This window comes from Phenylobacterium sp., assembly GCF_044358365.1.
In the GTDB taxonomy this organism is placed as follows: domain Bacteria; phylum Pseudomonadota; class Alphaproteobacteria; order Caulobacterales; family Caulobacteraceae; genus Phenylobacterium.
Genome location: NZ_JBIKNZ010000023.1, coordinates 1 through 48,143 on the forward strand (window position 1 = coordinate 1; position 48,143 = coordinate 48,143).

At 65.3% G+C, this 48,143-nt stretch carries 44 protein-coding genes and 1 riboswitch; of the genes, 11 read left to right on the plus strand and 33 right to left on the minus strand.

Going from position 1 to position 48,143, the window contains the following annotated elements; all coding sequences use genetic code 11:
* Positions 1–84: 84 nt before the first annotated feature.
* The 7 genes from nrdR to ACIQ3B_RS08470 all read right to left on the minus strand — a co-directional run bounded on the left by nrdR (position 85) and on the right by ACIQ3B_RS08470 (position 7,317).
* A complete protein-coding gene (gene nrdR / locus ACIQ3B_RS08440; protein WP_397401523.1) occupies positions 85–558 on the minus strand; it encodes a transcriptional regulator NrdR in 474 nt (157 codons plus the stop codon).
* Between the two features lie 32 nt (positions 559–590).
* On the minus strand, positions 591–1,880 hold the full coding sequence (gene glyA / locus ACIQ3B_RS08445; protein ID WP_397401525.1) for a serine hydroxymethyltransferase: 1,290 nt from the start codon (positions 1,878–1,880) through the stop codon (positions 591–593).
* Positions 1,881–1,908: 28 nt separating this feature from the next.
* Positions 1,909–1,991, minus strand: a riboswitch (ZMP/ZTP riboswitch).
* A 42-nt stretch (positions 1,992–2,033) separates the two neighbouring features.
* The gene (hemA, locus tag ACIQ3B_RS08450) at positions 2,034–3,263 is read right to left on the minus strand and encodes a 5-aminolevulinate synthase (RefSeq protein ID WP_397401527.1); all 1,230 of its coding nucleotides are present in this window, start codon (positions 3,261–3,263) and stop codon (positions 2,034–2,036) included.
* 162 nt (positions 3,264–3,425) lie between these two features.
* A complete protein-coding gene (gene mmsB / locus ACIQ3B_RS08455; protein WP_397401529.1) occupies positions 3,426–4,325 on the minus strand; it encodes a 3-hydroxyisobutyrate dehydrogenase in 900 nt (299 codons plus the stop codon).
* A gap of 17 nt (positions 4,326–4,342) precedes the next feature.
* On the minus strand, positions 4,343–5,089 hold the full coding sequence (locus tag ACIQ3B_RS08460; RefSeq protein ID WP_397401531.1) for a class I SAM-dependent methyltransferase: 747 nt from the start codon (positions 5,087–5,089) through the stop codon (positions 4,343–4,345).
* 42 nt (positions 5,090–5,131) lie between these two features.
* Positions 5,132–6,184, minus strand: coding sequence for an enoyl-CoA hydratase/isomerase family protein (locus ACIQ3B_RS08465; protein WP_397401533.1), 1,053 nt, complete (start codon positions 6,182–6,184; stop codon positions 5,132–5,134).
* Positions 6,181–7,317, minus strand: coding sequence for an isobutyryl-CoA dehydrogenase (locus ACIQ3B_RS08470; RefSeq protein WP_397401535.1), 1,137 nt, complete (start codon positions 7,315–7,317; stop codon positions 6,181–6,183). The genes ACIQ3B_RS08465 and ACIQ3B_RS08470 overlap by 4 nt, the downstream gene beginning before the upstream one ends.
* 80 nt (positions 7,318–7,397) lie before the next feature.
* Between ACIQ3B_RS08470 and hemB the strand changes: the two genes are divergently transcribed.
* On the plus strand, positions 7,398–8,414 hold the full coding sequence (gene hemB, locus ACIQ3B_RS08475; RefSeq protein WP_397401537.1) for a porphobilinogen synthase: 1,017 nt from the start codon (positions 7,398–7,400) through the stop codon (positions 8,412–8,414).
* Positions 8,415–8,503: 89 nt separating this feature from the next.
* Here the strand turns inward: hemB and eno are convergent, their stop codons facing one another.
* The gene (gene eno / locus ACIQ3B_RS08480) at positions 8,504–9,784 is read right to left on the minus strand and encodes a phosphopyruvate hydratase (protein WP_397401539.1); all 1,281 of its coding nucleotides are present in this window, start codon (positions 9,782–9,784) and stop codon (positions 8,504–8,506) included.
* A 114-nt stretch (positions 9,785–9,898) separates the two neighbouring features.
* On the opposite strand from eno, the gene ACIQ3B_RS08485 reads away from it, so the two are divergent.
* Positions 9,899–10,672 (plus strand): enoyl-CoA hydratase, encoded by a 774-nt coding sequence (locus ACIQ3B_RS08485; protein WP_397401541.1) that lies wholly within the window; start codon positions 9,899–9,901, stop codon positions 10,670–10,672.
* A gap of 3 nt (positions 10,673–10,675) precedes the next feature.
* Here the strand turns inward: ACIQ3B_RS08485 and ACIQ3B_RS08490 are convergent, their stop codons facing one another.
* The 5 genes from ACIQ3B_RS08490 to tpiA all read right to left on the minus strand — a co-directional run bounded on the left by ACIQ3B_RS08490 (position 10,676) and on the right by tpiA (position 15,554).
* Positions 10,676–12,127, minus strand: coding sequence for an alkaline phosphatase PhoX (locus tag ACIQ3B_RS08490; RefSeq protein ID WP_397401542.1), 1,452 nt, complete (start codon positions 12,125–12,127; stop codon positions 10,676–10,678).
* 98 nt (positions 12,128–12,225) lie between these two features.
* Complete coding sequence (gene rpmF, locus ACIQ3B_RS08495; RefSeq protein WP_397401544.1) at positions 12,226–12,408, minus strand: 50S ribosomal protein L32; 183 nt, start codon at positions 12,406–12,408, stop codon at positions 12,226–12,228.
* 124 nt (positions 12,409–12,532) lie between these two features.
* Positions 12,533–14,173, minus strand: a complete 1,641-nt coding sequence (locus tag ACIQ3B_RS08500) for a CTP synthase (protein ID WP_397401546.1) — start codon at positions 14,171–14,173, stop codon at positions 12,533–12,535.
* Positions 14,174–14,235: 62 nt separating this feature from the next.
* On the minus strand, positions 14,236–14,673 hold the full coding sequence (gene secG / locus ACIQ3B_RS08505; protein WP_397401548.1) for a preprotein translocase subunit SecG: 438 nt from the start codon (positions 14,671–14,673) through the stop codon (positions 14,236–14,238).
* Positions 14,674–14,804: 131 nt separating this feature from the next.
* Complete coding sequence (gene tpiA / locus ACIQ3B_RS08510; RefSeq protein WP_397401550.1) at positions 14,805–15,554, minus strand: triose-phosphate isomerase; 750 nt, start codon at positions 15,552–15,554, stop codon at positions 14,805–14,807.
* Between the two features lie 118 nt (positions 15,555–15,672).
* Here tpiA and ACIQ3B_RS08515 point away from each other — a divergent pair, with 118 nt between their 5' ends.
* Entirely contained in the window at positions 15,673–17,607 is a 1,935-nt protein-coding gene (locus ACIQ3B_RS08515) for a peptidylprolyl isomerase (protein ID WP_397401552.1), read from the plus strand.
* Complete coding sequence (trpE, locus tag ACIQ3B_RS08520) at positions 17,604–19,136, plus strand: anthranilate synthase component I (RefSeq protein WP_397401554.1); 1,533 nt, start codon at positions 17,604–17,606, stop codon at positions 19,134–19,136. The genes ACIQ3B_RS08515 and trpE overlap by 4 nt, the downstream gene beginning before the upstream one ends.
* 9 nt (positions 19,137–19,145) lie before the next feature.
* On the opposite strand, the gene ACIQ3B_RS08525 is transcribed toward trpE, so the two are convergent.
* Complete coding sequence (locus tag ACIQ3B_RS08525; RefSeq protein WP_397401556.1) at positions 19,146–19,349, minus strand: hypothetical protein; 204 nt, start codon at positions 19,347–19,349, stop codon at positions 19,146–19,148.
* 51 nt (positions 19,350–19,400) lie between these two features.
* Between ACIQ3B_RS08525 and ACIQ3B_RS08530 the strand changes: the two genes are divergently transcribed.
* The 4 genes from ACIQ3B_RS08530 (at position 19,401) to lexA (ending at position 22,599) form a co-directional block, all read left to right on the plus strand.
* Positions 19,401–19,991, plus strand: coding sequence for an anthranilate synthase component II (locus ACIQ3B_RS08530; protein ID WP_397401558.1), 591 nt, complete (start codon positions 19,401–19,403; stop codon positions 19,989–19,991).
* 13 nt (positions 19,992–20,004) lie between these two features.
* Positions 20,005–21,018, plus strand: a complete 1,014-nt coding sequence (gene trpD, locus ACIQ3B_RS08535) for an anthranilate phosphoribosyltransferase (protein WP_397401560.1) — start codon at positions 20,005–20,007, stop codon at positions 21,016–21,018.
* Complete coding sequence (gene trpC, locus ACIQ3B_RS08540; protein WP_397401562.1) at positions 21,015–21,791, plus strand: indole-3-glycerol phosphate synthase TrpC; 777 nt, start codon at positions 21,015–21,017, stop codon at positions 21,789–21,791. Before trpD ends, trpC begins: the two co-directional genes overlap by 4 nt.
* Before the next feature lie 118 nt (positions 21,792–21,909).
* Positions 21,910–22,599 carry a transcriptional repressor LexA gene (gene lexA, locus ACIQ3B_RS08545; protein ID WP_397401564.1) on the plus strand — a complete coding sequence of 230 codons (690 nt, stop codon included), beginning with the start codon at positions 21,910–21,912 and terminating at the stop codon, positions 22,597–22,599.
* 54 nt (positions 22,600–22,653) lie between these two features.
* Here lexA and ACIQ3B_RS08550 read toward each other — a convergent pair whose 3' ends face one another.
* Positions 22,654–24,786, minus strand: a complete 2,133-nt coding sequence (locus ACIQ3B_RS08550) for a ComEC/Rec2 family competence protein (RefSeq protein ID WP_397401566.1) — start codon at positions 24,784–24,786, stop codon at positions 22,654–22,656.
* A 44-nt stretch (positions 24,787–24,830) separates the two neighbouring features.
* On the opposite strand from ACIQ3B_RS08550, the gene gltX reads away from it, so the two are divergent.
* Together gltX and gltA are read left to right on the plus strand one after the other, a co-directional pair.
* Entirely contained in the window at positions 24,831–26,237 is a 1,407-nt protein-coding gene (gltX, locus tag ACIQ3B_RS08555; RefSeq protein WP_397401568.1) for a glutamate--tRNA ligase, read from the plus strand.
* A gap of 55 nt (positions 26,238–26,292) precedes the next feature.
* Positions 26,293–27,573, plus strand: a complete 1,281-nt coding sequence (gltA, locus tag ACIQ3B_RS08560) for a citrate synthase (RefSeq protein WP_397401570.1) — start codon at positions 26,293–26,295, stop codon at positions 27,571–27,573.
* Here the strand turns inward: gltA and lpxB are convergent.
* The 18 genes from lpxB to sidA all read right to left on the minus strand — a co-directional run bounded on the left by lpxB (position 27,570) and on the right by sidA (position 46,569).
* Positions 27,570–28,730 carry a lipid-A-disaccharide synthase gene (gene lpxB / locus ACIQ3B_RS08565; protein ID WP_397401572.1) on the minus strand — a complete coding sequence of 387 codons (1,161 nt, stop codon included), beginning with the start codon at positions 28,728–28,730 and terminating at the stop codon, positions 27,570–27,572. The two genes, gltA and lpxB, sit on opposite strands and share 4 nt — an antisense overlap.
* The gene (locus tag ACIQ3B_RS08570) at positions 28,727–29,566 is read right to left on the minus strand and encodes an LpxI family protein (RefSeq protein WP_397401574.1); all 840 of its coding nucleotides are present in this window, start codon (positions 29,564–29,566) and stop codon (positions 28,727–28,729) included. The genes lpxB and ACIQ3B_RS08570 overlap by 4 nt, the downstream gene beginning before the upstream one ends.
* Positions 29,566–30,363 (minus strand): acyl-ACP--UDP-N-acetylglucosamine O-acyltransferase, encoded by a 798-nt coding sequence (gene lpxA, locus ACIQ3B_RS08575; protein ID WP_397401576.1) that lies wholly within the window; start codon positions 30,361–30,363, stop codon positions 29,566–29,568. Before lpxA ends, ACIQ3B_RS08570 begins: the two co-directional genes overlap by 1 nt.
* Before the next feature lie 4 nt (positions 30,364–30,367).
* Entirely contained in the window at positions 30,368–30,838 is a 471-nt protein-coding gene (gene fabZ, locus ACIQ3B_RS08580) for a 3-hydroxyacyl-ACP dehydratase FabZ (protein WP_397401578.1), read from the minus strand.
* On the minus strand, positions 30,835–31,851 hold the full coding sequence (lpxD, locus tag ACIQ3B_RS08585; protein WP_397401580.1) for a UDP-3-O-(3-hydroxymyristoyl)glucosamine N-acyltransferase: 1,017 nt from the start codon (positions 31,849–31,851) through the stop codon (positions 30,835–30,837). The genes fabZ and lpxD overlap by 4 nt, the downstream gene beginning before the upstream one ends.
* A gap of 41 nt (positions 31,852–31,892) precedes the next feature.
* A complete protein-coding gene (locus tag ACIQ3B_RS08590; protein ID WP_397401582.1) occupies positions 31,893–32,573 on the minus strand; it encodes an OmpH family outer membrane protein in 681 nt (226 codons plus the stop codon).
* Between the two features lie 5 nt (positions 32,574–32,578).
* Entirely contained in the window at positions 32,579–35,017 is a 2,439-nt protein-coding gene (gene bamA, locus ACIQ3B_RS08595) for an outer membrane protein assembly factor BamA (protein WP_397401584.1), read from the minus strand.
* Between the two features lie 29 nt (positions 35,018–35,046).
* Positions 35,047–36,261, minus strand: coding sequence for an RIP metalloprotease RseP (rseP, locus tag ACIQ3B_RS08600; RefSeq protein ID WP_397401586.1), 1,215 nt, complete (start codon positions 36,259–36,261; stop codon positions 35,047–35,049).
* Positions 36,262–36,277: 16 nt separating this feature from the next.
* Positions 36,278–37,474, minus strand: coding sequence for a 1-deoxy-D-xylulose-5-phosphate reductoisomerase (gene dxr, locus ACIQ3B_RS08605; protein WP_397401603.1), 1,197 nt, complete (start codon positions 37,472–37,474; stop codon positions 36,278–36,280).
* Complete coding sequence (locus tag ACIQ3B_RS08610) at positions 37,462–38,280, minus strand: phosphatidate cytidylyltransferase (protein WP_397401588.1); 819 nt, start codon at positions 38,278–38,280, stop codon at positions 37,462–37,464. The genes dxr and ACIQ3B_RS08610 overlap by 13 nt, the downstream gene beginning before the upstream one ends.
* On the minus strand, positions 38,267–39,043 hold the full coding sequence (uppS, locus tag ACIQ3B_RS08615; protein ID WP_397401589.1) for a polyprenyl diphosphate synthase: 777 nt from the start codon (positions 39,041–39,043) through the stop codon (positions 38,267–38,269). Before uppS ends, ACIQ3B_RS08610 begins: the two co-directional genes overlap by 14 nt.
* A 27-nt stretch (positions 39,044–39,070) precedes the next feature.
* A complete protein-coding gene (frr, locus tag ACIQ3B_RS08620) occupies positions 39,071–39,637 on the minus strand; it encodes a ribosome recycling factor (RefSeq protein WP_397401591.1) in 567 nt (188 codons plus the stop codon).
* 46 nt (positions 39,638–39,683) lie between these two features.
* Positions 39,684–40,403, minus strand: coding sequence for a UMP kinase (gene pyrH / locus ACIQ3B_RS08625; protein WP_397401593.1), 720 nt, complete (start codon positions 40,401–40,403; stop codon positions 39,684–39,686).
* 92 nt (positions 40,404–40,495) lie between these two features.
* Entirely contained in the window at positions 40,496–41,434 is a 939-nt protein-coding gene (gene tsf, locus ACIQ3B_RS08630) for a translation elongation factor Ts (RefSeq protein WP_397401595.1), read from the minus strand.
* A gap of 103 nt (positions 41,435–41,537) precedes the next feature.
* On the minus strand, positions 41,538–42,443 hold the full coding sequence (gene rpsB / locus ACIQ3B_RS08635) for a 30S ribosomal protein S2 (RefSeq protein WP_397401597.1): 906 nt from the start codon (positions 42,441–42,443) through the stop codon (positions 41,538–41,540).
* Positions 42,444–42,639: 196 nt separating this feature from the next.
* The gene (locus tag ACIQ3B_RS08640) at positions 42,640–42,954 is read right to left on the minus strand and encodes a hypothetical protein (RefSeq protein WP_397401599.1); all 315 of its coding nucleotides are present in this window, start codon (positions 42,952–42,954) and stop codon (positions 42,640–42,642) included.
* A 62-nt stretch (positions 42,955–43,016) separates the two neighbouring features.
* Entirely contained in the window at positions 43,017–46,469 is a 3,453-nt protein-coding gene (gene dnaE, locus ACIQ3B_RS08645) for a DNA polymerase III subunit alpha (protein WP_397401605.1), read from the minus strand.
* Between the two features lie 10 nt (positions 46,470–46,479).
* The gene (sidA, locus tag ACIQ3B_RS08650) at positions 46,480–46,569 is read right to left on the minus strand and encodes a cell division inhibitor SidA (RefSeq protein WP_397401607.1); all 90 of its coding nucleotides are present in this window, start codon (positions 46,567–46,569) and stop codon (positions 46,480–46,482) included.
* Positions 46,570–46,861: 292 nt separating this feature from the next.
* Between sidA and ACIQ3B_RS08655 the strand changes: the two genes are divergently transcribed.
* Positions 46,862–47,866 (plus strand): hypothetical protein, encoded by a 1,005-nt coding sequence (locus ACIQ3B_RS08655; RefSeq protein WP_397401601.1) that lies wholly within the window; start codon positions 46,862–46,864, stop codon positions 47,864–47,866.
* Positions 47,867–48,143 lie beyond the last annotated feature (277 nt).

The following is a 48,143-nucleotide window of genomic DNA, read 5'->3' on the forward strand; positions in this document are numbered from 1 at the left end:
CTAGGCAATCGCCGCGAAGTCTATCGGCGGTAGCGCCCCGACCAGCGGGGACCCAAACTCATCTGCGCCCCAGCTCCGGCGCCTTTACCGTTCGTCCCCGGTTCCCTCGCCCAGCCCCTCCGCGCCCAGGAACCGCGCGAAGTCCTCCGTCTCCCTGAAATCCCGATAGACCGACGCGTACCGCACATAGGCGACGTCATCGAGTTGCTTCAGGTGCTTCATGATCAGCTCGCCGATGGTCGAGGAGGCGAGCTCGGTTTCGCCCATGCTTTCCAGCTGGCGCACGATGGCGCTGATCATTCGTTCCACCCGCTCGGGCTCTACCGGGCGCTTGCGCAGCGCCACCGAGAGTGAGCGGGCCAGCTTGTCACGGTCGAAGGGCGCACGGCGGCCGGAGCGCTTGAGGATGGTCAGTTCGCGCAGCTGCACGCGTTCGAAAGTGGTGAACCGGCCCTCGCAGGAAGGGCACATGCGCCTACGACGGATGGCCGCGCCGTCTTCCGACGGGCGGCTGTCCTTCACCTGGGTTTCTTCGTGTCCGCAGAACGGGCAACGCATGATCTGGCTCTCTTCCCGCTCAGTAAACGCTATTAGCGGTAGATGGGAAAGCGCCCTGTCATTTCGACCACCTCGCGGCGGACCTTCTGCTCGATGCCGGTGGTGTCCTCGCCGGTGGAGACAGCGTCGAGGACCTCGCCGATCCATTTGCCGACCTGACGGAATTCAGCCGGGCCAAATCCGCGGGTGGTGCCGGCGGGTGTGCCGACGCGCAGGCCGGACGTTTGCATGGGCGGCAGCGGGTCGCCGGGGATGGAATTCTTGTTGGTGGTGATGCCGGCGCGCTCCAGGGCGATCTCGGCGGCGGCGCCGCTGACGTTCTTGGGCGTGAGGTCGACCAGCATCAGGTGGCTATCAGTGCCGCCCGAGACGATCCGGAAGCCCACGCTCTGAAGGCTCTCGGCGAGCGCGCGGGCGTTTTCGATGACCTGTTTCGCATAGGTCTTGAACTCGGGGCGCAGGGCCTCGCCGAACGCCACGGCCTTGGCGGCGATCACGTGCATCAGGGGGCCGCCCTGCAGGCCGGGGAAGACGGCGCTGTCGATCTTCTTGGCCAGCTTCTTGTCGTTGGTCAGGATCAGACCGCCGCGGGGTCCGCGCAGGGTCTTGTGGGTGGTGGTGGTGACGATGTGGGCGTGGGGAAACGGGTTGGGGTACTCGCCCGCCACGATCAGGCCAGCGTAGTGGGCCACGTCGCACATCAGGATGGCTCCCACCTCATCAGCGATTTCGCGGAACTTCGCAAAGTCGATCTGGCGGGAATAGGCCGAGCCGCCGGCGATTATCACCTTGGGAGTGTTGGCGCGGGCCACCTCGGCGGCCTCGTCGTAGTCGATCAGGTGGTCCTGGGCGCGGACGCCATACGCCACAGGGGCGAACCACTTGCCGGACTGATTGACGCTCTTGCCGTGGGTCAGGTGGCCGCCGTGGTCCAGGTTCATGCCCATGAAGGTATCACCGGGCTTCATGGTGACCATGAATACGGCCTGGTTGGCCTGGCTACCCGAGTGAGCCTGGACGTTGGCGTACTCGCACCCGAATAGCTGTTTGGCGCGGTCGATGGCCAGGATCTCCGCCTCGTCCACCACCTCGCAGCCACCGTAGTACCGCTTGCCCGGATAGCCTTCGGCGTACTTGTTGGTGAGCACCGAGCCCTGCACGTCCAGCACCGCCTGCGAGACGATGTTTTCCGAGGCGATGAGCTCGATCTGCTCCTGCTGACGCGTGAGTTCTCCCTTGAGGACCGCCGCGATCGCGGGGTCAGCCTGGTCTACGCTGGCTGTGAAAAATCCGCTGGGGGAAGTCTGGACGTGAACAGTCATGCGGCGGTTCCTTGATGCAGATCGACTTGAGATCGGCCCAGGCGAGCGGCGCTTAACGTCCTCGCGCTCCCCGGTGGTCGCCCACCTTCATCGCCAGTCACACAAGGACGACCGAGCTATAGGCCATCACGGCCGGTTGGGGAAGACCCGAGCTCAGGCCGCGTAGCCGCCCATGCGCTGGACGTTGCAGCGATCCCAAAGCTTTTCCAGGGTCTCGACCAGTTCGTCCATCATACCGTCGGTATGGGCGGGCGACGGGGTGAACCGCAGCCGCTCTGTGCCGCGGGGCACGGTGGGATAGTTGATCGGCTGCACATAGACCCCATGCTCTTCCAGCAGGATGTCCGAGATCATCTTGCAGTGGACGGGGTCTCCCACCAGCACCGGCACGATATGGCTCACCGAGGGCATGACCGGCAGGCCGGCCTTGAGCATCCGCGCCTTCAGGGCTGCGGCGCGCGCCTGGTGGGCGATGCGGACCTCGTTGTGTTCCTTGAGGTAGCGGATAGAGGCTACGGCGCCTGCGGCGATGGCCGGCGGCAGCGAGGTGGTGAAAATAAAGCCGTCGGCATAGCTGCGGATCGCATCGACGATGACGGTGTCCGCGGCGATATAGCCGCCCATGACGCCGAACGCCTTGCCCAGGGTGCCTTCGACGATGTCGATGTCGCCCATCACACCGTCACGCTCGGCCACGCCGGCGCCGCGTGGACCGTACATGCCCACCGCATGGACCTCGTCCAGATAGGTCATGGCGCCATACTTCTTGGCCAGCGCCACAGTGCCGGCCATGTCGGCGATGTCGCCGTCCATGGAGTAGACGCTTTCGAAGGCGATCAGCTTGGGCAACGCCGGATCGGCGGCGGCCAGCAGCTCTTCCAGGTGAGCCAGATCGTTGTGCCGGAACACGAGCCGCTGCTCGCGCTTGCCGGCGCGAATGCCCGAGATCATTGAGTTGTGATTCAGCTCATCCGAGAAGATCAGCAGCCCGGGCAGGATCTTGTAGAGTGTCGAAAGCGAAGCCTCGTTCGAGACATAGCCCGACGTGAACAGCAGGGCCGATTCCTTCTGGTGAAGGTCGGCCAGCTCGCGCTCAAGTTCCACGTGATAGTGGGTGGTGCCGGAGATGTTGCGAGTGCCGCCCGAGCCGGCGCCAGCTTCCTCGATGGCCGCGTGCATGGCGTCCAGCACGACCGGGTTCTGCCCCTGGCCCAGATAGTCGTTGGAACACCAGACGGTAACCTCCGCCTGGACACCATCGTCCCGCGTCCAGGTGGCCTTCGGGAACTGACCCCGATGACGTTTCAGGTCGGCAAATACGCGGTATCTGCCCTCGGACCGAACCCGGTCCAACGCCGTGTGGAACGCTTGCCTGTAATCCATCGACCAAAAATTCCGACCGCGCTCACCGCGCCGACCGGCTCCCGACTACGCGCGCCTTTTGGCGCCGCGATTTCAGCTTGTCCATAAATTCGACACGAGCGGTTCATGACCCTTCATGAGCGGAGACTTTATTTCGTGAACAGCCATACGCCTTGACCGCAATCAAACCCCTCGGGCAGTCAACCGGCCGCTCAGCATTTCGAGGATAGCGGAAAAGTCCCTGTCCGACCCGCCCAGACGATCAAAAAGCGCATACAGCCCTTCCGCCGCCGCCCCCAGCGGCGCGGCCGCGCCTGACCTGGCGGCGGCCTCCTGCGCCAGCTTGAGATCCTTCAGCATCATTGCGGTGGCAAAACCGCCTTCGTAGTTCCGGTTCGACGGCGCCGTCGGCACTGGCCCCGGCCAGGGGCAATAGCTGGTGAGGCTCCAGCATTGTCCGGACGACTTCGAGGCGATCTCGAAGAAGCGTTCGCCCTCAAGGCCCAGCTTCTCCGCCAGCGCAAAGGCCTCGCACACCCCGATCATCGAGATCCCGAGCACCATATTGTTGCAGATCTTGGCCGCCTGCCCGGCGCCGTGATCGCCCGCCCGCATCGTTACACGGGACATGGGCGCGATGGCGTCCTCGATCACGCCGAAGTCGGCCTCATCACAGCCCACCATGAACGCCAGCGTCCCGGCTTCAGCGGCAGCGGTCCCGCCCGAAACCGGCGCATCGGCGAATCGGAACCCAGCCACCCTCGCCTGCACGGCGACAACCCGTGCGCTTTCCACGTCGATGGTGGAGGAATCGATCAGCAGCGCTGTGGTCGGCGCATCGGGCAGGATCTGTTCTGCATAGACCTGTCTGACATGCGGGCCCGCAGGCAGCATGGTGATCACCGCATCGACGTCCTGGACGGCCTCGGCGACCGAGCCGGCGATCCGGCAACCGGCAGCCCGCGCCTTTTCAAGCGCCGCCGCCGACAGGTCAAACGCCACGACCTCGCGCCCCGCCTTGACCTGGTTGGCGGCCATCCCGCCGCCCATATTGCCTAGACCTATGAACGCAACGCGGGTCATTGCCATATCTGTTACGCCTACCTGGGCTTGCGGAACTTGTAGATGAACTGGTCCGTCTTGCCGCGGATCGCGGGATCAAAGACGCCCTTGGTATGGTCGTCATTGGGGTTCCGCAGCACGGTGCTCTCGCCCTCGAACTTGAACCCCGAGCTGATCAGCTGGGCCTTCACGTGGGCCGGATCGATGCGATGCAACTTGTCGTCGGGGTCGATGGGCGTGCCGGGCGCGGCGGCATGATCCAGCACGATAAAGACGCCACCGGGCTTGACGGCGTCGAAGATCAGCTTGTCGACCTTGGAAACGTCGACGTTCCGGGCCCGGGCGAACAGGTCGTGATAGTTCTGGGCGGTCCAGAACACATCCACCTGTTCAGGGACGGCAAAGTTGGCGATGCCGGTCTGGACGACCGTGATGTTGCCATACTGCGGGTCGGCGGCGATGCCGAAGATCGCCGGCAGCGTGGTCGCGGTGGCAGGGGGCGGATTGGTCACGGCGTAGACCTTTCCCTTGGGACCCACGGCCTTGGCGAAGATTCGGGTGAAGTAGCCGCCGCCCGGAATGAAGTCTGCGACCTTTGATCCGGGCTTCACCCCGGCGAACGCCAGCATTTCAGCAGGCTTGCGGTCTGCGTCGCGCTTGGTGTCGGCCTCGGGGCGTCCCTTGTCGGCGACGGCGGCGTCGATTGCGGCGGACGGTGCGGCCTGGGCCAGCCCCGACGACAGCGCCATGGCCGCGGCGGCCACCAGCAACAGATTCGATCTCATCTGGATGTTCCTCCTGGCGACCACCGTTCGATCACCGCACGCTCACGTTAGAGGCGACCAGGCCTCTTCGGAAGGGAGCGACGCAAAAATGCCGTCGAGCAGCTCCTCACTGACGGCTTCAAGCGTGGGCGGGTCCCACTTCGGCGCGTTGTCCTTGTCGACGATCACGGCCCGCACGCCCTCGAGAAAGTCGTGGCGCTGAACCACCCGGGCGCCGATCCGGTACTCCATGGCCATGTTGTCGGCGAAGGTGGTCGCGGCCCGGCCCAGCTGGAGCTGACGGAAGGCCACCTTCAGCGTCTGGGGGGATTTGGTGGCCAGGGTCTTGAGCTGCTCCAGCGCCCAGTCAGATCCAGCCGCCTCAAGCCCCCCGACAATGGCCTCCACGCTACTGGCGCCGAAGATGCGCGCGATTTCGTCCTGATGCGCGGCGATCGGAGGGCGACCCGCGTCAGCCTCGAATTCCGTCAGCAGGGTCTCGACTCCATCGGGATCGAGCAGGATGGCGGCCTTGAGCTCGGCGACCCGGGCGCTTTCCACGAAATCCGTGGCGATCCCCAGCAGTTCACAATCCGCCGCCTTGATCCGCGCGCCCGTCAGCGCCAACCACAGGCCCAGATGATCCGGCATCCGGCTCAGATACCAGCCGCCTCCGACATCCGGGAAGAGGCCGATCCCCGTCTCGGGCATCGCGAAGGTCGTCCGTTCCGTCGCCAGGCGATAGCGACAGGGCTGGGCCAGCCCAACGCCCCCGCCCATGGTGATGCCATCCATGATGGCCAGCGTCGGCTTGGGATAGCGGAACAGCAGGTCGTTCAGCCGGTACTCGATGAAGAAGAATTCGCGCGCCTCGCGGCCATCTCCGGACCCACTGTCGGCCAGCATCCGGATATCGCCACCGGCGCAGAACCCCCGCTCGCCGGAATGATCGAACATCACCAGCGCGACGGCCGGATCGTCCCGCCAGGCCAGCAGGGCGTCAGTCATCAGTCGACACATGTTGGTGGTGAGCGCGTGCAGCGCGCCCGGGCGGTTGAGCGTGATCCGCCCGACGCGGCCCTCGAGGCGGGCAAGAACTTCGGGTTCCCCGCTCAACGGAACAACTCCCGAGCTGTGATCACCCGCATGATCTCATTGGTGCCTTCGAGGATCTGGTGGACTCTGAGGTCGCGGACGATGCGCTCCAGCGGATAGTCGCGCAGGTAGCCATAGCCGCCGTGCAGTTGCAGGGCCTGGTTGGCGACCTCGAAGCCTGCGTCGGTGGCGAAGCGCTTGGCCATGGCGCAGTACTGGGTGGACTTGGGGTGTTTCTCATCCAGGGCGTGGGCGGCGCGGCGCACCATCAGGCGGGCCGCGTCCAGCTCTGTGGCCATGTCGGCAAAGCGCCACTGCAGGCCCTGGAATTCCTTCAGGGCCTGACCAAACTGACTGCGGGTCTCCAGGTAGGTCTTGGCCGTATCCAATGCGTAGCCCGCCCCGCCCAGGGAGCAGGAGGCAATGTTGATCCGCCCGCCGTCCAGGCCGGCCATGGCGAATCTGAACCCCTCACCCTCTTCGCCGATCCGATTGGCCTCCGGCACCCGGCAGTCGTCGAAATTGACCTGGGCGGTGGGTTGCGAGTTCCAGCCCATCTTCCGCTCCGGCGCGCCGAACGAGAGACCCGGCGTACCGTTCTCCACCACAAAGGCCGAGACCCCCTTGGCGCCCGGATCGCCGCTTCTGGCCATGACGAGATAGATGTCGGAGGTCCCGGCGCCGGAGATAAATGCCTTGCCGCCGTTCAGTACATAGTGGTCGCCGTCCTTGCGGGCCGTGGTCTTCATGGCGGCGGCGTCCGATCCGGAGCCTGGCTCGGTGAGGGCATAGGACGCGATCAGCTCCATGGTCGTCAGACGCGGCAGGTAGCGTCGGCGCAGATCCTCCGAGCCAAACCGGTCGATCATCCACGACGCCATGTTGTGGATCGAAAGGAACGCCGCAGTGGAGACGTCGCCGTAGCTGAGCTGTTCGAAAACGATGGCAGCATCCAGCCGACTGAGCGCCGAGCCGCCCACGTCCTCGCGGACATAGAGCCCGGCAAAGCCCAGCTCCGCGGCCTTGCGCATCACATCGACGGGAAAGTAGCTCTCCTCGTCCCAGCGGGCCGAGTGCGGCGCCAGTTCGGCGAGGGCGAACGCGCGGGCGGCGTCCTCGATCGCGCGCTGGTCTTCGGTGAGGTTGAAATCCATGGCTGGGGAGTCGCGCCTTGCAGCCAAACTGTCAATGCAGAGGACTTGCACCACCAGCGATCCGGGTTCAAACCGCCGCCATGACCCACGCCCCCCTCGCCGCCTACCCTGCCCTGCGTCTGCGTCGCCTCAGGCAAGCCGACTGGGTCCGACGTCTGGTCCGCGAGACCGTGCTGACGCCGGCCGATCTGATCTGGTCGATGGTGGTGCATGAGGGCGAAGGGACTATCCCCGTGGGCTCGATGCCCGGCGTCAGCCGCCTGTCGGTGAAGGACTGCGCCGCCGCCGCCAAAGAGGCCCGCGCGCTGGGCATCCCGGCCATCGCCGTCTTCCCCCACATAGACGGGGCCAAGAAGGACGCCGCCGGCACCCTGGCCCACGACCCCAACGGCATCGTCGCCACCGCTGTAAAGGCCATGAAGGACGCCGCCCCCGAGGTCGGCATCATGTGCGACGTGGCGCTGGACCCCTTCACCGACCACGGCCACGACGGCCTGATCGAGAACGGCCGCATTCTCAATGACCAGACCATCGAGACCCTGGTCGCCCAGGGGATCATGCAGGCCAAGGCCGGCTGCGACATTCTGGCGCCGTCCGACATGATGGACGGCCGCTGCGGTGCGCTCCGCAAGGCGCTCGAGGCAGAGGGCCTGCAGGACGTGATGATCATGTCCTACGCCGCCAAATATGCCTCCGCCTTCTACGGCCCCTACCGTGAGGCCATCGGCTCGGGGAAGCTCGGTACAGGCTCCGTCGACAATCCCGGCGACAAGAAGACCTACCAGATGGACGCCGCAAACTCCGACGAGGCGCTGCGCGAGGTGGCCCTCGACATCGCCGAGGGCGCCGACATGGTGATGGTGAAGCCCGGCATGCCCTATCTGGATATCGTCCAGCGAGTGGTCGAGGCGTTCCATGTGCCGACCTTCGCGTTCCAGGTGTCCGGCGAGTACGCCATGCTTATGGCGGCGGCCCAGAACGGCTGGCTGGACGAGGAACGCGCGATCCTGGAGAGCCTGGGGGCGTTCAAACGTGCAGGCGCGGCGGGCGTGATCAGCTACTTCGCCCCGCGCGCCGCGCGGCTGCTGGGGGCTTAGGAGCCTTACGTCCCCCATTGCTCACGATGCAGGGAGTAGAGGGGCCGAGCAGCTCCTGATGCCTCAGCTGAAGGGCGTGGCCGCGACCTCTATAGGCGCCGCAGCGCGCCCCTGCCGGCATAGACCGCCTGGTCGCCCAGTTCTTCCTCGATGCGCAGCAGCTGGTTGTACTTCGCCGTCCGGTCCGAACGGGCCAGTGAGCCGGTCTTGATCTGTCCGCAGTTGGTGGCCACGGCCAGGTCGGCGATGGTGGAATCCTCGGTCTCGCCCGAACGGTGGCTCATCACGGCGGTGTAGCTGTTGCGGTGGGCCAGATCGACGGCGTCCAGGGTCTCGGACAAGGTGCCGATCTGGTTGACCTTCACCAGGATCGAATTGGCCAGGCCCTTGCCGATACCCATGCCCAGACGCTCAGGGTTTGTCACAAAGAGATCGTCGCCCACCAGCTGGATCTGGCCGCCCAGACGGTCGGTGAGCAGCTTCCAGCCCTCGAAGTCATCCTCGGAGCAGCCATCCTCGATGGTCACGATCGGGAACTTGGCGGCCAGGTCGGCCAGATAGTCGACCATCCCTGCCGGGGATACGCTCTTGCCCTCGCCTTCCATGACGTACTGGCCGCCCTTGAAGAACTCGGTGGCCGCCACGTCGAGCCCCAGATTGAAGTCCGCACCCACCTTGAAGCCCGCGCTCTCGCCGGCCTTGACGATGAAGGCCAGGGCCGCCTCGGCGCTACCGATGTTCGGGGCGAACCCGCCCTCATCGCCGACATTGGTGTTGTGGCCGGCGGCCTTCAGCTGCGCCTTCAGGGCGTGGAAAATCTCCGCGCCCATCCGGAGCGCCTCGGCGAAGGTGTCCGCGCCGGTCGGCAGGATCATGAATTCCTGGATGTCGATCGGATTGTCGGCATGCGCCCCGCCGTTGATGATGTTCATCATTGGGACCGGCAACACACGGGCCGAGACACCGCCCACATACTTGTAAAGCGGCAGCGCCGCCGAGCTGGCCGCCGCCTTGGCGGTTGCCAGGCTGACGCCCAGGATCGCGTTGGCGCCCAGCCGGGCCTTGTTGTGCGTACCGTCCAGGTCGATCAGGATCCGGTCGATCCGGCGCTGGTCTTCGGCGTCGCTGCCGGAAAGGGCGTCGAAGATCTCGCCGTTGACGGCCTCCAGGGCCTTCAGGACGCCCCTGCCGCCATAGCGGGCCTTGTCCCCGTCGCGCTTCTCAACGGCCTCATAGGCGCCGGTCGAGGCGCCCGAGGGCACGGCGGCGCGCCCCATCGAGCCGTCCTCGAGGACCACGTCCACCTCCACCGTCGGGTTGCCCCGGCTATCCAGGATTTCTCGGGCGGTGATGTCGACGATCTCGGTCATGGCGCACTCCGGGAGGAACGGTCGGACGCTTACCCAGCTTCGCCCAATCGGGCAACGCTGGCTTGACTTGAGAGGCCCAAAACGGCTGATGCGAGGCGTCTGGAGAACACCCGAATGCTGTTGATCGAAAAGCCCCTGGGCGGCGTCGCTGTCGTCACCCTGAACCGACCCGAAGCCATGAACGCGCTGTCCAAGGCGCTGCGGGCGGCTTTGAGCCGGGCCATTACCGGGCTCGATCAGGACCCGGAGGTCCGGGTGATCATCCTGACCGGCGCCGGCGAGCGCGCCTTCACCGCCGGGCTTGATCTGAAGGAACTCTCCACCGATCCGCTCGGCATGGGTGCGGCGAACGCCACCAGCGCCGATGAAAACCCCGCGCAGGCGGTTCTGTCGTGCTCGAAGCCCATCATCGGCGCCATCAACGGCGTGGCCATCACGGGCGGCTTCGAGGTGGCGCTGGCCTGCGATGTGCTGATCTGCTCCACCAACACCCGTTTCGCCGATACCCACGCCAGGGTCGGCATCACCCCCGGGTGGGGCCTGTCGCAGAAGCTTAGCCGCGCCATCGGCCCCTATCGCGCCAAGGAACTGTCTCTCACAGGCAACTTCCTGGACGCCGCAAAGGCCTACGAGTGGGGCCTGATCAATCGCATTGTCGAACCTGCCGACCTGATGCCGGCGGCCTTGCAACTCGCCGCCCAGATGGCCGACATCGATGGCGACATGCTCGTCACCTACAAGGCCATGATCGATGACGGCTACGATCTCGCCATGGGCGAGGGCCTGCAGCTCGAACACGACCGCTCTGTCGTGCACAATCGCCAGGTCACGCCGGAGATGGTGGCTGAACGACGCGCCGCCGTGCAGGCGCGGGGCCGCAACCAATAGGCCTCAGGCCTGCCGCCGGCCCCAGGGTCCGACGATCGCGACCGTCATGCCGGGCCAGTAGACGTTGACGAACAGCGTGGTCCCGTCCGGCGAGAAGCACGCCCCGGCCAGTTCGGTATTGGCGCCGACATCGCCGGGCTCCGCCTGGGCCTGACGGCCGAGGGTGTAGGTCTTGCCCGCCGGCGTCACGGCCCGCAGATAGTTCACGCCGCCGGCGCTGGCCTTGTCCTCGCAGACAATCAGATCGCCCCAAGGGGCCACGGCGATGTTGTCGGCCATGTTCATGACCCGCTTGTCGAGGGACTCTACAAAAAGCTGCAGCTTTCCGGGCTCGTCCCGCTCGCGCGCATCACCCTCAAAGCGGCTGGGCCGGTAGCGCATGATCTGCCCAAGCCGCTTCGGGCCGCCATTTGTGCAGGTGAAGTAGAGTTCGTTCTGGCCGAAGAACACGCCCTCGCCCCTGGCGAACAGCACCGCCCCCTTGGCATGGCCGCGGGCCTTCAGGGCATTGTCGGGATTATCGACCCCGTCCATGTCGACCCAGACCACCTCGCGCCAGGCGCCCGGCGCCATCTCCGGGCTTGTCCAGTTGCGGCTGTCACCACCTTCCGGGCGATCGCGGAAGGCCAGGGCCTGGAGTCGCCCGCCCTTTTGCAGTACCCGGCGATCCTCCGGCAGATAACGGTAGAACAGGCCCGCGCCCTCATCCTCCGTGAGATAGGCGATCCCGGCGCGCGGATCGATGCAGACCGCTTCGTGACGGAAACGGCCCATGCCCAGGATCGGCGTTGGATCAGCAAGCCCGCGAGCGCTGCTCGGAACCTCAAAGACCCAGCCATGAGATTTCAGCCCGCCGGGGCCGCCCGCCGTCAGGGTGACCGGATCCACCGTCTCCTCGCAGGACAGCCAACTGTTCCAGGGCGTGGCGCCGCCGCTGCAGTTGACGAGCGTGCCGGCTAGGCTGAGATGAGAACTCTCCAGGCGCCGTTTGCGCAGGTCGTAGATCAGCGAGGTCGTGCCGCCGCTGAGCGCCTGATCGTCCTTGTCAAAGCCATAGACCCGTGACCGGTCCAACTTCGTCGCCAGTGCGTGCCGGCTTCCGAAGGGACCATGCTCCACATCAGTTGCCTTGAGCTCGTGGTTCCGGACCAGCACCACCCTGTCCGCATCCAGCGGAAAGCAACCCATCCCGTCCATCTTTCGAGGCGTGACCAGGCCATCGCTCATGGCTTCGCCGGCCCGCGACACGATCGTGTAGGAAAAGCCTTCCGGCAAATCGAACAGACCCTGCGGATCCATCGCCAGAGGCCCGTAGCCGGCGACCTCATTGAGATAGGGGTCAGCGTCCGGACTAACGCGCCTCGACGCGGGTTGCGCACCGGCCAGCCTCGAAAAGCCCGCAAACGCGGCTCCGGTGGCGGCGGCTGAAATGAGATGGCGGCGGGAAAAGATCATGACACCTCCTAGCTCACCAGAATGTCAGCGCAATGACGACCGGAATCAAAAACGCCGGCCCTGCGGCCGGCGCCTGAATCACGAGCGTGTGATGTCGCCTAGTTTTCCTTGGGCGTCAGAACCTGGCGGCCCTTGTACATGCCGGTCTTCAGATCGACGTGGTGCGGACGCTTCAGCTCGCCGGTTTCCTTGTCCTCATGAAAGGAGTTCGGGCCCAGCGCGTGGTGCGAGCGACGCATGTTGCGCCGCGAGGGGGAAGTTTTGCGTTTCGGAACAGCCATCGGAAATTCTCTTCGGCGTATAAATGGATACGGCGGCCGCCAAGGAATAGAACCCTCGGGCCGCCAGTGAGCGCGGGCTTATGCATGAAAGCCCGCCTGCGATCAAGCCGCGAGGCTCACGCGGTCAAACAAGTCTGCTGCGCACCTTGGTCGCGCCAATGAAGCTCGCGAACAATGGATGCGGATCAAAGGGCCGGCTCTTCAGTTCCGGGTGAAACTGGACCCCGACGAACCAGGGATGATCCGGGCGTTCGCAGAGTTCCGGCAGGACACCATCCGGCGACAAACCCGAGAACTTCAGCCCCGTACCCTCGATCGCATCGCGGTAGCCGATATTGACCTCGTAGCGGTGCCGATGTCGTTCGGAGATCACCGGCTTGCCATAGATCCCGGCCACCCGGCTGCCGGGCGCCAGAACCGCATCATAGGCGCCACACCGCATGGTGCCGCCGAAGTCGCCGCCTTCCTGGCGGACTTCCTTCTCATTGCCGCGGACCCACTCCGTCATCAGGCCCACGATGGGCTCCGAGGTCGGGCCAAATTCAGTCGAGGACGCCTGCTTGATTCCGGCCAGATTCCGCGCCGCCTCGATCATGGCCATCTGCATGCCGAAACAGATGCCAAAATACGGGATGGCGTGTTCGCGGGCGAATTGAACGGCCCGGATCATCCCCTCCGAGCCACGCTCCCCAAATGCGCCAGGCACCAGAACACCGTGGACGTTGGTCAGCCGCTCGCTGATCATCGCCTCTTCCTTCTCGAAGACCTCGCCTTCGATCCAGTCGAATTTCACGCGGACATTGTTGGCCACACCCCCGTGGATGAGGGCCTCGATCAGCGATTTGTAGGCGTCGGTGAGCGCCGTATACTTGCCGACGATGGCGATGTTCACCTCGCCGTCAGGATGGCTCAGCGTGTGCGAGATCTGCTCCCAGCGGGTCAGGTCCGGCTTGGGTGCGCTGTCCAGCATGCCGAAGACGTCGAGCACCTCGGTGTCCAGACCCTCCCGGTGATAGTCCAGCGGCACGGCATAGATGTTGGGGGAGTCCATAGCCTGGATCACGGCGCTGGGCCGCACGTTGCAGAACTGACCGAGCTTGCGGCGCTCGCTGTCCGGGATTTCCATCTCACACCTGCACAGCAGGATGTCAGGCTGAATACCGATGGACCTCAGTTCCTTGACCGAATGCTGCGTCGGCTTGGTCTTCATCTCGCCGGCGGTCTTGATGTAGGGCAGCAAGGTCAAATGTATGAAACAGGCGTGTCCCCGAGGCAGTTCCTGGCCAAGCTGGCGAATGGCCTCGAAGAACGGCAGTCCCTCGATGTCGCCGACGGTGCCGCCCACCTCGACCAGGACGAAGTCGACGCCATCGCCCGGGTCGCTGAGGACGAAATCCTTGATTTCGCCGGTCACGTGCGGGATCACCTGCACGGTCGCGCCGAGATAGTCCCCCCGCCGTTCCTTCTCGATGATGGTCTTGTAGATCTGCCCGGTGGTGATGTTGTCAGCACGCGTGGCGTTCACCCCGGTGAACCGCTCGTAGTGCCCCAGATCAAGGTCGGTCTCGGCGCCGTCGTCGGTGACGAACACCTCGCCGTGCTGAGTCGGGCTCATCGTCCCCGGATCCACGTTGAGATACGGATCGAGCTTGCGCAGGCGGACCTTGTAGCCTCGCGCCTGCAGAAGCGCGCCAAGAGCGGCGGACGCCAGACCTTTACCCAGGGAGGAGACCACGCCGCCGGTGATGAAAATGTACCGGGCCATGGGGGTCCAGAGTAGCCGCGATTCGGCCACGAATCTTCGACGGATTTGTCGATATCCCCGACTTACTTCTTTTCCGGAACAACCGGCGCGGGCTCTGTGGCCGGAATGGCGCCGAACGGGCTGTTGAGCGTGGGCGTCGGCGCCTGCAGCGGCACGGGCGCACTGCCTGCGGGTCCAGGTTGCGCCGTGCCGGCCGGCGGCTCGGGCGGCTTGGCCAGTTCCGCCGGGTTGATGGCGTTGACCTTCATCCGATCCACGACGGAGGCCGAGCCGCGTTCCCGACCCGCGACAATCGTCAACGTCAGGCTGAGGACGAAGAAGATCGCACCCAGAATCCAGGTCGTCCGCGTCAGCAGGTCACCGGCGCCACGGGCCGTCATAAAGCCCGACGGACCACCGCCAACGCCCAGCGCGCCACCCTCGGAGCGTTGCAGCAACACCACGACAATCAGGAAAAAGGCGACGATGACCTCGATCACCAACAGCAGGTTCAGCAGCATCCCGGGATCTCTCGATGCGTCATGACGGACAAACGCCCGCCAAAATCAAGCGGGCGCTCTATCACCATGCCCAAGCCAAGGCCATAGCTAGTGCGTGGCGACGCCCGTAACAATGGTCGGCAGGGATCGCGTCACGCGGCCTGGATGATACCGAGAAAGTCCGCGGCCTTCAGCGAAGCCCCACCCACAAGCGCGCCACCCACCTCATCGGCTTTAAGGATCTCGGCCGCGTTGGACGCCTTCACCGAGCCGCCGTAAAGAATCGCAACGCCCCTGCCCGCTTCGCCAAACATCGCGACCAGGGTTTCGCGGATCGCGCGGTGAACCTCCTCGATCTCCGGCGTCGTCGGCGTCAATCCCGTACCGATGGCCCAGACCGGCTCATAGGCCACGCAAAAGGCTTTGCCCTTCAACGCGTCAGGCAGCGAGCCTCGGACCTGACCGGTCACGACCGCAAGCGCCTGCCCGCCCCTGCGCTGGTCCAGTGTCTCACCCACGCAGACAATCGGCTCCAGGCCAGCCCGAAGCGCCGCTTCGACCTTTTGCGCCACAAGTTCGTCTGCCTCTCCGTATCCAGCGCGGCGTTCGGAGTGCCCGAGGACCACCAACCTCGCGCCCGCGTCGGCCAGTTGCTCGGCTGACACATCGCCTGTGAACGCGCCGGACGCTTCAGGGCGGCAGTCCTGCCCTCCGACAATCACAGAGCTGTCGGCCAGCACCTCCGCCAGCCGTTGAACCAGTGTCGCCGGCGGACAGATCGCCACTCGCGCGGTGGTGTCCCCCAGGCCTCCGGCGATCATATAGGCCTCTCCCAGAGAGGCTCCCACGCCGTTCATCTTCCAGTTTCCCGCGATCAAAGGCTGTGGCCTGGTCACGTGCATCTCCCTGAAATCGCCTCATGTGGCGGTTAAGCCAAGACGTCTTGTCTGTCACGTGCTTGCCGGACGGAAGCCGCCTCCACTATACCGTCGCCCACGCCCGTCCCGGGAAAGGACCACAATGCCCGCCGAGAAGAAGACTTCTGCCACGTCCTGGTTCACCCGGATCATCCTGGGCCTGGTCATTGTCGCCATGGCGGGTTTTGGCATGAGCCAGTACAGCGTTGACGCCATTCGCGGCGACGAGGTCATCAAGGCGGGTTCACGGAGCGTCGATTCCGCCGAGTTCCGGCGCGAGTATGATCGCAACAAGAAACGCGCGGAGCAGCAGGCCGGCCAACCGATCACCACGGAAATGGCGGAGCAGAACAATCTCGACTCCACGGTCCTGAACGGCCTGGCGACCCGCGAGGCATTCTCCGAACTGCTGCACAAGATCGGCATCCGGCCTTCCGACAAGCTCATCCTCGCCCAGATCAGCAAGATCCCGGACTTCTTCAATCCGATCACCGGCGCCTTTGACGACAAGACATTCACCGCGCGTCTGACCGAGAACGGTTACACCAAGCAGGGCTTCGACCGGGTGCTGGGCGACGAGATGGCTTCCCAACACTGGGCGGTCGCCATTCAGAACGGCTTCAACGTGCCCCGCGCCTATGGCGCTCTGGGCTCGGTTTTCGCCCTGGAATCCCGTGACCTCGCCTACTTTGTGGTGACGCCGCAGAGCGTTCCGCAACCCGCAGCGCCCAGCGACGCCCAGCTGCTGGCCTTCATCAAGGAAAGCAAAAGCGATCTGATGGTGCCGGAGATGCGGATCTTCACTGTTGTGCCGTTCGTGCCGGGCGCGGCCGCCGCCGCGGTTGCGAATGCGCCCATCGATCCTGCGGAACTCCAGAAGCGTTACGCCTTCCGGAAGGACACGCTCTCAAAGCCGGAGACCCGTACACTGGTGCAGATCCCGGTAAAGGATCAGGCATCGGCCCAGAAAGTCACCGCCCGACTGTCCGCCGGCGAGTCGCCGGTCGCTGTCGCCAGATCGCTGGGCGTTGACGCAGTGACCTATGAGGATAAGCCGCTGACTGCGGTCGCTGATCGCAAGATTGGCCAGGCCGCTTTCCGCCTTCCCGCTGGCCAGATCGCCACGCTTCAGGGCGACCTGGGCCTGGCGGTGGTGCGGGTCGCCAATGTTTCGCCCGGTCGCGAAGTGACCCTTGAGGAAGCCCGGCCGATGCTTGAGGCCGAGATCCGCAAGGATATGGTCTCCGAAAAGGTCTATGCCCAGACCCAGGCCTATGACGACGCTCATCAGGGCGGGGCCAGTCTGCCCGACGCTGCAAAGAAGGCGGGCGTACCCTTCGAGACGGTCGGTCCTATCAGCGCCCAGGGTATCGACGACAAGCGCCGCCAGATGCAGGGCCTGCCGGCCAAGATCCTTGAGACCGCGTTCTCCCTGCCGGCCGGCGGCGAGAGCGAGATCACGGAACTGGGCGAAGGGGCCTATTTCGCTGTCCGCGTGGAAAAAGTTATTGACCCCCACGTTCAGCCGCTGGACGAAATCAGGCCCATAGTCACCAACGCCTGGATGCGCCGCGAGATCACCCGCGCCATGGAAGCTCGGGCGGAGACGTTGCTTGCGCGTGTTCGGAAAGGCGAGGCCCTTGACGCGGTCGCCGCGTCGGCAGGCTATGCGGTGCAACGCGCGCCCGGCCTGTCGCGACAGACGGCTGAGCCCCGGGTCGCCGACATTGGACGCGAAATCCTTGCCCGCGCCTTCGCGGCAAAACCGCGTGAGGCGTGGTCAACGCCGACACCGACCGGTTTCGCCATTGGCCGCATCGACAATGTGCGGATGAACACAGGCCCGACAGCCGCCCGGATGGCCGAGATGAACCGCGGCGAACTGGCCCAGGCCGTATTCCGCGAGATGGCGGAAGGCGCCCAGGTCTATGCCCGCACCAAGCTGAAGGTGAGAACCGACCCTGCGCGCGCGCGGGCCGCCGCCGGCTTTGAACCGAAGGAAGAACCTGCCGCCAAGACCCCGGAGAAGAAGGGGTGAATTCAGAGCCGCCGTTCGAGGCCTTCTCATCGACCTACGACGGCGGAGCTCCCCAGGTCGTCTGGACCCGGCTGATCGATGATCTCGAGACGCCGGTCTCGGCCTTCCTGAAGATCGGGCACGGCAAGCCCTATGCCTTCCTGTTCGAATCCGTGGAGGGCGGGGCCTTCCGGGCGCGCTACTCGATCATCACCCTGAACCCGGACCTCGTCTGGCGCTGCCGGGGTGAGACGGCCGAGATCGCCCGGGGTCCGGACATCGCGGCGGAGCAGTTCACTGAGGAGCCGGGCGCGGCGCTGGATTCCCTGCGCGACCTGCTGGCCGCCTCAAGGATCGAGCTTCCGGCCGGACTCCCGCCCATGGCGGCGGGCGTCTTCGGGGCCATTGGCTACGACATGATCCGGCTGGTCGAGCGCCTGCCCAACGTCAATCCAGACCCGCTAAACCTGCCCGACAGCGTTCTGGCGCGCCCCTCGATCGTGGCCATCTTCGACGCCATCGCCCAAGAAATCATCCTGGTGACGTCGGTACGTCCCGACGAAGCGTCAGCGGCCGATGCCTACGCCGCCGCGCAGCGCCGGCTGCGGGCGGTCATCGAAGACCTGAAAAAACCGGCCCCGCCCCTGCTGGGCACGGCCAGGCCGGAGCCCGACAGCTTCACCACCCCGGTCGACCGCGAGACGTTTCGGGGTATCGTCGAGACGGCGAAGGGTTACATCCAGGCCGGGGATATCTTCCAGGTGGTACCCAGCCACCGGTTGCGGGCGCCCTTCCCGCAAGACCCGTTCGCGCTCTATCGGTCCCTGCGTCGGACCAACCCCTCGCCCTTCCTGTTTTTCCTGGATTTCGGAACGTTCCATCTTGCCGGCTCCTCACCCGAGATTCTGGTACGGCTGCGGGACGGCAAGATCACAATTCGGCCCCTCGCCGGCACCCGCCCGCGCGGCGCCACGCCCGAGGAAGACCGGGCGCTCGAGCAGGAACTCATCGCCGATCCCAAGGAGCGCGCCGAGCATCTGATGCTGCTGGACCTGGGTCGCAATGATGTGGGCCGCGTGGCCATGCTGAAGCAGTCCGGCGCCAACGAACCGCCGCCACCCAGCCGCACGCCCCGCGTGCGCGTCACCGCCAGCTTCTTCGTCGAGCGCTACAGCCACGTCATGCACCTGGTTTCCAACGTCGAGGGCGATGCGCCGGAGGGCCTGGATCCCGTGGACGTGGTCATGGCCGCCCTGCCCGCCGGCACCCTGTCCGGGGCGCCCAAGGTCCGGGCCATGGAGATCATCGATGAACTCGAGATCGAGAAGCGGGGCATCGCCTACGCCGGCGCCGTCGGCTACTTCGGCTCGGACGGCTCGGTCGACACCTGCATCGTCCTGCGCACCGCCATTTTCAAGGACGGCATGATGTACGTTCAGGCCGGCGCGGGCGTCGTTGCCGATAGCGACCCCGACGCGGAGTACGACGAGACACTGCACAAAGCCCGGGCCCTGCGACGGGCGGCAGAGGAAAGCTGGCGCTTCATCTAGGCGTTTGGCCTACTCCGGCGCCCCCGTCGCCACGTGCTCCGTCCGCACCGGCGGAGCCAGGATCATGACCACGGCGAAGGCCAGAGAGCTCACGGCCAGAGCGGTAGCGGCTGCGAGCGCGGGCCAGATCGGATCGCGCCGGGCCGGCGGTCCCAGCAACACACGGCATCGGGCAAGCTCGGTGGGGTCAAGGCTCGAATCGGCTGGCGACATGCGCGCAGCATCCGGCTTGGCGCGCGCCGCGGCAAAGCCTATGACACGCCCATGATCCTGGTCGTCGATAACTACGACAGCTTTACCTACAATCTCGTCCACTATCTGAACGAGCTTGGGGCTGAGACGCTTGTTGTGCGCAATGACGCGCTCTCCGTCGCCGAGGCGATCGCCCTGCGTCCGGAAGCCGTCCTCCTGTCGCCAGGGCCGAAAACGCCGAACGAGGCCGGCATCTGCCTGGACATGATCAAACAGGCGCCTGACGACCTGCCGATTTTCGGGGTCTGTCTGGGTCACCAGTCCATCGGCCAGGCGTTTGGCGGCGAGGTGGTACGCGCCGGCGCCCTGATGCACGGCAAAACCAGCCAGATCCACCACGACAATCGCGGCGTCTTCGCCGGTCTCAAAAACCCCTTCACCGCCACGCGCTACCACAGCCTGGCGGTGCAGCAGGGCGGCCTTCCCCCCGAACTCGAGGTGACCGCGCGCACCGAGGACGGCGAGATCATGGGGCTGCAGCATCGCACCCGGCCGATCTTCGGCGTGCAGTTCCACCCGGAATCCATCGCCACCGAGTGCGGCCACGAACTGCTGGGCAATTTCCTCGACCTGGCCGGCGTCAAGCGCCTGTCCCAGGTCTGACCGCGCCCGACAGATGTCTGACGCCTTCAAGCCGCTGCTGTCGCGCCTCGCGGACGGCGCCATCCTGACCGAGGCCGAAGCACAGGACTTTTTCGCCGCCTGTCTGCGAGGTGAGCCCACTCCGGCCCAGATCGGCGCAGCGCTTACCGCCATCCGGATGCGTGGCGAAACGGTTGGCGAGATCACGGCCGGCGCGCGGGCGATGCGCGCAGCGTCGCTTTTGCTCGAGACGCCCTACCCCACCATCGACGTCTGTGGCACCGGCGGCGACGGCCTGCACACACTGAACATATCCACCGCCGTCAGCTTCGTGGCGGCCGGCGGCGGGCTGAAGGTGGCCAAGCACGGCAATCGTGCGCTGTCCTCGAAGTCAGGCGCCGCCGACGTTCTCTCCGAACTCGGCGTCGCCATCGATCCTGGTCTGGACCGACAGCGACAGGCGCTCGACGAGGCCGGAATCTGCTTTCTGTTCGCCCCGGCCCATCACAGCGCCATGCGCCACGTTTCGCCGATCCGCGCTGAACTGGGCTTCCGGACGATCTTCAACCTGCTGGGACCGCTGACCAATCCCGCCGGCGCGGCGCGGCAGGTCGTGGGCGTGTTCGCTCCCCATTGGGTGACCCCACTCGCGACCGCGCTGGGCGCGTTGGGTTCAGAGCGCGCCTGGGTCGTGCATGGCGACGGCATGGACGAGCTCACGACCACGAGCGTCACCCAGGTCGCCGAGTATCACAACGGGCAGGTCCGTGAGTTCACTGTGTCGCCGGAGGAGGTTGGCCTGCCGCGCGCCCGATTGTCAGATCTGACCGGCGGACTTCCCGCCGAGAACGCCCAGGCCCTTCGCCGCCTGCTGGACGGCGAGCCTGGCCCCTATCGCGACATTGTTCTGCTGAATGCCGCGGCCGCCTTTGTCGTAAGCGGGACCTGCGAAACCCTGGCCGACGGTGTCGGTCTGGCGCGGCAGATCATCGACGACGGACGCGCACGGGCGGCGCTGCAAAAGCTGGTGGAGATCGCACCGCGATGAGCGACATTCTGACCCGCATCGCAGCGTACAAGCGCGAGGAGGTCGCCGTCCGCAAGGCGGCGCACCCGACCATGAAGACAGGTGGGGTCACACCCCCGCGGGGCTTTCGCTCCGCGCTCATCAAGGCGCATGGCCCGGGCCGGCTCGCGCTGATCGCCGAGATCAAGAAGGCCTCGCCGTCCAAGGGCGTGATCCGGCCGGACTTCGATCCGCCAGCCCTGGCGCGAGCCTACGAGGCCGGTGGGGCGGCCTGTCTGTCCGTCCTGACCGATACGCCGAGCTTCCAGGGCGCTGACGCCTTCCTGACCGCTGCCCGGAAGGCCTGCACCCTGCCCTGTCTCCGCAAGGAATTTCTGGTGGATCCCTGGCAGGTGGCCGAGTCGCGGGCGCTCGGGGCTGACGCCATACTGGTCATATTGGCGATGATCGACGATGACCTGGCCGGCGAGTTGATCGTCGAGGCCCGCCGCTACGGCATGGATGTCCTGGTCGAGGTTCACGACGAGGCCGAGATGGCGCGGGCCGGCCGGCTGGCCGCCGATCTGGTCGGAATCAACAACCGCGACCTGCGGACGTTCGTCACCGATCTGGGGGCCACAGAACGACTGGCGGCCGCCGCGCCGCCCGGGGCCATCCTCGTCACCGAAAGTGGAATTTTCACCTCGGCCGACGCCGCACGACTGGAACGATCCGGCGCTGCGGCGATGCTCGTCGGCGAGAGCCTGATGCGCCAGGAAGACGTTGAAGCTGCGACTCGCTCCCTGCTGAACTGACACCTCTCTGTCGGAAAAACTTCATGGATTCAACAGGCTGGTTGGTAACTTGACATTAACCCGGAACACCTAGAGAACATCGTCAAGCGTTTGCGCTTTGTTCTTTGAGGTTCTCACCATGCTCACCCGCAAGCAGCACGAGTTACTCATGTTCATCCATGAGCGGATCAAGGAAAGCGGCGTATCGCCGTCATTTGACGAGATGAAGGAGGCGCTGGATCTGGCCTCCAAATCCGGCATTCACCGATTGATCACAGCCCTCGAGGAACGCGGCTTCCTGCGTCGCCTGCCGCACCGGGCCCGGGCCCTGGAGGTGGTGAAGCTGCCGCAGCAGGCCACGGCCGCCGCGCCGCCAAAGGGTCGCGCGCCGTTCAAGCCGCAACTGGTGGACGGTTCGGGTCTGGTTCAGGTCGCCGCCAACGACAGTCGGGAACTTCCCATCCTGGGCAAGATCGCCGCCGGAACGCCTATCGCGGCGATCCAGCAGGAACGCGACCGGATGCCGGTTCCCGAGAGCATTCTGGGCGCCGGCGAACACTTCGTGCTCGAGATCGCCGGGGACTCCATGATCAACGCCGGCATTCTCGACGGCGACTTTGTGGTCATCAAGAAAACCGACAGTGCGGTGTCCGGCGATATCGTCGTAGCCCTGATCGATGGTGAGGAAGCCACCCTGAAACGGCTTCGTAAGAAGGGCGCCTCGATCGCGCTGGAAGCCGCCAACCCGGCCTACGAAACCCGCATCTTCGGACCGGATCAGGTCGCCGTGCAGGGCAAGCTGGTGGGACTGATCCGCCGCTATCACTAGACTGTGGGACCACCGCTCGCCGCGCCCGTGGCGAGCGAGCGGGCCTGGCAAACATCATCGGGGATCATAGCCCCAGGTCCAGGGTCTGCGTCCACGCAGGGACTGCGCCCAAACGACCCGCCAACCCGAGCCGGCGCGATAGATTTCGGCCGAGCCGCCCTGCGCAAAATCGAGGCCGGTCAGGAGGAGCTCCGCCCGACACGTCTCCGGCCGGAAGTCGTTGCGCAACACCACGATCTCAGCCGACGCGCACAGGGCCTCAAGCCGCCCGTCCTTCAGAGGCCTGCGGACATTCCAGGCTGCCGCCAGTTGCACGGGCGAGGCGGCGAGCGGCGCACAACTCCACGCGTCACAGGCGAACCGGGAATCACGATCAGCTTCAGACGCAAGCGGCGTCAGGCCGCGCCTGCGCGCCCAAAGCTCGGCGCCGAAGAGCTTCACGTCCGGCCGAAGGAGCACCGCGTCCTTGCCGTCTCGAACCGCCACCGCCGCGCCATCGGCGCTGATCCAGATGTCGGGCGGCGACGGTCTGGGCGCCCAGAGCACCGCGCACGCGACGGGAATACCGATCCAGCGCAGATGACCGCGCCAGAGACAGGCGAACAGCAACCCCAGAAAGCTGACCGGCAACACCCAATCCGGCGCGCTTGGTACGACAACCTGAGCTGCCGGCGCTCCCGCCGTGATCGCGGCAACCTGGTTCATCAGACTGATGGACCAGCCCGCCACCTCCAGGGGCGCCTGGCCCAGCCCGAACGGGGTCAATGCGGCGCCCAGGGCCAGGCCTGGCATCATCAGAAAAGAGGAGATTGGCGCCACGGCAAGATTTGCGAAGAGGCCGAAGGTCGAAACGCGATTGAAATGCTGGATCGCGAACGGCCCCGTCGCCAGGCCTGCGATGAAGCTGACAGCGATGCTGGCGAGGATCCAGGTCGCAGCCGCCTGAGTCAGCCGGATGGGCCATGGCACATCGATCTCACGCACCGGGCGTGGCCAGATTTCAGCCAGGGCCACCAATGCGGCCGTGGCTGCGAAGGACATCTGAAACCCGGGCTCCGTCACCGCCTCTGGATGGATCAACAGAACGGCCATGGCCGCCAGTGCCAGGGCATGCAGGCTGATGGCCTGACGATCTGCGAGGATGGCGGCGAACGCCACCGCCGCCGTGATCGCCGCACGTTCGGCTGGCGGCGGCGCGCCTGACAGCACCAGATACCCTCCAACGGCAGCCAGACCGAACAGGGCAGCCACCTTCTTGCCGGACACGCGCAAGGCCAACCAGGGCCAGGCCGCCACGGCCAGCCGCGCGGCGGCAAAGGCGAAGCCGCCCACGATCGCCATGTGGAGGCCACTGATCGAGACGATGTGCGCCAGGCCCGCAGCCCGCAGATTTTCCACCTGCTCGCGCGGGATAAAGGCTTCATGCCCCGTGGTCATCGCCGCCGCGAGCCCACCGGTCTCCGGACCCAGGGTGTCGACAATGCGTTGCGTCAGCGCCCAGCGAACAGCGTTGATCCGCATGGTCAGGCGCAATCTCCAGGGCGGGACCGTATCTGCGGCGAGCCGCTGCGGAGCCCGAAGCGCCAGCCCGACTGCGCCCACGCTCTCGAAATAGGCGTCGCGTGCAAAATCGTAGGAGCCAGGACTGGCCGGCGGCGGCGGCGGGTTCAGGATCGCCAGCAGCCGAACCGGATCGCCGGGCGATAGCAATTCTGCATCGGGCCGAAGGGTCACCCGAATCCGGATTGGCGTAACCGCCGGCGACCAGTCGCCGATCGAGACTGGTGCCAGCAACAGCCGCTGCCCGCCCTGCCCCGGCGAGGCCACATCCACCACCCAGGCCTCAACCCATTGGGGCCGCGCACCGGCGGGCGCCACGGGCGCCTTCACACTCTCTGCGCGCCACTTCGCCACGGCGAACCCGCCAAGAGCGCAGGCGCTTAGCACCAGCACGATGGTCAAGGCGCGCCAGGCGCTCCACCGGGTGGCGATCAACAGCCCGGCCACGACCGGCAGCAATCCCCAGCCCACCAGGCTCTGCGGCTCCCGCGGCAGGCCGAAATAGAGCGCGCATCCCAGACCCAGCGCCACGGGTGTCCAGAGCGTCCAGCGGTCGGTCTGCCGCCCGACCTGATCGGCCAGAGCCCCGGCAACCCGCGCAAGGCTAGGATGCGCCACAGCCGCCATGCTAAGACGCGCGCCCCGCGACCACGTAACCCCCTGCGAGCTTCATGTCAGATCGCCCCGTCCGCACCCGGATTGCTCCGTCCCCCACTGGCATGATGCACATTGGCACTGCTCGCACTGCGCTTTTCAATTGGCTCTTTGCACGTCATACGGGTGGCACATTCCTGGTGCGCGTGGAAGACACCGATCGCGAGCGCTCAACCGAGGCTGCGGTCCAGGTGATTTTCGGTGGCCTGAACTGGCTGGGCATGACGCCTGACGAGCCCCCGGTGTTCCAGTACGCCCGCGCTGACCGCCACCGCGAGGTGGTCGCCGAACTGGTGGCGCGGGGTCAGGCCTACCGGGACTACATGACCGCTGAAGAGCTCGAGATCGAACGTGAACGCGCCCGCTCGGAGGGCCGCGTCGTGCGCTCCGCCTGGCGGGAGGCTGACCCTTCGACCTGGCCTGACCGTCCCTACGCCGTGCGACTGAAGAGCCCGCTGGAAGGCGACACCGTGGTGGCAGACGCCATCAAGGGCGATGTACGCTTCCAGAACAGCACCCTGGACGATCTGATCCTCCTGCGCTCAGACGGTAATCCGACCTACAATCTGGCCGTCGTCGTGGATGACCACGACATGGCCATCACCCACGTGATCCGCGGTGACGACCACCTCAACAACGCAGCCCGGCAAACCGTCATCTATCAGGCGATGGATTGGGAGATCCCGATCTGGGCGCACCTGCCGATGATCCACGGGCCAGACGGCGCGAAACTGTCAAAGCGACACGGATCCCAGGCGGTCGGCGAGTTCGACGAGATGGGCTATCTGCCGGAGACGCTGCGCAACTATCTGGCCAAACTCGGCTGGGGCCATGGCGACGACGAGATCTTTTCCGACGCCCAGGCCATAGCGTGGTTCGACATCAAGGACGTTGTCAGTGCGCCGGCCCGGCTGGATTGGGCCAAGCTCAACCACATCAACAATCACTACATCCGCGAGGCCGACCCTGCGCGACTGGCGGGGCTTGTCATCGAAATTCTCAAGCGCCGTGGAGAGGTGGTGCGTCAGGGAGACGAAACCCTGATCACCCGTACAATTCCCTTCGTCCGCGACGGCGCCAAAACTACCCTGGAACTGGCGGATACCGTGGCGTTCGTCCTCAAATCGCGCCCCCTTGCGCTCCCCGAGAAGGCTCTGAGCCAGCTTACCGACGAGACCCGAGCCCGACTGGGGCGGCTGCGTGGCGCCCTGACGCAAGTCGCTGACTGGAACGTGCCGTCTCTGGAACTGGCCATCCGGGCTTTCGCGGAGTCCGACGGCGTCGGCATCGGCAAATTCGGAGCGCCTTTGCGTTCGGTATTGTCCGGCGGTGCGCCGGCGCCCGACCTCGCGGGCGCCCTGACAGCCCTGGGCCGGGACGAGAGCCTGGGCCGCATCGACGATGCACTTTCTCTCCGGGCGTAAAGGGTTATAAGCGCTAAAATAGTCGGTCTATCTCGCAGTCGCGAAGGGGGTTCATATGGGCAATACGGCGAAATTCGAAATTGACGGAAAGACCGTAGAATTGCCGGTGCTTCGAGGCACCGACGGCCCGGCCGTTGTTGATATCCGCAAGCTGTACGCCGAAGCCGACGTGTTCACCTACGACCCGGGCTTCATGTCGACCGCGTCCTGCGAGAGCAAGATCACCTTCATCGACGGGGATGCCGGTATCCTGCTGCACCGTGGCTACCCGATCATGGAGCTGGCCGAGAAGTCGAACTTCCTGGAGGTCTGCTACCTCCTCCTGCACGGTGAACTGCCGAGCGCGCCGGAGTTCGAGGTGTTCGAAAAGAACATCACCTATCACACGATGATCCATGAGCAATTCGACCGGTTTTTCATGGGCTTCCGGCGTGATGCTCACCCGATGGCGATCATGACCGGCGCTGTTGGCGCCTTGTCGGCGTTCTATCACGACAGCACCAATGTGAACGATCCCGCGCAGCGGATGATCTCCGCTCACCGGATGATCGCCAAGATGCCGACGATCGCGGCGAGGGCCTTCAAATACTCACGCGGTCAGCCGTTCGTGTTCCCGCGCAACGAACTTTCCTACGCCGAGAACTTCCTGCGAATGTGCTTCTCAGTGCCTGCGGAGGATTGGGTCCCCAACCCGGTCCTGACGAGGGCGATGGACCGGATTTTCATCCTGCACGCCGACCATGAGCAGAACGCGTCCACCTCGACCGTGCGACTGGCTGGCTCATCGGGCGCCAATCCCTTTGCCTGTATCGCGGCTGGTATTGCCTCGCTCTGGGGTCCGAAGCACGGCGGGGCGAACGAGGAATGCCTCAACATGCTGACCGATATCGGCACGGTCGACAAGATTCCTGAATTCGTTCAAGGCGTTAAGGACCGGCGTTACCTGCTGATGGGCTTCGGTCACCGGGTCTACAAGAACTACGACCCGCGCGCGACGGTCATGCAGAAGACCTGCCATGAGGTGCTCAAGGAGGTCGGAGCCGAAAACGATCCGATCCTGCAGGTCGCCATGGAACTCGAGAAGGTCGCCCTCAACGACCCCTATTTCGTGGAACGCAAACTCTACCCGAACGTCGATTTCTATTCCGGCATCACCCTGCGCGCCCTCGGGTTCCCGCCAGAGATGTTCACCGTGCTCTTCGCGCTCGCGCGCACAGTCGGCTGGATCGCCCAGTGGAAGGAAATGATCGAGGATCCGTCGCAGAAGATCGGCCGTCCGCGCCAGATCTACACCGGCGCCCCTGCCCGTAGCTTCGTGCCCGTCGACAAGCGCTAAGCCCGGCCGATCAGGTCAAGAACTGCCGTCGCGGCGGCCTCGTTGGGATCGGGGCCGCCGCGACCCATTTTCAGCAAGGCTTCGGTTTGCCGCGCTACCTGCGTCACGCGCAACTCCGCGTCGTCCAGGCGCAGCGCGATCTCACGCGACAATGCCGGGCCATTGCAGTCACCCTGGATCATTTCAGGCGCCACGAAATCCCGGGCGGCAATGTTGAACAGCGTCACCCACTTCGTTCGGATCAGGCGCTTGAGAATGGCGTGGGTCGCCGGCGCCAGTCGATAGCCCACCACCATCGGACATCCCGCAAGCGCCAGTTCCGTGGTTACCGTTCCCGAGCACGCCAGCGCAACATCGGCAGCCACCATGGCGTCAAGCTTCGCCTGTTCGCCTTCCACGACGTGAGCCCGGAATGGCCAGCCAGCGACCTGCGCTCTCACCCGTGCAGCGACCGTGGGCGCCGCAGGCACCACCACATGCAGCCCGGGCCGCTCCGCCTTGAGACGCGTCACGGCGTCTTCAAACACCGGCATGACCCGATCAATCTCCACGGGGCGGCTGCCGGGCGCCACCAGCAGGATCTGGTCTCCCGGCGCTGCGCCGATCTCACGGCGCAAACGCCCTGCGTCAGCGGCGGCAAAGTCGATGGCCAGGGTGGCGTCACCCACGAAAGCCACAGCCAGCCCCTCGGCCTCGAAGGCGGGTCCATCGAAGCTATGGATCGTCAGGAGCAGATCAAACCATTGCGCCGTGGTTCTGGCGCGACCGGGGCGCGACGCCCAGACCTGGGGGGCCACATACTTTACGAGCGGCACGCCCATCTTCTTCAGGCGATACGCCACCCGCAGATTGAAGCCCCAGGAGTCTATCAACACAGCGACATCCGGCCGCTCCCGCGCAGCCAGGGCGGCCGTTTCGTCGGCGCGACGGATCACGCGAGGATAGGCGAACAGGCCCTCCCACAGACCGAAAATCGAGAGTTGCGTGATATCGAACGGGCTATAGACCCCCTCTGCGGCCAGACGGGCGCCCCCCACACCCACAATCCGCACCCCATCTCCCAGTCGCCGTTTCAGCGCCCGGGCCAGCCCGGCGCCCCGGTCATCGCCTGAGGCTTCGGCGGCCACCAGCATCACGGTGAGCACCCGAGCGCTCACGACGCCCCCGATTTCACGCCCAGAATGAAGATCCCCAGTTCATCGGCCATGGCGATCACCGCCTCGCGATCCAGCACCAGCAGGCGCCCCGCCTCCCCCGCGATCCCGGCAAGGCCCGCCCGCGCCACGCCGCGCACGGTCTCCAGTCCGATGGTCGGAAGATCGACACGGGTTTCCTGAATCGGTTTGGGGGCCTTGGCCAGAACGCCGGTCCCGCTGCCGGGGCGACCTCTAAGATGCGCCGGAAGGTCGGCTACCCGCTTCAGAACAGCATCCGTGCCCTCCTGGGCCTCCACCGCCAGCACCAGTCCGCGGACGACCACGGCAGCCTGACCAATGTCGAGACTTCCGATCGCCCGGGCGACTTCCAGCGCGCGCGTCGCGTCGGCCAGGTCCTCCGCGCCTGGCGCGCACGCGCCCAGCAGGCCTGCCGGAAGCGTGAGGTCGTCCATAACCTCGTGGGCGCCAAGCACCTCGAACCCGGCCTGTTCGAAGGCTCCCACCATCATGCGAAGCAGGGCGTCATCTCCCTTGCGCGCCGCCGCTATGACCTTGGGCAGCAGCATCAGGCCGCGGACATCCGGCGTCAGGCTGCTGAAGTCAGGCCGCGCCACGTCCCCGGCCAGGCAGACCGTCGTGCACCCGGCGCGCTTCAGAACGTCCACGCACTTGCCGAACTGCGCGACCCCCACCTCGGCGCCGACAAACGGTTTGAGCGCCTCGCCTGCGAAACCCTTCAGGCGCACAACAAACAGCGGCCGACCGGACCGCTCGCAATGCCGGGCGATCTCCACCGGCAATGTTCCGCCGCCGGCGATCAGGCCCAGCTTCTGCATCAGATCTCGCGCGCCGGGAGGCAAAGCGGACGATTGCCGTCGGCACGAATGAAATCGATGATTTCCATGACTGGCGAGCTCTTGCCGAACGTTACGACCGTATCGTCGACCCGCTCCTGGAGCGTACCCTCTTCAGCAAACAGCAGGCGATAGGCCGACCGAAGCTCGCCGATGGTCTCACGGCTGAAATCGCGCCGTTTCAGACCCACCAGGTTCAGACCCTCAAGGTGGGCGTGATTGCCCCAGACCATGCCGTAGGGGATGACATCCTTGGTCACCGCTGCCAGACCGCCGATGAAGGAATAGCGTCCGACCCGGCAGAACTGATGCACCGCCGCCAGGCCGCTGACCGTGACGAAGTTGCCTACTTGCACGTGGCCGCCCAGGGTGGCGGAATGGGCAAGCACCACATTGTCACCCACCACGCAGTCATGACCGACATGGCTGGTGGCCATGTAGAAGCCGTCGTTCCCAACCCGCGTAACGCCCTCGCCACCGGGCGCGGCAATATGCATCGTCACATGTTCCCAGATCCTGTTGCGATCGCCGATCACCAGCTCGGTCGGCTCGCCCCGATAGCCCGTATGGTGCGGCGGGCCGCCCAGGTTCGAGAAGTTCCGGACGGAGCAATCCTCGCCGATCGTCGTGCGGTTTTCGATCACCACATGGGCCAGCACCTGGGTGCGCGCGCCAATGCGGACATGCTCGCCGACGATCGAGAACGGGCCGATGCTGACACCGTCGGCCAGTTCCGCCCCTTTGGCGACGATCGCGGTCGGATGAATCTCTACGGTCAAACGCTCAGGTCTCCACCACCATGGCCGCGAACTCGCACTCGGCGGCGACCTTGTCACCCACCATGGCCTGCCCGGCGAACTTGAACACATCGCCCCGATGGCGAACCACACGCACCGGCATGCGCACCACATCGCCCGGCCGCACCGGTGAGCGGAACCGGCAATTGTCGGCCGACATGAAGAAGATCGCCTTGCCCGTGGTGTCGACGTCCAGCGACTTCGACATCAGCACCGCGCCCGTCTGGGCCATGGCTTCGATCAGGAGCACCGCCGGCATCACCGGATAGGTGGGGAAGTGACCCTGGAAAAAGGGCTCGTTTACCGTCACGCACTTGATGCCAACGATCGACTCCGAGGGCTTGTAGTCCTGACATCGATCCACGAGCAGAAACGGATACCGGTGCGGAATTCGCATCAGGATCTCGGTGATATCGATCTCGGTGGGATCCACCGCCACCGGCGCCCTGCGCGTCATGCCTGTCCCCCGCCTCTTCGGCTCGCCATCCGGGCGAGCCATGCTGTTTCCTTGAGCCAGTGACGGATCGGACGCGCCGGCATCCCGCCCCAGGTCTCGCCCGGCGGAATATCCTTCATCACGCCCGCCGCCGCGCCCACCCGGGCCCCGGCGCCGATGGTCACATGATCCGCCACGCCTGCACGACCGCCAAACTGGGCGCCGTCCCCGATGTTCACACTGCCCGAGATGCCCGCTTGCGCCGCCATCACACAGTTGCGACCCACGCGGACGTTGTGGGCGATCTGTACCAGGTTGTCGATCTTGGTGTTCTCGCCGATCACCGTATCGTCATAGGCCCCGCGGTCGACAGTGGTGTTGGCGCCGATGGTGACCCCGTCCTGCAAGATCACCCGCCCAAGCTGGGGAATATCTATCAGGCCTTTCGGACCGACAGTCGCCCCGAAGCCGGGCTCGCCGATGACCGCTCCGGCGAAAATCCGCACCCGATCGCCAATCAGGGCAAAACCGATGGTGACGTTCGCCGCGATCTCACAGTCGCGTCCTATCATGACGCCCGGACCGATCACGCTGTTGGCCCCGATCCGGGTGTTGCGACCGATCTGCGCGCCGGGTCCCACGACCACGCCCGGCGCCAGCACAACCCCGGTTTCGATCAAGGCGTCCGGTGCGATGGGCGAAGCGGCGCCAGGCCGCGGACGATGCAGCCGCTGTGCCGCGAGCGCGTACGCAGCCTGCGGATTTGACGTCGACAGCGCTACACAACCCGGCGGAACATGATCCGCCAGATCCGGCGGGAGAAAGCAGGCGCTCGGTCGTGAGGCGGCGAGGGTCTCGCCAAACCGTCGGTCCATCAGGAAGGTTACGCTGCCGGGACCGGCGTGGGAGAGCACGGCCACCCGATCCACTCGCGACGCGGCAGCCGCCGCATCGGGCAGGCTGACGCCAGTCACCTCCGCCAGTTCGCTCAGGGTGATGGGCCCCAGGTCCTCAAAGAATCTCGGGTCGGGCATGGTTGGCTCTCGAACTCCCGCCCGACCCTGCATTTCAGCGCTTAGCGGCGCGGCGCGGCGGCCGGGGCGGCGGGCGCAGCCGGACGCGGCGCAGCCGGGGCCGCAGCCGCCTGATCCAGCCGTTCACGATCAAACGTAAACTGGGTGATCTTGGCGTTGAGCGCCGTCACCACCTGCGGCGTGATGTCCATCGCGGGGTTTGCCAGATCCAGCGTGAGCGCTTCACGGTTGACCAGCATCGAGCAACCCTTGGCCTGATAGCTGGCGCGAACCAGCGGCGCGATCTCGTCGCTCAGGCGGCCAAGCGCCTTCTCCTGCGTGCGCTGCATCTCTGCATTTCGCTGCTGAACCTTGCGCTGCAGAGCGTTGGCCCGCACTTGGATGGCGGCGGCGCGGGATTCGAATGCGCTCTGGTCGAGCGTGCCGCGCTGGCCGTCGAGCGCCTTGGCGTCCGTGTTCAGCGTGGTTTCCTCAGCGCTAACCTCGGCGCTGGCCTGCTGGGTCAACTGCTGCAGCCGCGTGAAGACGAAGCGGCCCACGGTCGATTGGCCGATGGCGCGCTCGCCCGAAAACACGCACACGCCGGGGATCGCCGCGCCGTGCGTCACCTGGGGCGGCGGCAAGGGCGCGGGGGCGGCCGGCGCCTGGGCCATCGCCGAGGTCGCGCCGGAGAGAACAAGGGCTGCCGCATATCCGGCCGCGAGGATCGTTTTTGACGTCATGTTTTCTAGAACCTGGTTGAAGTGGAGAATCGGAAGGTTTCCTTCCGGTCATAGATTTCCTTGGCCAGAACCCGGCTGAAATCGAACCGGATCGGGCCCATGGGCGACTTCCAGAAGATGCTGACCCCGGCGGAGGCGCGCAGGGACAGATTATCGCGGATACAGGTGTTCCGCGTGCCGGGAATGGCGGGATTGTTGATGGTTTTGGTCGGGTCCGTCGGGTCGATAATCTGCGGATTGACGCAATCCAGATCACCCGGTCGGTAGTTGCGATCCGCCTTGTCCAGCAGACCGAGGGTGCCGAAGTCGCTGAAGACCGCCGCCTTGATCCCGTACTGCTCAGGCAGGAAGGTCGGAACCGTCAACTCAACGGTGCCGATGGCGAAAGCCTTGCCGCCCAGGGCGTCGGCGCGCTGCAGGGAGAGGTCCCGGGGACCGATGCCCGCCGTTTCGAAGCCCCGGAAGTTCAGGCCGCCCTTGTAGTAGCGGTCGTTGATCCGGACATTGTCGCCGCCCCAACCGACGACGTAGCCCGCCGAACCGACCGCGGAGAAGATGAAGTCCTTGGTGATCCCGTAGAACCAGCCGGCCTCGAGATCCGTCCGGAGGAAGTTCACATCCCCGCCGAGACCCGCAAGGTCCTGGTTGATGTCGACGTAGTAGCCCCGCGTCGGGTTCAGATAGTCGTTCCGGCGATCCAGGCGACCACCATAGCCGACCAGCGAGGTGATGCGCTTGCCCACCTGCTCGCAGAGCGAGGCCGAAAGCACCACGCCCTGCGAGGGGTTGCAAAGCAGGCCATCAATCTGGATATCGTCCTGACGCAGGGTGTAGCGCACCGCCCCACGGCTATCGATGCCCAGCGGGAAGTTGGCGCGGAAGGTCGTCCCGAAGGTGGTGGTCTTGTAGGATGAGAACTCAGACAGATCATACCGGTAGCCATAGACATCGACACCAGCAGCCACATCACGGCCGAGGAACCTCGGCTCGGTGAACGAGAAATCCAGCTGTTGCCGCAGGGAGCCCACCGACACCCGCGCGCGGACGTCCTGTCCGCGACCCCGGAAGTTTCGCTGGGTGATGCCAAGGTCCAGAACCAGCTGATCCACGGATGAATAGCCGGCGCTGAAGGACAGCTCGCCGGTCGGCTGCTCCTCGATCTTGACCTGGAGCGACGTCCTGTCCGGCGAGGTTCCGGGAACCTCGGTGATGTCGACTTCCTTGAAGAAGCCCAATGACCGGATCTGGCGTTTCGAGCGATCCACCAGGGCGCGGTTGTAGGCATCGCCCTCGACCACGCTCATCTCGCGACGGATCACATAGTCCAGCGTCTGGTTGTTGCCGACGATGTCGATCCGGTCGACGTAAACGCGCGGACCTTCGCGGACCGAGAAGGTCACGTCGACCACGCCCTTGTCGCGATCCGGTGTGTAGCGGGGGCGAACATCCACAAACGCGAAGCCTGCAGCCCCGGCGGCGAAGGTAAGGGCGTCGGTCGCCTGTTCGATCTGCTCGTCCTGGTAAACCTGGCCCGAGCGGACCACCAGCAACGACTCCAGAACCGTTTTGTCGAGCTTCTGAAGCTCTGTCTCCACCTGGACCTTGCCGAACTTGTAGCGGGGGCCTTCGTCGACCGTATAGGTGATCACGAAGCCATTCTTGTCCGGCGCCAGTTCCGCCACGGCCGAGGTCACCCGGAAATCGTAGTAGCCACGGTTGCGGTAGTGCTTGCGCAGCTGTTCCTTGTCGTACTCCAGCCGGTCCGGGTCATAGTTGGCATTGTTGGAGAAGAACTTGAACCAGCGCGTCTCTTCCGTAACCACCACGTCGCGCAGATCGTTGTCGGAGAACGCCTTGTTCCCGAGAATATTGACCGAAAGGATCCCGCTCTTCGGACCCTCCTCGATCTTGAAGATCAGATCGACCCGCTTTTGCGGCAGCTCGATGATCTGCGGCGTCACATTGGCCGAGATCCGGCCCGAGCGCCGATAGAGTTCCACGATCCTTTGAACGTCACCCTGGACCTTCGAGCGCGTGAAGATACCTCGGGGCCGGACCGTGACCTCGTCACGCAGCTTGTCTTCCTTAAGGCCCTTGTTGCCCTCGAAGATCACGCGATTGATGATCGGGTTTTCCACCACCGTGACAATCAGATCGCCGTTCCGGAAATCGATCTTCACATCCGAGAAGAGGTCGGTGCGGAACAGCGCCTTCAGCGCCAGGTCGATGCGGGCCGCGTCCACCGGCTCGCCCGGCGCCACAGGCAGGTACGACACGACCGTCGATTGCTCGATCCGCTCGTTGCCCTGGACGAGGATACGCTGGATCACACCTGCGCGCTCCGTCTGGGCGAAGGCCAGTCCGGGCGCAACAACGGCGGCGGAGCCCAACAACAGGGCGAGGCCGGAAACAAGCGCGGCGCGGGAAGCGCGGGTCTGGAACATCGAATCAGCCGGTTGAGGGACGAACGCGCCTAGGAGAATAGGCCGCCGATCAGTTTGAACACATGCAGGCGCTGCAAATCGTTCCAGGTTGCGAACAACATCAATCCGAGAACGAGCGCAAGGCCCACGCGGTACCCTGCCGCCTGAACCTTGGCGGCAAGAGGGCGACGAAAGACGGCTTCATAGGCATAAAACAGCAAATGACCACCATCCAGAACCGGGACGGGTAGCAGGTTCATGAAGCCGATACTGACAGACAGCACTGCAACCAGCTGTGCAAGGTTCAAAGCCGAGCGGCCAAGGTTCTCAAGAAATCCGTCAGAACTGTCGTTGCCGAGGGTCGCCACGTTCTTGGTGACGGTCGCAATTCCCAACGGGCCACGAAGCTGGTCGGCGCTCACCTGGCCGGTGATCATCCGCCCGAGGTAGAAGACCGTGGTCTCCAGGGTGTGCCAGGTGCGCTGGGCGCCCCGCTGGACGGCTTCGATCGGATTGTAGCGGACATTGATAAAGTCGTCGCTCGACTGCTCCGGCCGGATGCCAAGCACGCCGATCCTCTGCGGCCCTCCGACGGGATCGTCGCGCAGCTGCCAGCGTGGCGTCGCGGTGAGCACGACCTCGCGCCCGCCCCGGTCCACAACAAAGGTGATCGGAACGTTGGCCCGCACACTGACGACTTCCGCCACATCATCGAACCGAACGACACGACGACCATCAGCCTTGAGGATCAGGTCGCCCGGTCGCAGGCCGGCTGCGGCCGCAGGAGAACCAGGTTCAACCTGGGCGATCCGGGCGGGCACCACCCACTCCCCCAGCGTCGACAGGAACACGGCAAATATCGCGATCGCCAGCAGGAAGTTCGCCGCTGGACCGGCCGCAGCGATAATGGCCCGCTGATAGACGGGCTTGAAGTGGAAATACCGGTCAATCTCCGCGCCGCGGCCCTGATCGATCAGGTCGCGACGCATGGCCGCCAGGTCCTCGGAGTCGGGAATACTGGCGGCGTTGTCGTCTCCCGCAAAACGGACATACCCGCCGATCGGTAACCAGCCGATCCGCCAGTCCACACCCGACTTGTCGCGCCAGGATGCTATGGCCTGTCCAAACCCGATGGAAAACCGGTCGATCTTGGTGCCGAACGCCTTGGCAGCCAGAAAATGGCCCAGTTCATGGACGGTCACCACAATGCCCAGCACCAGCAGGAACGCGATCGCCGCGATCAGAAATCCCTGAATCATTTCCATTGGGCTTGTCTGCTCCTCAGGCCGCGAACTGGCCAGACACAACCTCGTCCGCCATGCGGCGGGCTTCGGCGTCGGTGTTTCGCGCCGACTCGACGGCGTCTGAATCGTTGTGTGTTTTGTCCGGAACGCGATCCATACGCTCCAGGGTCTCCCTTACGACACGAGGGATGTCCAGAAAAGTGATACGCCGGTCGAGGAAGGCCGCCACCGCACGCTCATTGGCCGCATTCATCGCGGCGGGCGCACGTCCACCTGCCGTCAGCGCATCCTTGGCGATTGTAAGCGCCGGGAACCGCACCGGGTCCGGATCCTGAAAGGTGAGCGGTCCGGCCGCAACCAGATCAAGCGGCTTCGCAGGCCAGGGCAACCGATCGGGCCAGGCGAAGGCGCAGGCGATCGGCGGCCGCATGTCGGGCGGGCCCAGCTGAGCCAGCGTCGAGCCGTCGGCGTACTCGACGAGGCTGTGAATGATCTGCTGCGGGTGAACCAGGACTTCGATCCGTTCGGGCGGCATGGAAAAGAGGTATGCGGCCTCGATCACCTCGAGGCCTTTGTTCATCATGGTCGCGGAATCGATCGAAATCTTGGCGCCCATCGAAAAATTCGGATGGGCCAGGGCCTGCTCCAACGTCGCCGCCGCCATCTCCGCATGCGAGGCGTCGCGGAACGGACCCCCTGATGACGTAAGGATCAGTCGTTTGACGTGGGCAGCGGCCGATGGATCCAGAACCTGGAAGATCGCGGAATGCTCCGAATCTACCGGAATGATCATCCCGCCGGCCAGCCTCGCCGTGCGAAGCAACGAAGGGCCGGCGCAGACCAGGCTCTCCTTGTTCGCCAGCGCCACTACCGCGCCGGCCCGGGCGGCGGCCAGTGTCGGCGCCAGCCCCGCGAAGCCCACGATGGCTGACATCACCCACTGGGCATCCGCCGAGGCGACGTCCACGACCGATTGAGCGCCGGCCTCGACGCGAATCCCCGAGCCCTTAAGTCGCTCCCGCAACTCCGGAAGCCCACGCTCATCCTCGATCACCGCAACCTGCGGGCGCCACCTCAGGGCCTGCTCAGCCAGTCTTGCGGCGTTTCGCCCGGCCGTCAGGCCCACCACATCCAGTTCGAGCCCGGCCAGTTCGAACACCTCGAGCGTCGAAACGCCGATGGACCCGGTCGATCCCAGGACCGTCACCTTGCGGGGCAGGCTCAACTTCCCCACCCCCACGCGTTCGCCAGACGCAGGGCGGCCATAACGACAACAGCGAACATCAAGCCATCCACGCGGTCGAGCAGTCCGCCATGCCCCGGAATGAGGTCTCCCGAGTCCTTTACCCCGAAACGGCGCTTGAGGGCGGATTCCCACAGGTCACCGGCCATGGTCGCCAATCCGACCGTCAGCCCGATCCCGGCCGCCGCGTAGATGTTAAGCTGGAAAAAGGGCAAGGCGGCCATGAGACTCCCTGCCAGCATCGCCGCCAGCAGCCCGCCTGCAAATCCGGACCAGGTCTTGTTGGGCGAGAACCGTGGCCACAACCTGGGGCCCTTCAGAACGCTTCCCACCGCGAAAGCGCCAATGTCAGCGGCCCAGGTGGTCGCGAACAACATCATCGTCCACCACACCCCTTGCTGCGTATCCCGCAGCCACACCAGGCAAAGTGCGGCAGGCGCCAGATAAAGCACGCCGAAAGCGGCGTCGGCCGGGCGTTCGGCCACGCCCCGGGCGATAACGGCCGCCAGCACGGCCATGACCGGAATGGCGCTCCAGGCAGCGATCAAGTGGCCTCGATAGCCCACGAACACCGCCACCAGCACGGCGGCTGCGACGGCCGCCGCAACCCGGGTGGGCGCGACAGGCGCACTCATCCCGCCCCACTCGATCGAAAGCAGCGCCACGGCGATGGCGATCATGACGAGATAGGGCCACCCGCCAAACCAGGCCGCGGCCAGGGCCGCCGGGATCAAAACTGCAGCCGACGCAATGCGCAGGCCGAGATTGGTCCAGTCGAACCGCCTAACCGGTGGCAAGGACGTTATCGGTGGCGATCGCGCCATAGCGGCGGTCCCGGCCGGCGAAGGCCTTCAGCGCTGCCTCGAGGTGTTCGGCGCCGTAGTCGGGCCAGAGCACGTCCTGGAAGACCAGCTCGGCATAGGCGGCTTCCCACAGAAGGAAGTTGGAGAGCCTTTGCTCACCGGATGGCCGAACAATCAGATCAGGCGGCGGCGATCCCGAGGTCGCCAGCATGCTCCCCAGCATCTGCTCGTCCAGATCCCCGGGCGAACGCCGTCCCGCGGCGACATCCTCTGCGAACCGACGCGCTGCATCGACGATGTCGGCCTGACCGCCATAGTTGAAGGCGATGTTCAGGTGGAACTTGTCGTTCGCCTCGGTCCGCGCCTGGGCGTCATCAATCATCCGCAGGAGTTCCGCAGACAGGCCCTCGCGACGTCCGATGACTTTTACCCGCACGCCCTCGCGATCAAGCCTCACAATATCGGTTTCGAAGTAGCGCCTTGGCAGCGCCATCAGTTCAGCAACTTCGGCGGCAGGCCGGTTCCAGTTTTCCGTGGAAAATCCGAACACTGTCAGCCAGCGAATATTGAGCTTCGGCGCCGCTTCAACTGTACGTTTCAGAGCTTCAACACCAGCGCGATGGCCCAGAGTTCGCGGCAGCCCGCGTTTCTGCGCCCAGCGCCCGTTACCATCCATCACGATGGCGACATGCAGCGGCGGCGCTGGATTTCCGGACGACGACGCGCCCGCGGGGGATGGTTTGTCGGAGGCGGCCATGGCCGTGAACAGAATCCTGCGCAGCGCTTAAACGTGCATGATCTCTTGTTCTTTTGATTTCAAGACTTCGTCCACACGCTTGATGGCTTCGTCGGTGATCTTTTGCACTTCGCCCTCAAATCGCTTGCCCTCATCCTCACTCATGACGCTGTCTTTCTGGGCCTTGCGGCAATCATCATTGGCGTCACGACGGACGTTCCGGATAGCCACCTTCTGCTGCTCGGCGTACTTGCCGGCCAGTTTGGCGAGGTCCTTTCGGCGCTCTTCGGTCAGGGGCGGGATAGGAAGCCGCAGCGTGGTCCCGTCAACGACCGGGTTCAGGCCCAGGTCGGACGCACGGATTGCCTTCTCGACAGACACCACCAGCGCCTTGTCCCAGACCCCGATCGTGAGCATCCGGGGCTCCGGAACGCTGACAGCGCCCACCTGATTGATCGGCACCGACGATCCGTAGGCGTCCACCCGGATCTGATCCAGCAGGCTGGCGGACGCGCGACCCGTCCGCAGCGAACCGAACTCATCGCTGAGGGCCGCGACTGCCTTGTCCATGCGGTCCTTGTAGCGGCTAAGCACTGGCTTTTCAGTCGTGGCCATGGCGGCGTCTCCGTGTCTTTTCTGGTCTCGGGTCGAATTCTGGGGTTCAGGCGATGGTCGTGAAGACCCCTTCGCCATTCAGAACCTTCAGAAGGTTGTCCCGTTCGCGGATGTTGAACACCACGATCGGAATGTGATTGTCACGCATCAGGGCGACCGCCGAAGAGTCCATGACCTTGAGATTCTTCGCCAGCACTTCCTGATAGCTGAGGGTCTCGTAGCGCTTCGCGTCCGGGTCCTTCTTAGGATCTGCCGAATAGACGCCGTCGACGCTGGTGCCCTTGAACAGCGCGTCGCAACCCATTTCGGCGGCCCGCAACGCCGCTGGCGTGTCCGTCGTAAAGAAGGGCGCGCCTAGCCCGGCGGCGAAGATCACCACCCGGCCCTTCTCCAGATGCCTGAGGGCGCGGCGGCGGATATAGGGCTCGCAGACTGCGTCCATCGGAATCGCCGACTGCACCCGGGTGAAAACCCCTGCCTTTTCCAGCGAGGCCTGAAGCGCCAGGGCGTTCATGACGGTGGCCAGCATGCCCATGTAGTCGGCGCTGGCGCGTTCCATGCCGGCTTCGGCCAGGGCCGCGCCCCGGAAGATGTTGCCGCCGCCCACCACCACACAGACCTGCACCCCGGCCTTCACCACCTGGGCAATCTCTTCAGACACCCCCGCGAGCGTTTTGGGGTCGATCCCGAAACTGTCTCCGCCGACGCCGGCCTCGCCCGAAAGTTTGAGCAGGATGCGTTTGAAACGGGGTTTCGCAGCGGCCATGGAGGAGAATCCTGAATTCGGACGGAGACAACATACAGCAAGGGCGCGATGCGTCTAACGCATCGCGCCCCTGGAAGATCAGTCCGGGTGGCCTAGGCCTGGCCGGACATCGACGCGACTTCGGCGGCGAAGTCGTCAACTTTCTTCTCAACGCCCTCGCCGAGCGCAAAGCGCACGAAGGCCTTTACCGTAACCGGCACGCCAAGATCCTTGGCGGTCTCGGCGATCAGCTGCTCGATGGTCTGATCCGGGTTCATGACAAAGGGCTGCTTCAGGAGCACAACCTCTTCCTGCCACTTGCGGATCCGGCCCTCGATCATCTTCTCGACCACGCCGATCGGCTTGCCCGATTCAAGCGCCTGGTCCGTCAGGAACTTCTTTTCCTTGGCCACGGCCGCGGGATCCAGGTCGTCCGTTGTCAGCGCCAGCGGCGGCGCGGGCGTGCCGGCCACGTGCATGGCGATCTTGCGACCGACATCGCGCAGCACGGCCACGTCGCCCGTGCTTTCCAGCGCCACCAAAACGGCCAGACGCGCCACGTCGTCGCCCTGCTTGTTGTGCAGGTAGAGCGACACAGCGCCATCCGAGACGCTCAGGCGGGCCGAGCGGCGCAGGCGCATGTTCTCGCCGATCGTCGCGATCATGTTAGTGATCACGTCGGAGACAACCTCCCCCTTGGCCGTCCTTGCCGCAGTGATCGCATCCACGTCGCCGTCGACGCCCAGCGCTACGACCGCAAAGTCGCGCGCCGCAGACTGGAACGTTTCGTTCTTCGACACGAAATCGGTCTCGGCATTCAACTCAACGATCACGCCGGTCTTGCCGTCGTCGCTCAGCTTGGCGGCCACCAGGCCCTCGGCCGCGGCGCGGTCCGATTTCTTGGCAGCCTTGGACAGGCCCTTGGCGCGCAGCCAGTCCAGCGATGCTTCCATATCGCCGTTGTTTTCCTGCAAGGCTTTCTTGCAGTCCATCATGCCAACGCCGGATTTTTCGCGCAGGTCCTTGACCAGCGCAGCGGTGATTTCCGCCATGGTCAGCTCCTCATCAGGTTAGGAACCGACGGCGCCCCATGTGGAACGCCGCCGAAAGTGGTTGGGTATCAGGCCCAAGCGACGATTTTGCTTGGCCCGCTTGTTATTCGCTCGCCGCGGCGACGCCATCTTCGGCCGTCGTGGCCTCCGCGGCGGGGGTATCAGGTTCCGCAGCCGCGCCGGTCATCTCGGCCTCGAGGGCGGCGGCTTCCGGCGCCGACACTTCAGGCTCGGACACCGGCTCGGGGGTGAGCGCGCGGGCCAGCGTCGGCTCCATCGGAGCTTCCGAAGCGCCCAGGTCGATGCCCGAGGCCGACTGGCCAGCCGCAAGGCCGTCCAGCACCGAATCCGCCAGCAGATCACAATAGAGCTGGATGGCGCGTGCGGCGTCGTCGTTACCCGGGACCGGATAGGTGATGCCGTCGGGGTTGCAGTTGGTGTCGAGGATCGCGATCACCGGAATGTTCAGCTTCCGGGCTTCCTGGATGGCGATGGCTTCCTTGTTGGTGTCGATCACGAACATCAGGTCGGGGATGCCGCCCATGTCCTTGATGCCGCCAAGGCTCAGCTCAAGCTTGTCGCGCTCGCGCGTCAGCTTCAGCACTTCCTTCTTCAGGCGCCCGGCGCCGTCGCCGCCTTCCAGCAGGGTTTCCAGTTCGCGCAGGCGCGCGATCGAGCCCGAAACGGTGCGCCAGTTGGTCAGCGTGCCGCCCAGCCAGCGGTGATTGACGTAGTACTGCGCGCAGCGCTTGGCGGCCACAGCGATCGGGTCCGACGCCTGACGCTTGGTGCCCACGAACAGGATGCGACCGCCGCCGGCGGCGACTTCACGCACCTTCACCAGCGCCTGGTGCAGCAGCGGGATCGACTGCGACAGGTCGATAATGTGGATGTTCGAGCGCGAGCCAAAGATGAACTTGTCCATCTTCGGGTTCCACCGGTGCGTCTGGTGGCCGAAGTGCGCGCCGGCTTCCAGGAGCTGGCGCATAGAAAAATCAGGCAGAGCCATCGTCTGTTACTCGTCTTTCTTCCGGTTGAACCTCCGCAGGCAAACCCTCCCGAAGGAGGACCGGAACGGTCAAGTGCGGGATGTCTCCCCGCCAGAACCGCACGCCTACGTGTGGATTGGAGCGGCGCATGTAAGGGCAAACGCGCGGGAAATCAACCGCGCCCGTCCTGGCCGCGCCGGGCGACGCCTTTCCGGCCTACGGCTTCTTGCGGCTGTCGGGTCCGTACAGGCTGGTTCCAGGCTTGGACTTATAGGGTTGAAAAGGCTTGTAGGCATCGGCGGCAGGCGGCGAACCGTACGTCCTTGGCCTCGACGTCGATGATGACCCGCTGTAGGGCGAGCCATACGAGGGCATCGGGCGCGCGGCGTAGGGTGACGGAACTGACGACATTCCGGTGGCGGGCTTTGCCTTTTGGAAGCCCGGCGTCGGCGACTTCATCTTTCCGAAATCCGCCGCCGCAGGCCCCGCTGCCGCCGTGACCAGCGCCGCGATGATCAGGATCAACTTCATGACTATGCTCCAGATTGCGTGTTGAATTCACACACGCAATACGGCCTCCGTCAAGACGACGCCTAAAGATCCTCGATAAACACCACGCCGGGCGAGGTCTTCAGCGCGCCGCGCACCGCGCCGTCCAGGGTGAAGCGGCCCGGCAGCTTTAGCTCCACCTCGCGGCCACCCGCCAGCCCCGCCACCAGGATCACCTCGCCGCCCCGCGCATTGGTCACCCCGGACAGCCGTCGCTTCAGCGCCTCGATCTCGGCGCTGCGCGGCGCCACGTGCACGCGAAGGCCCGACACCACGCTCTCGACGGCCTTCTCCACCGGCTCCACATCGTCGCCGAAAAACCGCACCTCGCCGTCCGCCGCCTTGGCGCGCACCTTCAGCGCCACCGCCTTGCCGGGCTCCAGTAGGTCGCGGAACTTCTTCAGCGACTCCGGCGGGAACAGCACCTCATATTCGCCCGTCGGATCCGACAGGGTTACGAAGGCGAACTTCTCCCCCGAGCGCGAAGGCCGTTCCTGCTTGCGCCGGATTACGCCGGCCATCCGCAGCGCCTCGGCCCCGGCCAGCGCCTTCGGGATCGCGTCGGCCAGCAGGTCGGTGCGTTTGCGCCTCAGCGCGTCGACCATGTCGTCCAGCGGGTGGCCGGACAGATAGAACCCCACCGCCGCCAGTTCCTCATCCAGTCGCTGCACCGGGCTCCACGCGTCGGCGCGGGTGATCCGGGGGCGATGGCCGCCGCTCAGATCCTCGCCAAACAGGCTGACCTTGCCCTCGGCGCGATCGGACGCCAGCGCCTGGCCGTGGCCCACCAGCGCCTCGCTGGAGGCGATCAGCTCGGCCCGGTTCGGATGCAGGGCGTCAAACGCCCCGGCCCGCGCCAGGGTCTCGAAGGTGCGCTTGTTCACCTGCCTGGGATCGATCCGCTCGACAAAGTCGAAGATGTCCCGGAACGGCCCGCCCTCGCGCCGTACGGTCACCACGTGTTCCATGGCGGCCAGACCCACGTTACGGATCGCGCCAAGAGCGTAGAGCACCTCGCCGTCCGCCACATCGAAGTCGCCGGAGGACCGGTTCACGCAAGGCGGCCGCACCGTCACGCCAAAGCGTCTGGCGTCCTGGTAGAACACCGCCAGCTTGTCGGTATTGGCCATATCCAGGCTCATCGAGGCGGCGAAGAACTCCACCGGCGTGTTCGCCTTCAGCCAGGCCGTCTGGTAGGCGATCAGCGCATAGGGCGCGGCGTGGGACTTGTTGAACCCGTAGCCGGAGAATTTTTCCATCAGCCCGAACAGGATGTCGGCGATCGCCTTGTCCACCCCGCGCTCGGCGGCGCCGGAGGCGAACCGGGTGCGCTGCTGGTCCATCTCCTCCTTCTTCTTCTTGCCCATGGCGCGGCGCAGCAGGTCGGCTTCGCCCAGCGAGTAGCCCGCCATGATCCGGGCGATCTGCATCACCTGTTCCTGGTAGACGATCACGCCATAGGTAGGCGTCAGCACCTGCTCCAGCAGAGGGTGATAGAAGTCGAGGTCGCGTCGGCCCATCTTCACGTCGACATAGGACGGGATCGATTCCATCGGGCCAGGCCGATAGAGCGAGATCAGCGCCGTGCACTCTTCCAGCGACGTGGGCCTGAGCTGGCGCAGGGTGTCGCGCATTCCCTGACCTTCCATCTGGAACACGCCCACGGTCCTGGCCTCGGCCATGATCTCGTAGGCCCCGGCGTCGTCGAGTGGCAACGCTTCCAGGTCAAAGTCCGCCCCGCGCCGTTCCAGATGCTTCATGGCGCGGCGAATGACCGTCAGCGTCTTCAGGCCCAGGAAGTCGAACTTCACCAGCCCCGCGCTCTCCACCCACTTCATGTTGAACTGGGTGGCCGGCAGCTCCGAGCGCGGATCGCGGTAGAGCGGCGAGAGCTGCGTCAGCGGCCGGTCCGAGATCACCACCCCGGCCGCGTGGGTCGAGGCGTTGCGGTAAAGCCCCTCCAGCTGCAGGGCGATGTCCAGCAGGCGCGCCACCGCCTCGTCCTCGTCGCGGGCCTGGCGCAGGCGCGGCTCGATCTCGATGGCCTGGGCCAGGGTCACCGGATTGGCGGGGTTGGCCGGCACCATCTTGGCCAGACGGTCCACCTGCCCCAGCGGGAGCTGCAGCACGCGCCCCACATCGCGCAGCACCGCGCGCGCCTGCAGGGTGCCGAAGGTGATGATCTGCGCCACCCGGTCGCGGCCATAGCGCGTCTGGACGTAGCTGATCACCTCGTCGCGGCGATCCTGGCAGAAGTCGATATCGAAGTCGGGCATCGACACTCGCTCCGGGTTCAGGAACCGCTCGAAGATCAGCCCGTACCGCAGCGGGTCCAGACCCGTGATCAGCAGCACCCAGGCCGTCAGCGAACCGGCGCCGGAGCCCCGCCCCGGCCCCACCGGAATATCGTGCGCCACCGCCCACTTCATGAAGTCCGACACGATCAGGAAGTAGCCGGCAAAGCCCATCTGGATGATGACCTTCAGCTCCGCCTCCAGCCGCGCCTCATAGTCTGCCGGCGGGAACGCCGTCGCCTGGCCCTTGGCTATGCGGGCGCGCAGGCCCTCGCGCGCCTGATAGGCCAGTTCCTCGGCCTCGGTCCGCCCCTCGCTGGTGGGGAAGCTCGGCAGGATCGGGTCGCGCTTGGCCACCGTGAAGGCGCAGCGCCGGGCGATGTCGAGGGTGTTGTCGCAGGCCTCCGGCAGATCGGCGAACAGGGCCCGCATCTGCTCAACGGACTTGAACCCGTGCTCGGCGGTCACGCGCCGCCGGTCGTCCTGCCCCACAAAGGCGCCGTCGGAGATGCACAGCAGCACATCGTGGGCCTGATGGGTCTGGGCGTTCTTGAAATAGACGTCGTTGGTGGCCACCAGCGGCACGTCCTGGTCATAGGCGAAGGCCACCAGTCCCGGTTCCGCCAGCGCCTCGGCCGCTGCCTCGTGACGCTGCAGTTCCACATAGAACCGGTCCGGAAAGGCGCGGGCCATCTCGGCCAGCGCCGCATTCGCCAGATCCGCCTTGCCCGCGGCGAACAACGGATTGACCGGCCCGTCCGGCCCGCCCGACAGCAGGATTAGCCCGGCGGCGTGCGCACAGACCTTGTTCCAGGGCACATGCGGGTCCTCGCTGCCGTCGCTGTCCAGATAGGCCATCGACGAGAGCTCGGAGAGATTGAGATAGCCTTCCTCGTTCTGGGCCAGCAGCATCACGGTCGGCGTCTTGGCCCACCGCTCCGTCAGTCCGCCGCCGATCCCCGTCACCGGCAGGGCGCAGCCGATGATGGGCTGGACCCCCTCGCCCTTGGTGGCGACCGAAAACTCCAGCGCACCGAACAGATTGGCCCGGTCAGCGATGGCCACAGCGGGCATGCCATCGGCCTTGGCCAGGCCCCCGATCTTGTCCGCCTTGATGGCGCCTTCCAGCAGCGAATAGGCCGAGCGGACCCGCAAATGGACGAAACCCCTGTCCTCGTCCGCCACGTTCGCCGCCTCCCCCATTCGCATGGCGTCAGCCCATCAGACCGGCCACCGTGCAGACCATCCAGACAAAACTCGCCACCGACGCAAAGGCCAGTGATTCCCGGGCCAGACGAACCATCACGACCATCCTCCTGTTGAGCGCCTGTGGGTAACCCGTGGACGCGTTCCGTTTTTGTTCATAGTCCCCTTTTGTTCTCGACGTCAAGGTGATATCGAGTGGCAACCTTGACGGGAACTATACGAAAATGAACGCTCGACTACTATTCGCTTTAGCGCTGATATTCGGGACAATGTCCCAGGCAATGGCGCAGACGCAATCGGCCCCTCCGGCCTGCGGTGCAAAACTTGAGGGCGCTGGAACGCCGCTCAAATTCGCCTCACCGCTCCCCGAAGAGGATCGGATCGGCCTGATGGCCAGTGTTCACCTGGCGCTTAACGACAGCACCGGACGGGGCGCCTGGCCGATCTCGGAGATCGACATCGCCCTGCCCTGCGAAATCGCCAGCTTTCCGGTCGGAGACGACACCTGGGTGATCTCGGCCGGCGAAGGCTACGCGCCACCTCGCTGGGCGCGGACCAAGGGTCGAGACGACACCTACTACCTTGTAGCAGGCCCGTCGGTCGCCGACGCCCGGGCCTGGTCGACGACCCCCGGCGCGCCCACCACGGGCTTGGCACGACCGCTCTACTATCTCGTGGGCGCTACAGACGGACTGCACTTCGTCTTCAAGGTCTACCAGGGCGCACCGGGCGGCAAACAGCTGGCCGATGATCTGGTCGAGGCGATCACCGAAAAGACAGCGCCCGTCGCGGTCTATGATTCCAGGGGCAATGCCGCGAGCCTGTTTCTCCTGACCCAGTCGCGTCGAACCTCCTGGATTTACCAGCCCGAGCGCCTGGCTGGAGACCGCTCGGCCGTGATCTACGGGCCGGACGGCGTCTTTTTCTTTCCCGCGCCCGGTGGGGCGACGATCCTGCGTGGTTCTGACCTGCAGTGCGATGCGCGCTATGGGGCCTACGAGATGTTCCGGCTGGGCGTGCTTAATCCGGTAGATGACGCCCTCGACCTCGCCTGCTTCTATGGCAATGACGAGAACTACCTCTCGATCTTCATTAGCCACCTGCCGGACGCGAGCGAGGACCGGCGGTTGTTCGCGTCATTGCTCAAGCAGTCCCAGGACGAGGACGGCGTGACCGCACGACTGCCCGGCTTCCAGACCGGCCCCAGGGAAATCCTGCAGGCCGGAAGAGCCTGGGTGGACAAGTCAAGGATGGGTCAAGGGATCTGGCTGATGCGCCGGGGCGACTACATTTACGAGATCCGGATTACCTTCGAGGTCGCCGGAACCACGGCAGCTCTGGACGCCGTTGAAGCCTTCGCCCTGAGCACCGAACCCGAGCCCGACGCGCGATGAAAAGCGGGCGACGAACCCCTTCCCACCCCTCTGCGGCTCATCAGGCCAAAAAGCGTGCGTATCCTACCTTTCCGCCCCACCCCGTTCACGCTCGCAAAAGCGGGGCCCCAAGAGGCCGGTACGCTGGCGCTGCGGTTGGCGATTGTTGCGCCTGTTGTCTAATTGGTTTCACGGTTGCCTCAGGTTCGTTGTTGGACTGACCTTGGTCTATGGTTGTCTACGGGGTCATGGCCTGGCTGGGGAGCCTTGATGGCCGTGCCGCAAGATCGCGGTCAGG

Excerpts from the sequence above, each read along its gene's own strand:
- nrdR (WP_397401523.1), bottom strand. The coding sequence starts at position 558 with ATGCGTTGCCCGTTCTGCGGACACGAAGAAACCCAGGTGAAGGACAGC.
- glyA (WP_397401525.1), bottom strand. The coding sequence starts at position 1,880 with ATGACTGTTCACGTCCAGACTTCCCCCAGCGGATTTTTCACAGCCAGC.
- hemA (WP_397401527.1), bottom strand. The coding sequence starts at position 3,263 with ATGGATTACAGGCAAGCGTTCCACACGGCGTTGGACCGGGTTCGGTCC.
- mmsB (WP_397401529.1), bottom strand. The coding sequence starts at position 4,325 with ATGACCCGCGTTGCGTTCATAGGTCTAGGCAATATGGGCGGCGGGATG.
- ACIQ3B_RS08460 (WP_397401531.1), bottom strand. The coding sequence starts at position 5,089 with ATGAGATCGAATCTGTTGCTGGTGGCCGCCGCGGCCATGGCGCTGTCG.
- ACIQ3B_RS08470 (WP_397401535.1), bottom strand. The coding sequence starts at position 7,317 with ATGGATTTCAACCTCACCGAAGACCAGCGCGCGATCGAGGACGCCGCC.
- hemB (WP_397401537.1), top strand. The coding sequence starts at position 7,398 with ATGACCCACGCCCCCCTCGCCGCCTACCCTGCCCTGCGTCTGCGTCGC.
- eno (WP_397401539.1), bottom strand. The coding sequence starts at position 9,784 with ATGACCGAGATCGTCGACATCACCGCCCGAGAAATCCTGGATAGCCGG.
- ACIQ3B_RS08485 (WP_397401541.1), top strand. The coding sequence starts at position 9,899 with ATGCTGTTGATCGAAAAGCCCCTGGGCGGCGTCGCTGTCGTCACCCTG.
- ACIQ3B_RS08490 (WP_397401542.1), bottom strand. The coding sequence starts at position 12,127 with ATGATCTTTTCCCGCCGCCATCTCATTTCAGCCGCCGCCACCGGAGCC.
- rpmF (WP_397401544.1), bottom strand. The coding sequence starts at position 12,408 with ATGGCTGTTCCGAAACGCAAAACTTCCCCCTCGCGGCGCAACATGCGT.
- ACIQ3B_RS08500 (WP_397401546.1), bottom strand. The coding sequence starts at position 14,173 with ATGGCCCGGTACATTTTCATCACCGGCGGCGTGGTCTCCTCCCTGGGT.
- secG (WP_397401548.1), bottom strand. The coding sequence starts at position 14,673 with ATGCTGCTGAACCTGCTGTTGGTGATCGAGGTCATCGTCGCCTTTTTC.
- tpiA (WP_397401550.1), bottom strand. The coding sequence starts at position 15,554 with ATGCACGTGACCAGGCCACAGCCTTTGATCGCGGGAAACTGGAAGATG.
- ACIQ3B_RS08515 (WP_397401552.1), top strand. The coding sequence starts at position 15,673 with ATGCCCGCCGAGAAGAAGACTTCTGCCACGTCCTGGTTCACCCGGATC.
- ACIQ3B_RS08525 (WP_397401556.1), bottom strand. The coding sequence starts at position 19,349 with ATGTCGCCAGCCGATTCGAGCCTTGACCCCACCGAGCTTGCCCGATGC.
- ACIQ3B_RS08530 (WP_397401558.1), top strand. The coding sequence starts at position 19,401 with ATGATCCTGGTCGTCGATAACTACGACAGCTTTACCTACAATCTCGTC.
- trpD (WP_397401560.1), top strand. The coding sequence starts at position 20,005 with ATGTCTGACGCCTTCAAGCCGCTGCTGTCGCGCCTCGCGGACGGCGCC.
- trpC (WP_397401562.1), top strand. The coding sequence starts at position 21,015 with ATGAGCGACATTCTGACCCGCATCGCAGCGTACAAGCGCGAGGAGGTC.
- lexA (WP_397401564.1), top strand. The coding sequence starts at position 21,910 with ATGCTCACCCGCAAGCAGCACGAGTTACTCATGTTCATCCATGAGCGG.
- ACIQ3B_RS08550 (WP_397401566.1), bottom strand. The coding sequence starts at position 24,786 with ATGGCGGCTGTGGCGCATCCTAGCCTTGCGCGGGTTGCCGGGGCTCTG.
- gltX (WP_397401568.1), top strand. The coding sequence starts at position 24,831 with ATGTCAGATCGCCCCGTCCGCACCCGGATTGCTCCGTCCCCCACTGGC.
- gltA (WP_397401570.1), top strand. The coding sequence starts at position 26,293 with ATGGGCAATACGGCGAAATTCGAAATTGACGGAAAGACCGTAGAATTG.
- ACIQ3B_RS08570 (WP_397401574.1), bottom strand. The coding sequence starts at position 29,566 with ATGCAGAAGCTGGGCCTGATCGCCGGCGGCGGAACATTGCCGGTGGAG.
- fabZ (WP_397401578.1), bottom strand. The coding sequence starts at position 30,838 with ATGACGCGCAGGGCGCCGGTGGCGGTGGATCCCACCGAGATCGATATC.
- lpxD (WP_397401580.1), bottom strand. The coding sequence starts at position 31,851 with ATGCCCGACCCGAGATTCTTTGAGGACCTGGGGCCCATCACCCTGAGC.
- ACIQ3B_RS08590 (WP_397401582.1), bottom strand. The coding sequence starts at position 32,573 with ATGACGTCAAAAACGATCCTCGCGGCCGGATATGCGGCAGCCCTTGTT.
- bamA (WP_397401584.1), bottom strand. The coding sequence starts at position 35,017 with ATGTTCCAGACCCGCGCTTCCCGCGCCGCGCTTGTTTCCGGCCTCGCC.
- rseP (WP_397401586.1), bottom strand. The coding sequence starts at position 36,261 with ATGGAAATGATTCAGGGATTTCTGATCGCGGCGATCGCGTTCCTGCTG.
- uppS (WP_397401589.1), bottom strand. The coding sequence starts at position 39,043 with ATGGCCGCCTCCGACAAACCATCCCCCGCGGGCGCGTCGTCGTCCGGA.
- frr (WP_397401591.1), bottom strand. The coding sequence starts at position 39,637 with ATGGCCACGACTGAAAAGCCAGTGCTTAGCCGCTACAAGGACCGCATG.
- pyrH (WP_397401593.1), bottom strand. The coding sequence starts at position 40,403 with ATGGCCGCTGCGAAACCCCGTTTCAAACGCATCCTGCTCAAACTTTCG.
- tsf (WP_397401595.1), bottom strand. The coding sequence starts at position 41,434 with ATGGCGGAAATCACCGCTGCGCTGGTCAAGGACCTGCGCGAAAAATCC.
- rpsB (WP_397401597.1), bottom strand. The coding sequence starts at position 42,443 with ATGGCTCTGCCTGATTTTTCTATGCGCCAGCTCCTGGAAGCCGGCGCG.
- ACIQ3B_RS08640 (WP_397401599.1), bottom strand. The coding sequence starts at position 42,954 with ATGAAGTTGATCCTGATCATCGCGGCGCTGGTCACGGCGGCAGCGGGG.
- dnaE (WP_397401605.1), bottom strand. The coding sequence starts at position 46,469 with ATGGGGGAGGCGGCGAACGTGGCGGACGAGGACAGGGGTTTCGTCCAT.
- sidA (WP_397401607.1), bottom strand. The coding sequence starts at position 46,569 with ATGGTTCGTCTGGCCCGGGAATCACTGGCCTTTGCGTCGGTGGCGAGT.
- ACIQ3B_RS08655 (WP_397401601.1), top strand. The coding sequence starts at position 46,862 with ATGGCCAGTGTTCACCTGGCGCTTAACGACAGCACCGGACGGGGCGCC.